The sequence below is a fragment of the Gluconobacter sp. Dm-62 genome (genome assembly GCF_018256155.1).
In the GTDB taxonomy this organism is placed as follows: domain Bacteria; phylum Pseudomonadota; class Alphaproteobacteria; order Acetobacterales; family Acetobacteraceae; genus Gluconobacter.
Window position 1 is genome coordinate 1 of sequence record NZ_JAERLY010000005.1, and the last position, 57671, is coordinate 57671.

Annotated in this window: 50 protein-coding genes, 1 tRNA gene, 2 pseudogenes and 1 riboswitch; of the genes and pseudogenes, 24 read left to right on the forward strand and 29 right to left on the reverse strand. The window is 54.2% G+C overall.

Annotation, left to right across the window (positions count from 1 at the left end; all coding sequences use genetic code 11):
• Positions 1-92: 92 nt before the first annotated feature.
• From JK202_RS07260 to JK202_RS07275, 4 genes are all read right to left on the reverse strand, one after another.
• Entirely contained in the window at positions 93-1250 is a 1158-nt protein-coding gene (locus JK202_RS07260; protein WP_211559703.1) for an aldo/keto reductase, read from the reverse strand.
• A gap of 354 nt (positions 1251-1604) precedes the next feature.
• Positions 1605-2933 (reverse strand): cytochrome c, encoded by a 1329-nt coding sequence (locus tag JK202_RS07265; RefSeq protein ID WP_211559705.1) that lies wholly within the window; start codon positions 2931-2933, stop codon positions 1605-1607.
• Positions 2930-4708 (reverse strand): GMC family oxidoreductase, encoded by a 1779-nt coding sequence (locus JK202_RS07270; RefSeq protein WP_211559707.1) that lies wholly within the window; start codon positions 4706-4708, stop codon positions 2930-2932. The genes JK202_RS07265 and JK202_RS07270 overlap by 4 nt, the downstream gene beginning before the upstream one ends.
• 13 nt (positions 4709-4721) lie before the next feature.
• The gene (locus tag JK202_RS07275) at positions 4722-5420 is read right to left on the reverse strand and encodes a gluconate 2-dehydrogenase subunit 3 family protein (protein ID WP_249199778.1); all 699 of its coding nucleotides are present in this window, start codon (positions 5418-5420) and stop codon (positions 4722-4724) included.
• A gap of 180 nt (positions 5421-5600) precedes the next feature.
• Between JK202_RS07275 and JK202_RS07280 the strand changes: the two genes are divergently transcribed.
• Complete coding sequence (locus JK202_RS07280; protein WP_211559709.1) at positions 5601-6611, forward strand: LacI family DNA-binding transcriptional regulator; 1011 nt, start codon at positions 5601-5603, stop codon at positions 6609-6611.
• 94 nt (positions 6612-6705) lie between these two features.
• Here JK202_RS07280 and JK202_RS07285 read toward each other — a convergent pair whose 3' ends face one another.
• Positions 6706-8295, reverse strand: coding sequence for a carbohydrate porin (locus tag JK202_RS07285; RefSeq protein ID WP_249199779.1), 1590 nt, complete (start codon positions 8293-8295; stop codon positions 6706-6708).
• 440 nt (positions 8296-8735) lie between these two features.
• On the opposite strand from JK202_RS07285, the gene JK202_RS07290 reads away from it, so the two are divergent.
• Genes JK202_RS07290 through JK202_RS07310 form a run of 5 tightly spaced genes read left to right on the forward strand, consistent with a single transcriptional unit; the run spans position 8736 to position 14213 of the window.
• On the forward strand, positions 8736-9224 hold the full coding sequence (locus JK202_RS07290; protein ID WP_211559711.1) for a heme-binding protein: 489 nt from the start codon (positions 8736-8738) through the stop codon (positions 9222-9224).
• 43 nt (positions 9225-9267) lie between these two features.
• The gene (locus tag JK202_RS07295) at positions 9268-9936 is read left to right on the forward strand and encodes a sorbitol dehydrogenase family protein (RefSeq protein WP_249199780.1); all 669 of its coding nucleotides are present in this window, start codon (positions 9268-9270) and stop codon (positions 9934-9936) included.
• Positions 9937-9938: 2 nt separating this feature from the next.
• On the forward strand, positions 9939-11597 hold the full coding sequence (locus JK202_RS07300) for a GMC family oxidoreductase (RefSeq protein WP_211559713.1): 1659 nt from the start codon (positions 9939-9941) through the stop codon (positions 11595-11597).
• Positions 11594-13024 (forward strand): cytochrome c, encoded by a 1431-nt coding sequence (locus JK202_RS07305; RefSeq protein ID WP_211559715.1) that lies wholly within the window; start codon positions 11594-11596, stop codon positions 13022-13024. Before JK202_RS07300 ends, JK202_RS07305 begins: the two co-directional genes overlap by 4 nt.
• A gap of 43 nt (positions 13025-13067) precedes the next feature.
• Entirely contained in the window at positions 13068-14213 is a 1146-nt protein-coding gene (locus JK202_RS07310; protein ID WP_211559717.1) for a YncE family protein, read from the forward strand.
• 200 nt (positions 14214-14413) lie between these two features.
• Here JK202_RS07310 and thiD read toward each other — a convergent pair whose 3' ends face one another.
• The 8 genes from thiD to JK202_RS07350 all read right to left on the reverse strand — a co-directional run bounded on the left by thiD (position 14414) and on the right by JK202_RS07350 (position 22216).
• Entirely contained in the window at positions 14414-15166 is a 753-nt protein-coding gene (gene thiD, locus JK202_RS07315; protein ID WP_211559719.1) for a bifunctional hydroxymethylpyrimidine kinase/phosphomethylpyrimidine kinase, read from the reverse strand.
• The gene (locus JK202_RS07320) at positions 15163-16125 is read right to left on the reverse strand and encodes a HesA/MoeB/ThiF family protein (RefSeq protein WP_249199781.1); all 963 of its coding nucleotides are present in this window, start codon (positions 16123-16125) and stop codon (positions 15163-15165) included. The genes thiD and JK202_RS07320 overlap by 4 nt, the downstream gene beginning before the upstream one ends.
• Positions 16122-16733 carry a thiamine phosphate synthase gene (locus JK202_RS07325; protein ID WP_211559723.1) on the reverse strand — a complete coding sequence of 204 codons (612 nt, stop codon included), beginning with the start codon at positions 16731-16733 and terminating at the stop codon, positions 16122-16124. Before JK202_RS07325 ends, JK202_RS07320 begins: the two co-directional genes overlap by 4 nt.
• Positions 16730-17488 (reverse strand): thiazole synthase, encoded by a 759-nt coding sequence (locus JK202_RS07330; protein WP_211559725.1) that lies wholly within the window; start codon positions 17486-17488, stop codon positions 16730-16732. Before JK202_RS07330 ends, JK202_RS07325 begins: the two co-directional genes overlap by 4 nt.
• A gap of 2 nt (positions 17489-17490) precedes the next feature.
• The gene (gene thiS, locus JK202_RS07335; protein ID WP_211559727.1) at positions 17491-17688 is read right to left on the reverse strand and encodes a sulfur carrier protein ThiS; all 198 of its coding nucleotides are present in this window, start codon (positions 17686-17688) and stop codon (positions 17491-17493) included.
• Positions 17678-18616 carry an FAD-dependent oxidoreductase gene (locus JK202_RS07340; RefSeq protein ID WP_211559729.1) on the reverse strand — a complete coding sequence of 313 codons (939 nt, stop codon included), beginning with the start codon at positions 18614-18616 and terminating at the stop codon, positions 17678-17680. The genes thiS and JK202_RS07340 overlap by 11 nt, the downstream gene beginning before the upstream one ends.
• A complete protein-coding gene (gene thiC / locus JK202_RS07345; protein WP_211559731.1) occupies positions 18613-20406 on the reverse strand; it encodes a phosphomethylpyrimidine synthase ThiC in 1794 nt (597 codons plus the stop codon). The genes JK202_RS07340 and thiC overlap by 4 nt, the downstream gene beginning before the upstream one ends.
• Before the next feature lie 134 nt (positions 20407-20540).
• A riboswitch (TPP riboswitch) is annotated at positions 20541-20674 on the reverse strand.
• Positions 20675-20812: 138 nt separating this feature from the next.
• Positions 20813-22216, reverse strand: coding sequence for a PLP-dependent aminotransferase family protein (locus JK202_RS07350; protein WP_249199783.1), 1404 nt, complete (start codon positions 22214-22216; stop codon positions 20813-20815).
• A 123-nt stretch (positions 22217-22339) separates the two neighbouring features.
• On the opposite strand from JK202_RS07350, the gene JK202_RS07355 reads away from it, so the two are divergent.
• From JK202_RS07355 to JK202_RS07365, 3 genes are all read left to right on the forward strand, one after another.
• Positions 22340-22765, forward strand: coding sequence for a UrcA family protein (locus JK202_RS07355; protein WP_211559733.1), 426 nt, complete (start codon positions 22340-22342; stop codon positions 22763-22765).
• 2 nt (positions 22766-22767) lie between these two features.
• Positions 22768-23607 (forward strand): PhzF family phenazine biosynthesis protein, encoded by an 840-nt coding sequence (locus JK202_RS07360; protein WP_211559735.1) that lies wholly within the window; start codon positions 22768-22770, stop codon positions 23605-23607.
• Positions 23608-23797: 190 nt separating this feature from the next.
• Entirely contained in the window at positions 23798-24241 is a 444-nt protein-coding gene (locus JK202_RS07365) for a hypothetical protein (protein WP_211559736.1), read from the forward strand.
• Between the two features lie 211 nt (positions 24242-24452).
• On the opposite strand, the gene JK202_RS07370 is transcribed toward JK202_RS07365, so the two are convergent.
• The 3 genes from JK202_RS07370 to JK202_RS07380 are packed head-to-tail and all read right to left on the reverse strand — an operon-like array spanning position 24453 to position 28234.
• Positions 24453-24824 (reverse strand): cupin domain-containing protein, encoded by a 372-nt coding sequence (locus JK202_RS07370; RefSeq protein WP_211559738.1) that lies wholly within the window; start codon positions 24822-24824, stop codon positions 24453-24455.
• Positions 24825-24831: 7 nt separating this feature from the next.
• Positions 24832-26103 (reverse strand): permease, encoded by a 1272-nt coding sequence (locus tag JK202_RS07375; protein WP_211559740.1) that lies wholly within the window; start codon positions 26101-26103, stop codon positions 24832-24834.
• 1 nt (position 26104) lies between these two features.
• A complete protein-coding gene (locus JK202_RS07380) occupies positions 26105-28234 on the reverse strand; it encodes a TonB-dependent receptor (RefSeq protein ID WP_211559742.1) in 2130 nt (709 codons plus the stop codon).
• Positions 28235-28315: 81 nt separating this feature from the next.
• Here JK202_RS07380 and JK202_RS16490 point away from each other — a divergent pair, with 81 nt between their 5' ends.
• Positions 28316-29203: an AraC family transcriptional regulator gene (locus JK202_RS16490; protein WP_211559744.1), complete on the forward strand. Its 888-nt coding sequence runs from the start codon at positions 28316-28318 to the stop codon at positions 29201-29203.
• 75 nt (positions 29204-29278) lie between these two features.
• Here the strand turns inward: JK202_RS16490 and JK202_RS07390 are convergent, their stop codons facing one another.
• Complete coding sequence (locus tag JK202_RS07390) at positions 29279-30943, reverse strand: tannase/feruloyl esterase family alpha/beta hydrolase (protein ID WP_408872145.1); 1665 nt, start codon at positions 30941-30943, stop codon at positions 29279-29281.
• A gap of 168 nt (positions 30944-31111) precedes the next feature.
• Between JK202_RS07390 and JK202_RS07395 the strand changes: the two are divergent.
• Positions 31112-32270, forward strand: a pseudogene (locus JK202_RS07395) (DUF3500 domain-containing protein).
• Positions 32271-32320: 50 nt separating this feature from the next.
• Positions 32321-32815, forward strand: a complete 495-nt coding sequence (locus JK202_RS07400; protein WP_211559748.1) for a hypothetical protein — start codon at positions 32321-32323, stop codon at positions 32813-32815.
• Positions 32816-32843: 28 nt separating this feature from the next.
• Here the strand turns inward: JK202_RS07400 and JK202_RS07405 are convergent, their stop codons facing one another.
• Together JK202_RS07405 and JK202_RS07410 are read right to left on the reverse strand one after the other, a co-directional pair.
• A complete protein-coding gene (locus JK202_RS07405; RefSeq protein WP_211559943.1) occupies positions 32844-35057 on the reverse strand; it encodes a TonB-dependent siderophore receptor in 2214 nt (737 codons plus the stop codon).
• Between the two features lie 232 nt (positions 35058-35289).
• A complete protein-coding gene (locus JK202_RS07410) occupies positions 35290-36069 on the reverse strand; it encodes an AraC family transcriptional regulator (protein ID WP_211559750.1) in 780 nt (259 codons plus the stop codon).
• 409 nt (positions 36070-36478) lie between these two features.
• Between JK202_RS07410 and JK202_RS07415 the strand changes: the two genes are divergently transcribed.
• Genes JK202_RS07415 through JK202_RS07425 form a run of 3 tightly spaced genes read left to right on the forward strand, consistent with a single transcriptional unit; the run spans position 36479 to position 37634 of the window.
• Positions 36479-36946, forward strand: a complete 468-nt coding sequence (locus JK202_RS07415; protein WP_211559752.1) for a hypothetical protein — start codon at positions 36479-36481, stop codon at positions 36944-36946.
• Positions 36943-37428, forward strand: a complete 486-nt coding sequence (locus JK202_RS07420) for a hypothetical protein (RefSeq protein ID WP_211559754.1) — start codon at positions 36943-36945, stop codon at positions 37426-37428. Before JK202_RS07415 ends, JK202_RS07420 begins: the two co-directional genes overlap by 4 nt.
• Positions 37428-37634: a DUF2945 domain-containing protein gene (locus tag JK202_RS07425; protein ID WP_211559756.1), complete on the forward strand. Its 207-nt coding sequence runs from the start codon at positions 37428-37430 to the stop codon at positions 37632-37634. Before JK202_RS07420 ends, JK202_RS07425 begins: the two co-directional genes overlap by 1 nt.
• Here JK202_RS07425 and JK202_RS07430 read toward each other — a convergent pair.
• Together JK202_RS07430 and JK202_RS07435 are read right to left on the reverse strand one after the other, a co-directional pair.
• Positions 37631-38797 (reverse strand): low temperature requirement protein A, encoded by a 1167-nt coding sequence (locus JK202_RS07430; protein ID WP_211559757.1) that lies wholly within the window; start codon positions 38795-38797, stop codon positions 37631-37633. The genes JK202_RS07425 and JK202_RS07430 overlap by 4 nt on opposite strands.
• A 57-nt stretch (positions 38798-38854) precedes the next feature.
• Positions 38855-39751: an N-formylglutamate amidohydrolase gene (locus JK202_RS07435; RefSeq protein ID WP_211559759.1), complete on the reverse strand. Its 897-nt coding sequence runs from the start codon at positions 39749-39751 to the stop codon at positions 38855-38857.
• Between the two features lie 75 nt (positions 39752-39826).
• Between JK202_RS07435 and JK202_RS07440 the strand changes: the two genes are divergently transcribed.
• A tRNA-Val gene (locus tag JK202_RS07440) sits at positions 39827-39901 on the forward strand.
• Positions 39902-39981: 80 nt separating this feature from the next.
• Here JK202_RS07440 and JK202_RS07445 read toward each other — a convergent pair.
• The 3 genes and pseudogenes from JK202_RS07445 to JK202_RS07450 all read right to left on the reverse strand — a co-directional run bounded on the left by JK202_RS07445 (position 39982) and on the right by JK202_RS07450 (position 41518).
• Positions 39982-41076 (reverse strand): site-specific integrase, encoded by a 1095-nt coding sequence (locus JK202_RS07445; protein WP_211559761.1) that lies wholly within the window; start codon positions 41074-41076, stop codon positions 39982-39984.
• Positions 41077-41093: 17 nt separating this feature from the next.
• Positions 41094-41249: pseudogene (locus JK202_RS16560) on the reverse strand (helix-turn-helix domain-containing protein); the annotation flags it as partial.
• On the reverse strand, positions 41246-41518 hold the full coding sequence (locus JK202_RS07450; RefSeq protein ID WP_143412422.1) for a hypothetical protein: 273 nt from the start codon (positions 41516-41518) through the stop codon (positions 41246-41248). The gene JK202_RS07450 and the pseudogene JK202_RS16560, both read right to left, overlap by 4 nt.
• A gap of 547 nt (positions 41519-42065) precedes the next feature.
• On the opposite strand from JK202_RS07450, the gene JK202_RS07455 reads away from it, so the two are divergent.
• Positions 42066-43439 (forward strand): hypothetical protein, encoded by a 1374-nt coding sequence (locus tag JK202_RS07455; RefSeq protein WP_211559763.1) that lies wholly within the window; start codon positions 42066-42068, stop codon positions 43437-43439.
• 232 nt (positions 43440-43671) lie between these two features.
• Here the strand turns inward: JK202_RS07455 and JK202_RS07460 are convergent, their stop codons facing one another.
• Both JK202_RS07460 and JK202_RS07465 read right to left on the reverse strand, forming a co-directional pair.
• On the reverse strand, positions 43672-44121 hold the full coding sequence (locus tag JK202_RS07460; RefSeq protein WP_211559765.1) for a hypothetical protein: 450 nt from the start codon (positions 44119-44121) through the stop codon (positions 43672-43674).
• 1 nt (position 44122) lies between these two features.
• Positions 44123-44974: a hypothetical protein gene (locus tag JK202_RS07465; RefSeq protein WP_249199787.1), complete on the reverse strand. Its 852-nt coding sequence runs from the start codon at positions 44972-44974 to the stop codon at positions 44123-44125.
• 2233 nt (positions 44975-47207) lie between these two features.
• Between JK202_RS07465 and JK202_RS07470 the strand changes: the two genes are divergently transcribed.
• The 6 genes from JK202_RS07470 to JK202_RS07495 all read left to right on the forward strand — a co-directional run bounded on the left by JK202_RS07470 (position 47208) and on the right by JK202_RS07495 (position 54625).
• The gene (locus JK202_RS07470; protein WP_211559767.1) at positions 47208-47885 is read left to right on the forward strand and encodes a recombinase family protein; all 678 of its coding nucleotides are present in this window, start codon (positions 47208-47210) and stop codon (positions 47883-47885) included.
• A 145-nt stretch (positions 47886-48030) separates the two neighbouring features.
• The gene (locus tag JK202_RS07475) at positions 48031-48600 is read left to right on the forward strand and encodes a recombinase family protein (protein WP_211559769.1); all 570 of its coding nucleotides are present in this window, start codon (positions 48031-48033) and stop codon (positions 48598-48600) included.
• 90 nt (positions 48601-48690) lie between these two features.
• Positions 48691-50358 carry an Eco57I restriction-modification methylase domain-containing protein gene (locus JK202_RS07480; RefSeq protein WP_249199788.1) on the forward strand — a complete coding sequence of 556 codons (1668 nt, stop codon included), beginning with the start codon at positions 48691-48693 and terminating at the stop codon, positions 50356-50358.
• The gene (locus JK202_RS07485) at positions 50359-51099 is read left to right on the forward strand and encodes a PaeR7I family type II restriction endonuclease (RefSeq protein ID WP_211559771.1); all 741 of its coding nucleotides are present in this window, start codon (positions 50359-50361) and stop codon (positions 51097-51099) included. It begins immediately after the preceding gene.
• 25 nt (positions 51100-51124) lie between these two features.
• On the forward strand, positions 51125-53779 hold the full coding sequence (locus tag JK202_RS07490) for a TrlF family AAA-like ATPase (RefSeq protein ID WP_211559772.1): 2655 nt from the start codon (positions 51125-51127) through the stop codon (positions 53777-53779).
• Positions 53780-54001: 222 nt separating this feature from the next.
• Entirely contained in the window at positions 54002-54625 is a 624-nt protein-coding gene (locus JK202_RS07495) for a competence protein CoiA family protein (RefSeq protein ID WP_211559774.1), read from the forward strand.
• A gap of 353 nt (positions 54626-54978) precedes the next feature.
• On the opposite strand, the gene JK202_RS16495 is transcribed toward JK202_RS07495, so the two are convergent.
• The 3 genes from JK202_RS16495 to JK202_RS07510 form a co-directional block, all read right to left on the reverse strand.
• The gene (locus JK202_RS16495; RefSeq protein WP_349291840.1) at positions 54979-55176 is read right to left on the reverse strand and encodes a hypothetical protein; all 198 of its coding nucleotides are present in this window, start codon (positions 55174-55176) and stop codon (positions 54979-54981) included.
• Positions 55176-55403, reverse strand: a complete 228-nt coding sequence (locus tag JK202_RS07505; RefSeq protein WP_034880294.1) for an AbrB/MazE/SpoVT family DNA-binding domain-containing protein — start codon at positions 55401-55403, stop codon at positions 55176-55178. The genes JK202_RS16495 and JK202_RS07505 overlap by 1 nt, the downstream gene beginning before the upstream one ends.
• A gap of 101 nt (positions 55404-55504) precedes the next feature.
• Positions 55505-56023 carry a helix-turn-helix domain-containing protein gene (locus JK202_RS07510; RefSeq protein ID WP_211559777.1) on the reverse strand — a complete coding sequence of 173 codons (519 nt, stop codon included), beginning with the start codon at positions 56021-56023 and terminating at the stop codon, positions 55505-55507.
• Positions 56024-57299: 1276 nt separating this feature from the next.
• Here JK202_RS07510 and JK202_RS07515 point away from each other — a divergent pair.
• Positions 57300-57602, forward strand: coding sequence for a hypothetical protein (locus tag JK202_RS07515; RefSeq protein ID WP_211559779.1), 303 nt, complete (start codon positions 57300-57302; stop codon positions 57600-57602).
• Positions 57603-57671 lie beyond the last annotated feature (69 nt).

Genomic DNA, 57671 nt, shown 5'->3' on the forward strand with positions numbered 1-57671 from the left:
TCCACATCCCAAGGGTGAAACACCTTTCAGACCCAATGCAAAGCCCCATACCCCCAATTTCCAAAAAGGCTCTAAGGTGTTTGCGCTTTTTCTTACAAAGGGACAGGAACAGGCGCGGTCTCGGCAATCAGCTTTTTTTGCTTGAGTTCGTCCCAAAATGCAGCCGGAATCATGACTTCCATGGACTTCGCATTAGCCTGCATCTGGGCAGCGTTACGTGCCCCCGGAACAATAGCAGCGATAGTTGGATGTGCCGCTGCGAACTGCAGCGCTGCCGTACGCAGATCAATGCCGTTCTGCTTGGCGATGACATCCATAGCAGCCCGCTTCCGGTTCATACCTGATGGAATGGTGCCTCCATAATCGTATCGATTGCGCCCGGCAGCATAACCGGCATTAAGCGGAGCGCCGACAACAGCAGAGATGCCACGTGATGCGAGCGCAGGGAGCGTGTGCGTCAGCGCCTCATTATGCCGCAGGATAGAATATTGCGTTGCAAGAAGCACAATATCCGGGTCTCCCATCTCGATGGTTCGCAGGACTGCCTGAGGGGTATTCACCCCAAGCCCCCACCCCTTGATGAGACCTTCTTCCCGCATTCTGGTCAGCGCTGGAATTGCTCCTTTGGCGGCCTGATCGAAATAGGTTGTCCACCGTGGTCCCATATCCTTGTTTTCCGGTGACAGGTCATGAATGTAGACAATATCCAGCCGGGAAATTCCCAGTCTTTGAAGGCTGTCTTCGATCGAACGCCGAACGCCATCTGCTGTGTAGTCATAGCGATAATTGAAAGGAGATGGATCATGCCACATTGTCCCAGCCGGAGGCTGGGGGGCGGCAGTCAATAGCCGTCCGACCTTAGTGGACAAGACGAACTCATCCCGCGGCCGCGTATGAAGAAAATGACCGACCCGCCGTTCACTCAGGCCCAGACCATACCAAGGTGAGGTATCAAAGTAGCGTACGCCCGAATTCCATGCCGCTTCCAGTGCTGCTTCGGCGTCTTCATCGGTACCGGCCGCGAAACCGTTGCCAATTGGAACACCGCCAAGCCCGAGACGGGTTGGAGGGCGGAACCGCTGTCCTGCCTGCGGCACGTTCAAGGGTAAAGTATTACGAACCACGTTCCCCATGGTCGGGGTAACGTCGCCGGCATGCTGTGCATCCTGACCTTGGCCGCTTCGAGGCAGCAAAACCGCGGCACCCCCCAAAGCAGAAAGGGCAAGAAGATTGCGTCGGGTGGCTGTCATCGCATCCTCATATGATAGTGGTTTAGGCTATAATGCCTACGCCCTTTCAAGGTTCGAACCTTATTGGCTATCATTAGGAAAATTACGCCATCGTGTTTTTTATTTAAGGAAATAAAAATATTCACTTCTTATTAAGAAAAAACCAACCATACCGATACTATTCTATATAGAATTTGAATTTATTCGGGATAATATTTTTAAATATAATATAGAAATCTATTGTTATTATAAATAAGATTTGATCCATATTGATGATGTTTTTGATTCGGAAAGTTTTTAGATGTTTTTACATAAATAAATCCCGGAACATTATAAGTAATGAACCGGGATCAAAATAAAAAAATAAACGTAAAGTCAATTCAACGGAATAATGCCTTTTTGAATAACGGAATCAGGTGCCGTTTTCTGGAGGTTCTCCACAGTTTCGCGTGTTACAGGAGACGCATTGTTCCCCCAAGCCTTGCGGATAAAGGTGACGACATCGGCGATTTGCTGTGTGCTGATCGTACTTCCATATGCTGGCATAGCGAGTGCAGAAGGCGCTCTGGCCATTCCCGGCAGAACCGCACCACTTTGGACAATATGCACCAAAGACGCTGGATCATCGCTCATAAGGACGGGGTTTCCGGCCAATGGCGGGAAGGCAGGTGCATATCCGCGACCGTCCGATCGGTGGCAGGCTGCGCAATGGTCTACATAGACTTTTGCACCCTGTGCAGAGGCATCTCCCGCCTGAAGAGCGGTTGCAGTTGAAGGGTCGTAATGCCATGCCGATAGCGTCGACTGATTGGGTCGTAATGAGAGCAGATATTGTGCCATCGCATGAAGATCCGCGTCCGTCAGATGCTGGGTTCCATGGAAAATGGCGTCTGTCATCCCGCCAAACGCTTCGCCGCGCTGGTTACGCCCTGTAGCGAGGAATTGTACGATATCGTCTTCCGACCATCCGGCCAAACCGGTACGCTGATCCTGCCGCAAACTTGTTGGTACAAAGCCATCAATTGCGGCTCCCCCCGAAAGGAAAAGCGATCCGCTACTGTTTGAAAGGGACTTCTCCTGCAACGCTAGTCCGCGAGGCGAATGACATGCGCCGCAATGTCCTGGCCCCTCGACCAGATAAGCCCCCCGCCCTATTCCATCATTGGGTAGCGACCGATTGACGTCCTTCTGAGCCGCCACAACAGAAGGAGAGAATACCGCCCGCCAGATGGTCATTGGCAGACGAATAGACAGTGGCCATGGAATACCGTTGTGTGGCGTTGCCTGTGCAACAGGCTGCACCCCCTTCATGAGATAGACATACAGAGCGTGAATATCTCCGTCGCTCATACGGGCGTAAGACGGAAACGGCATTGCCGGATAAAGACTTGCACCGTCACGACGCACGCCTTCACGTACTGCGCGGGAGAACTCCGCTTCGGAATAGGCGCCAATGCCATGCGTAGGATCTGGCGTAATGTTGGAAGAATAGATCGATCCAATGGGGAGCTTGAATTCCATCCCCCCTGCGAAGTCGCCTCTGCCTGTGACGGTATGACATGCGCTGCAATCGGAAGCTTCCGCAACATATTTCCCCTGTGTAATCAGGGAACTTGTATCTTCGGCACGAAGTTCGGAAATCGAACCTGCCAGCACAGCGGCAACGCCAAAGAACGCTGCACGGGAGAATAAACTGTACTTCATGCCTGCACCATCGGGCCTGGGTTTTTCAGATAGGTTGTCCGGATATGATAGGCAGCCCAGTATGCCAGGGCGGCGACCATTCCGGTCGGGTTATATCCCATTCCCTGTGGGAACGCGCTGGCGCCGATCACGAAAACATTCGAGACGTCCCAACTCTGTAAGTATCGGTTGATGCAACTTGTCTTGGGATCAGTCCCCATAACGGCACCGCCGCCAAGATGCGTGGTCTGATACCGACGGGTGTCAAAAACCTCCCCATCCTTCAGCATTCCCAGAGAATACTTGGTCGCTCCCATTGCCTTGATGATAGGTTCGATCTTACCCACCACATACTGGTTCATCCGGATATCGTTGTCTTTCCAGTTGAACGTCATCCGGAGCAGAGGCTGACCGTAGGCGTTATTATAAGTGGGATCGAGATCCAGATAAACGTCCCTGTACGCCATGTTACTGCCATGGGCGTCGATCGTCAGGGAATGACGGTATGTATCGACCATTGCGTCTTTGTAGCCTTCGCCCCACGTTGGCGCTTTACCGCCCGGGCCTCCGATTGCAGCCGCAATTGGCTTTACACCGGCCTGATTGACCCAGACAGGCGACCCACCTACGAAGCCAAGCGGCCCATGATCGAAGTTCATGCTGTTGAAGTCATCAATGGCAACGCCTGCTCCGCCGGCTCCCACAAAGAGGTTGGTATATTGCTTGGGTGACAGCCAGGCCCGGGATGTCGTGATTGTCTGATAAACGAAATTCCGCCCTACTGTTCCAGTATTTTGCTTCGGATCGTAAGGCTGACCAATACCGGACAGCAGCATGAGATGAACATTATGGAACTGGAAGGCGCTGATGATAACCAGATCGGCATCCAGTTCGACCTGCTGCCTGGTTCGAAGGTCCAGGTAGCTCACACCCGTCGCTTTTTTCTTGTCAGCATCGAGATTTACCTTGAGTACATGCGCCTTGGTAATCAGCGTGAACTTCGGGTCCTGACGAAGGGCCGGAAGAATGTTTACGTTGGGAGAGGCTTTGGAGTACATGTAACAGTCATACCCACTGCAATATCCACAGAAATTGCATGGCCCCATCTGTACACCATAAGGATTGGTATACTGCGCGGATGCATTCGCCGCAGGCAGGGCATAGGGATGATAGCCGACGTTCGAGGCAGCTGACCGGAACAGGCTGGCAGAATAAACTTCTCCCATCGCTGGCAGTGGAAACGCGTCAGAGCGGTCAGGAGCAAAACGGTTCCCGTTTCCTGCGATCTTTCCATTGATGGTGTAAGGCTCGCCAGAGGTCCCGAACACCTTTTCCGCCTTATCGAAAAACGGTTCAAGCTCCTCATAGGTCACACCGTAATCCTGAAGATTCATACCTTCAGGAATGAAATTCTTTCCGTAGCGGGCGACAACATTGGTGCGTAATGCCAAATCATCCGGAGCAACACGGAAATGAACTCCTGACCAGTGCAGTCCTGCACCCCCGACTCCTTCCCCAGGAAGGAAAGCTGCCAGACGGCGATAAGGCAGGGCTTCCTGATCCAACGTGTTCCGTATGGTGACCGTGGACTGGGACAGGTTCTGAAAAAGACGATGACGAATTGCGCCTCTCAACTCGTCAATGGAACTGGGGTAATCCCCCTCGACTGCCGTAGCACGCTCGTCACCGCGCTCAAGCATGACGACAGAAAGTCCTGCCTCCGTAAGTTCCTTGGCCAGAATGGAGCCGGCCCAGCCTGCCCCGATGACGATGGCATCAACTTTTTTCGCACACATAATTCAAAAATCCTCAGGCGGTTTCGCCAGACATGGAAACAGGCCCGAACGGATACGGCGCCCCCTTCTGATTGACCCAGTCCATGAAGTCGGCCCGCGCGCCGGGAAAGCCGAGAAGGGTCCATCCCGCGAGGCCTTTGTTGCCTCCATAAAGCGGGTCGGAAAAAACACCTTCGAGCGTGTTCTGTCGCAGCTGCTCGAAGAATGCATGGGCCGGCACATCCCCCAGCATCATCTTCCCCTGTTCAAATGCTTTGAGAACCGCGATCTGCTCAGGAGCCGCCAGTTGAGCGAAAACTTGTCCCTGATGATGATCACGGACGTACATATTCGCTGCCGCAATGGCCTGCCGATAGAGATCACGAGGCGGCAGCGGCAGCTGGTACCCTAGATTTGGCGCACCTGCGCGGAATGGGCCGGACATATACCACAACTGGCCGTGCCCATATGGCGTATCCATCTGTCGGTCGATGAATTCAGGGGCCCCAAGCAATGCTCCGTCAGGTCCATGAGCATCCGCAGGAAATATTCGAGCGCAGGCAGCATTTATGAACTGCCATTCTTCATGGTTGAAATACTGCGGCTTGTAAGCCAGCGCACCTTCTGACTGCAACGCGTCGGCCCAGACTTTATGGCCGCCATACATCCAAAAGGAGGTGGACCCAAGAAGACCGGCCGTAAAATTACGCCGCGTCGATGAGGGGATTTTCATTTCTCGCTCCAGTAACAAACATAACCTGACGGCAGGGAGACGCCCCGTCGCCCTTCAGCCTTTTTGCTTTCCGCGTACCCGGAAGTGTGGGATGCTCAGAAATAAGAAGATCCTCTGTAGGAAAGGTCTGTTTTTGAATAATCCTGATATATTGCAGCCCTTGGACGCCGGTTGAGGGTCATGAAGAAAACAGTAACCCTCAATTCCGTTGCAGTCGAAGCAGGGGTCTCTCGCGCTACGGCGTCTCTTGTGCTTCGGAACAGCCCCCTTGTTTCGGTGGAAACGAGAGCGCGTGTCATTTCTGCGATGGATAAGCTGGGCTATATCTACAACCGCGGCGCCGCAAACCTGAGGGGGCAGAAGACTGGCACGATCGGGCTGGTTCTGTGTGACATTGGCAGCCCATTCTATAGCCAACTGATGCTGGGGATCGACGAAGTTATCGTTGACGCCAATATCGTAGCAATCCTGGTCAATAGCGCTGAAAACCCGGCCAGACAGCTGCGGCAAATTCGGCGATTGCGCGAACATGGCGTGGATGGTCTGATCCTGTGTCCAGCCGCAGGAAGCTCCGACGCCCTGCTGTCTGAAATCGAACCGCTTCACCTGCCCTGTATTCAGGTTCTCCGACATGTCTCGCAGAGAAATGGCGACTATGTCGGACCTGATTACGCAGACGGAATTTCTCTGGCGGTCAAACATCTTATCAGACATGGCCGACGGAAAATTGTATTTCTCGGCGGCAGACCTATTCATTCCGCTGCACGTGAACGTCTCGATGGCTTTAGAAAGACACTCAGAAAACACAAGCTGGAACATGATCTGATCGTTCCCACAAATCTGGAAAACCTCTCCGACCTGGGTTCTTTTCCAGACCTTATGGCGTGCTCTTCCCCGCCCGACGCCGTGATCTGTTACAATGACATGCTCGCCCAGTCTGTAATGGGATATCTGTTGGCTCGAGAGAAAATACCCGGACAGGATATCGCGGTTATCGGAGCTGACGATCTGCCTCAAAGTGCGGTGTCTTTTCCGACTCTGACCACCATCGTGACTGACCCGGTTGGAGTTGGACGCAACGCAGCACGTCTGTTGCTTGACAGGATCGACAATCCTACGACGTCCAGCATGCGCATTCTGGTTTCCGGACACTTGACGGTTCGTCAGAGCTGCGGCGGCCACCTGCCCTGAGCGAAATTTTAATATCGAAAGACTTTCTGCCTCTAACCGTCCTGGATCGGTTTTTGCATATAGGGTGTTCATGCGGCGGCCTCCATAGATCGATCTAAAAGACAGACACATAAGACTTGAACCCCAGCATCGCTGAATTGCGTAATCCGACCTGTCCGTTGGGATGTATATAATACTGAAAATCGGGTCTGAACGTCACACCGGTCATCACATTTATGGAATAATCGATTTCCAAAACCTCGGCGTTGGTTTGGACGCCGGTTGCATGGTTCGGCATTCCCGCATACTTCCCTGCGGCAACCATTGCCAAAGTCGTATCACGTGTCCCGGGAGCGATGCTGACATAAGAAAAAGCTACCCCGAACATGTCTTCGGGACGACCGGGAATAAGGCCCTGGCTCATAAGAGCACCATATACTTCGAAGTCACGAACAGCAGTGTTCGGGGAGTTGTAAATATATCCTCCCATAAATGTTAAGCCTGAAGATTTTGGTCTTCCTGAATAATTCATCAGTTTCTGGTCGAACATAAAATATGTCTGCCAAGAAGAGTTTCTCATTAACTGCGTGCCACCATAAACATAATAGGATTGACCGGCAGTATTGTAATAATTGTCAGCGCGCCGCACATCGTCGTAAACAAACCCGAGCTTATAATGGCCAGGAAGATCATGGTGGGGACCAAAATGAGGTTCCCACTGCGCTTCAATCGGGACCTCATATCCAACGATATTGGCACCGTTGAATTTGAAACCTGTCCTGTGTTGGTAGTTCTGATAAATGCCGTTTTCCGCGAAATAGACACCAGCCTGGATGTAAAGATCCTTACGAGGGCGTCCTTTCATACGAAAACCCCATGTCGCTGCAGGGTAACTACCGTAATAAGTGCTATCTGCAGCCGCCTTTGGACGTCCGCAGAAAGAATTATTCTGAAAGCTACAGAAAATAGGGCTGGATGCGAAATCTGACATCTGGGACAAACGCCCGCCCGCAATCAGGAACCTGCCGCCAAACAGGCTTTCTTCTCCATATAAAGAAACGAGATGGACGACCACGTTTCCTCCACCACCATAGATTTCAGAACTATGTGCCAGCCAGTCACCAAACATCCGGTTAGCCGTCGTTCCATACCGACCCACGGTCGTCATACGGGTAACAAACCCTTTGATACCAGCAAGATGCTCCCAATCGACAATCAGATTTGCTGAGTATTGACCTGCGTTACTCGAGCCATCCCGATAATTTCCGTAATGAGGCCCTCTCGTTGGATGTTGCAATGCACCGGTATACTCATTTGTATTATCAAAATGGAAACCAATACCATTTTTTCTTAACCATGAGGTTATGCCAAAGGGATCCGGAAGAATGGAAGGCGGTCCTTCCGTGATTGCTGAAGGTGCTGCATGCGGAGGAGACAAAGGTGGTGCGGGATAAGTCGTGAAAATGCCCGGAGCAATATCTGACTGAGGAGGAGCATTCTGCTCGACCGAGTTCAGAGGGCTCGATGCATTTTGCTGCGGCCCCAGATTCTGGGACTGGGACGGTGTCACATCCGCAGCAAAAAGAAAGGAGAATCCACCAGAAACGTTATAAACGAAAAAGACATATAAGATTTTTTTACAGCTTTTTTTTGCGAAAAACGAGCAACCAATCGAATCGCTTACTTTAAGCTTATTCTTAAACATCTTCGTTCCAGTGAGTCATACTCTATGCGTTTACTTATCTACTCTGCCGAATCATCCAATGAACAATTAGTACTTCGCATATTCTCTGAAAGCGGCATGCCATATAATTTTCGCATTTCCCATACCAACAACCATCACGAATTCCGTGAAGACATCCTCACGACATTGCGAAAATGAAAAAAGAATTTAGAGCGATCTAAATTTTTAATGAAACTCTTAATTAGGAAAAATGACGTTTTTTCATTGAGATAGCATTCAAGATCACTTTTTTTGTGCTGTGAGGTCAGTTCCCCATTTGAGGAAAACCCCCGAACATCCACAGTTTGTCACAATATAGTGAATTAGACCGATCTAGTTGGACTCTCGGTTCTCGTGGCACATGCCATTTAGCCGTTACGAAATATGACCGAAAGGCGCGTCAAGTGCTGCTATTCAGGAATATGTCCGCAAAGAAAGCTTTCAGAATTTCACGATATATCTGTTGTGCTGTGATTTTGGGAGCAGGTGTCATTCCGCAGCTGGTTCAAGCGGAAGAGCTCACAACTCTATCTCTTTCTCAGGCGCGTTTTCTCGCGCAGGCCGCTGAAAAAAGAGCTGCTTCGAACCAGACAAGCGTTGTGGTGACTGTTGTCGACGCTTCAGGGCAGCCTCTGCTTGTCGAGCGCATGGCAGGAGCACAACTCGCCAGTATCGAACTTTCCCAACGCAAGGCCGTAAGCGCCGTTTTCTACAGGCGACCCTCGGCAGCGTTTGAAGCAGCCTTGAGCGGCGGAAAAATGGCCGTTTTGGCTCTGCCTCACGCTATGCCTGCCGGAGGCGGTGTCCCCATTTTCCACAACATTCAGCTGGTAGGGGGCATTGGTGTCAGCGGTGGAAATAATGCCCAGGACTCTGAGGCCGCCAACGCCGCCGTGGGAGCGCTGAAATGAGAATGATCCCTGTTGCGGACCGCAGCGGACAAGGAGTTGAGGCATGATCAAATCCAGCACTCCTCCATCCGGTATGTCCCAATCTGTTCTAGGGCGTCGCTCTCTGCTGATCGGCACCATTATGGGCAGTGTTACAGCGGCTATAGGCAGTTCCGTCCTTGGTAAAGCCGGCGCTCTTGCCGCCACCCCGCTTGACGAAACATTCCTCAATATCTCGCGGGCAGTCACCGGCCGACCGGATCTCGATCCGGTCCTCAGCAGCCGGCTCTGTGCTGCGATGCAGGCAACCTTTCCCGGTTATGCGACCACAATTCAGGCTCTGGCCTCGGTGACGACGCGTGGGGGGCAGCCACATGAGATTCTTGATCGTGCAGGCGATCTGAAGAAGGCGTTCCTGGCGCTCAATGCTGCCTGGTACACCGGTTCAGTCGAAGACAAAATGGGCGCGCCAATGGTCGCCTATTATGATGCCCTCATGTACCAGCCCACGAAAGATGGATTGCCTGTACCCACCTATTGCTATGGCCGCCCAGGCTGGTGGACAGAGGCGCCTCCGGCTCTCGGCATTCCTATCCATGCACCATTGCCTGCGACGCCGGCCCCCCCTGCTCCACCGGGCGTAGAAAGCAAAATTCCTCCGCAGTCGCCGCCTTTGAAAACCATTACGCCCTCTTCCCCCCCATACGTCCCAAAACCTCGTCAGGAGCACTAACAATGGCCAAACCGGTTTTTTCATCGTCCGGAGATGCATCGGCAGACGTCATTGTCGTCGGATCCGGAGTGGTGGGCGGGATGGTGGCAAACGAGCTCGCAGCTGCTGGCCATTCCGTTCTGATCCTGGAAGCGGGGCTACGCCTCAAGCGCGCGGAATATGTGGAAAACTGGCGTAATATGCCGTTCCACAACCGGCTTCATTCAGATTTTCAGGGGCTTTATCCGCAGTCCCCGATGGCTCAAGCCCCCTTATATTTCCCCCCAAATGATTACGTGGGCCTGTCGGGACCCAACGGTTCAGCTTTCAAGCAGGGCTATCTTCGTACCGTAGGTGGCACAACATGGCACTGGGCGGCTTCATGCTGGCGGCATCTTCCTTCTGATTTCGAGATGAAGTCACGCTATGGTGTCGGTCGTGACTGGGCCATTTCGTATGATGAGCTGGAACCATTTTATTGCCGTGCGGAGGAGGAGATGGGGGTTTCGGGCCCCCATGACAAATCTCTCCAGTCCCCTTCGGAACGGAGCCGCCCCTACCCCCGGGACATGATCCCGTTCGGCTATGGTGACCGTCGGGTCGCGGAAATCGTGAATCCCCACGGTTTTCATCTCGTTCCCATTCCACAGGGGCGGAGTATCGAACCTTATGGCGAGCGCCCGGCCTGTTGCGGCAACAACAACTGTCAGCCCATCTGCCCCATCGGCGCCATGTATAACGGCATCCAGCATATTGAAAAAGCTGAGTCCAAAGGCGCTGTCACCATTGCGGAAGCGGTCGTCTATCGGATTGATACCGATGAAAACAACCGTGTGACCGCCGTCCACTGGTATGACGCCCATCGGCAGTCCCACAAGGCGACCGGCAAGACATTCGTCCTTGCGTGTAATGGCATCGAAAACCCCCGCCTGCTCCTGCTGGCAGCAAACGAGCGCAATCCGAGTGGTATTGCCAATTCGTCTGACCAGGTGGGCCGCAACATGATGGACCACTCTGGGGTGCACGCATCCTTTCTGGCCAACGAGCCGCTCTGGTTCGGACGCGGCCCGGCGCAGAGCAGTTGCATCGTTGGCCCCCGGGATGGGGATTTCCGACGGGATTACTCGGCCAACAAGATGATCCTCAACAATATCAGCCGCGTCGCTCCTGCCACGGAACAGGCTCTCAAGCTTGGTCTTGTCGGAAAGGAGCTTGATGACGAAATTCGCCGTCGTGCAGCTTGCGGTGTGGATCTTTCCATCAGCCTGGAGCCCCTTCCCGACCCGGAAAACCGCCTGACGCTCAGCAAAACCCGCAAGGATCCCCAGGGACTGGCCTGTCCTGATATCCATTACGATGTGGGCGATTATGTCCGCAAAGGGCTCAATGCCGTCACCACCCAGGTCAAGGAAATTGCTGGTCTGCTTGGGGGTACCGAGCTTCGCATCACGACAGATTACAACGCCAATAACCACATCATGGGCGGAACGATCATGGGCCGTGATCCGAAGGATTCGGTCGTAGACGGCGATTGCCGCGCCCATGACCATCCCAATCTGTGGATCCCCGGCGGTGGCGCGATGCCGTCTGCAAGCGTCGTCAACACCACGCTGAGCATGGCAGCGCTCGGTCTGAAAGCTGCTGACTCCATCAAGGCCGCTTTCGCACGGGGGCTGGCATGAAACAGAAGTCCCACAAAAGCCTGAGGGTTTTCGGCTGTCTTGCTCTTGCCGCGGCACTTGATCTCGGCGCCAGCACAGTCGTTCATGCTCAGGACGCTGGTTCAAATGAGGCCGTCGCCCAGCGCGGACACTATCTCGCCATCGCTGCCGACTGCGCAGCCTGCCACACGGCTCCGGACGGCGGAAAAGCATTTGCCGGCGGATACGGCATCGCGTCTCCACTTGGATCGATCTATTCGACCAATATCACGCCATCAAAGAATTACGGGATCGGCAATTACACCGAAAAAGAATTTGCACACGCGCTCCGCGAAGGCGTCCGACGCGACGGGGCACATCTTTATCCGGCGATGCCTTACACGTCCTATACCAAGCTGACAGACGACGACATCCACGCCCTGTATGTCTACTTCATGTCCTCGGTGAAGCCTGTCGAGAGCAGCCCGCAGAAAACCGCTCTGCCGTTTCCCTATAATATCCGGGCTTCCATGGCGATCTGGAATGCCCTGTTCCTTGACGATACGCGTTTCAAGCCAGACCCTTCCAAATCCGTTGAGGTCAATCGCGGGCATTACCTGTCCTATGCGCTGGCCCATTGCGACACGTGCCACACTCCCCGAAATGCCATGATGGCGGAAAAGGGAAGCAGCCCTCTGGCCGGTGCGTCACTGTCGTCGTGGTATGCGCCGAATGTGACTTCTGATCCCGTCAGCGGCATCGGCGGCTGGAGCAACGAGGACCTGTTCCGCTACCTCAAGACCGGAGATGTTCCTGGCAAGGCGCAGGCAGGTGGCCCCATGGCAGAAGCCATTGAGCACAGCTTCCAGTATCTGGATGACGCCGATATCCGAGCCATGGTTGCTTATATCAAGCAGGTCCCGGCCATTTCGGACAGCAAGGACAAAGCTGCCCGCGAAAGCTATGGGAAAACTTCCGATCGTGAAGCCGTTTACCGCGCTTTGCCCACCAATCGGATCAGTCGTGGCGAGTATCTCTTTTCGGGAGAATGCGCGGCCTGCCATCGGCCAACCGGTCAGGGCAGCCCGGACGGCTACTACCCACAGCTTTTCCATAATACCGCCGTGGGGGCACCCATCGCCGATAACCTGATCACCACGATCCTCATGGGGGTCCGGCGCGAGGTCAACGGCCATACGACCTACATGCCGGGGTTTGGGGAAGGCTCTTACGTTGACACGCTCTCCGATCAGGACATTGCGGATATCAGCAATTACGTCGAGCAGCATTTCGGTAACCCGAATGTCAAAGTCACTCCTGACGACGTGAAGCTGATCCGTTCCGGTGGACCCAAGCCCCTTATTGCGCAGCTTGGCGCCTACACAGTGCCCGCAATGATCGGGGCAGCCCTGATTTTCGCCCTGGCCATCCTTTTCTTCATCCGACTTTCCCGAAAAGTGAAGGCCTGAGGCTTTCGCTCCTTTCGTCTAACGTCTCCAGGAGACCCCAGAGATGCAAAGACTGTGCCTGTTATCCTGTGCCGCACTTCTTGCGTTCGCTTCGTCCGCCCATGCCCAGACAGTGGTATCGGCCAATGATGCACATTCCATTCTCCGGAACGGGGTGCAGGTCCTGCCTCATCCGCTCAGATCGGATTCCCTTTCGTTTCTTGAAAAAACACCCGACGGGGCATGGAAAGTCCGCACCAGTATTGATGTTCCAACCAGCGTCATCGGGCCGCCAACCGCTGTGACCTTCAGCCCGGACGGTAAGACACTTGTCGTGTCGGCCGCATCCAGGCCTGACCCGCAGACCGGGAAAATCGTTCCTGATGACCAGATCACCGTTATCGATATTTCCGGACCAGAACCAAAAATCGCGCAGCGCATAGCATCCGCACCGGGTGCGACCACCCTGCGTTTTACGCCGGATGGACATCATCTTCTCGTCGCCAATGGCAAGTCGGGAGTCCTGACATGGTTCACGTTTGACGGGATGACCCTCGGCAACCGGCGTGTTATCTCCCTGCCCGTCTCCGGTTTTCCGGGTGGTCTCGCCATTCTTCCGGACGGAAAGCGCGCCCTCGTAAGCCTGTGGCAGGCTGACAGGGTCTACACCCTCCATATCAATGGCGATCAGATCTCCGTCGATCCTCATCCTCTCGCCATCAAACCAGGGCCCTGGAATATCCAGCTGAGCAAAGACGGGCACTATGCCGTCATGGGGCTGCTGGGCCATGGTGAAGGACTGCCGGGGGCTCTTGCGGTTCTGGACGTCAGTGCCGATCCAATCCGGGAAATACAGCGAACTCCCGTTCCCAACGCGCCGGAGGGGCTCGATATCTCTCCAGACGGTCAGTATGTCGCGGTCGTCTCACAGAACGGTTCAGCGCTCTCCCCGTCTTCTCCGCGCTACCATGATCGGGGCATCGTCACTGTGCTCTCATTCCATGACGGTCATCTGGCATCGCTGGCACACGCGCCGGGGACGTTATGGCCGCAGGGCCTGACCTTCTCCCCGGATGGTCATGACATTCTCGTTCAGGGCGTCATGGATCGCAGCCTGTTGACCCTGTCGTGGAATGGCACCCAGCTTCGCAAATTAGGTGAAACCGTGCTGCCGAGCGGTGGGGCCGACCTCGAAAAGAGTTCACCGTAGCGGAGGAAATTTCTGGTTGGGTGTTCCTTTTTGCTGCTCTTCGCGCGGAGTGGAGAAGCCTGTCCTCCCTAACTTTCAGGGCCAGCCTCTGAGTCCCCTGATTGTCTGGGTAAACCACACACCCGTAAAAGACTGGTGGAAAGGCAGGCAGCGCACATGGTGATGCACGATATATCGGGAGCTACAGGACTACATTTCGCTCACAGGCAAAGAAAACCCTCCTGTGCTCTGCGAAAGCGTTTCTCAAGGCTGCACCGGGCCGCGATGACTGCGTCTGGCAGACGTTTACCATCTGCCAATGCCGAAGCCATGCTGCTCGCCAGCTGACATCCTGTTCCTCTGAGATCAACGGGATAACGGGGCGAACAAAAAGACATCGCAGGGTAGTCCGTCCGATAGAGAACATCCGTCGATACATCGGAATGCTGATCATGGCCGCCTTTCAGAAGGACGCTGTGGCAGCCACGATCCAGAAGGGCCTCCACAACATCAATACGTTCGGAGGCCTGATCCATCTGTAATGCCGACTTCAATACCGCCAGCTCTGGCAGGTTTGGGGTCAGAACAGTTGCACGGGGTAGAAGCAGCTCGATGAGGGCCTGAACACCTTCCGGCTCCAGCAGGCGATGCCCGGAGCTGGAACACAGGACGGGGTCCAGCACGATTGGCACATCCGGAAGATGAGCAGCCACAACCCGTATGAGAGCGGCGTTGCACAAAACGCCAACCTTGATGGCGCCGATCCCGTCTTCCAGCGCAGTCTCGATCTGGGCTGCGAGCATATTCGGAGAAACAGGTTCCACACCCTGAACCCTGCGATCTGTCTGGGCTGTAACCGCGGTGACGGCGATGCGGGCCGTTTGTCCGGCCTCATGAACGGCAAGAAGGTCGCGTGCAATGCCGGCCCCTCCGCTGGAATCCATCCCGCCGATCAGAAGGACGGGACGCTTCATTGCCCTGTTGTCGCAATATAGGAAACGGCCCCATTCCGTTCAGAAAAGCGTCTCGCGGCCCGCCATGCTCGCAGGCCGCTCGCACAAACGAACACGGTTCTTCCTGCTCCAACGTCCGGTATTTCCGGATTTTCCAGTGGCCCGCGTACGGCCCAGTCCACGGAAGGCGGCCCCTTTTCGCCTCGCTCCCGGAGATCAAACACGCGATCCGCCTCAGTGAGCTCTGCAAGCCCGAGAACAAAGGGAGCGTCTTCTTCCGGCGGAGGGGCGTCATCAAAGCGGAAAGACGAACTGCGCCAGTGCTCCAGATCCAGACTGATCATCTGCCCCAGCGGGGACGGCTGTAAATCGAGCAGGATCGACAACGTCATCTGAGCCTGAATCGCTCCCAGAGCCGCTACGACAGGCCCGGACACACCCGCATCTGAACAGGTCGGAAAACGGGCAGGAATGTCTGGAAATACTGCGCGATAACCTGGCGCTCCGCTGCAAAATCCACCTGCATAGCCAGCCTGACCCAGCACCGAAGCGCTGACGAGCGGGATGCCCGTCTCAAGACAGAGGTCAGACAGCATGTATGTAACAGCCACACTATCGGCCGCATCCACCACAACAGAGATCCCCGGCAACAGGCAACGGGCTGATGCGGGTTCCAGACGCTGAGCGACGGGGACGATCCGGCAATCCGGATTTAAGCCGGACAAACGGTCCGCCACGCAGGAGACCTTCAGCTTCCCGATATCCTCCATGCGAAACAGGGTCTGCCGATGAAGATTGCTTTCATCCACACGGTCATGATCCACCACTGTAATTCTTCCGCATCCCGCTCCGACGACAGCTGGCAGCACAGTCGCCCCTAGCCCGCCCGCTCCCACAACCAGAACATGGGCGTCGAGAAGGCGCTTCTGATCAGCTTCGCCCTGCGGAAAGAGGCTGATCTGCCGCACATATCGGCTCATCGCCTGTAAGCCCGTGTGGAAGACACCCATTCCTGACAGCGGGTAACGGGGTTTTGCGCCATCTGGATATCCGTCACTACCGCAGCGCTGTCCGCCCCGGCAGAAAAGACACCGGCAAGCCGCTCAGGCTTCAGCCCGCCGATAGCGACGAGCGGCGTCTGACCAGCCCGCTTCTTCCAGTCCGTCACCCGCTCCAACCCCTGCGGTCCCCATTTCATTTTTTTCAGAAGGGTCGGGTAAACAGGCCCAAGGGCAACATAGGCGGGTTCATACGACAGGGCGCGTTCAAGTTCCGCCGGATCATGGGTGGACAGGCCAAACCTGATCCCGGCTTTCCGCAGCGCATCAAAATCCGCCGTTTCCATGTCTTCCTGCCCGAGATGGACGAAATCGCATCCCAGTTCCATCGCAAGGCGCCAGTAATCGTTGATGACAAGCTGCGTGCCATGCTGCGCGCACAGGTCACGGGCGTGACGGATCTGACGGCGGATTTCGGCCTCGGGCTTGTCCTTGAGGCGAAGCTGCACCAGCCGCACGCCACAGGGCAGAAGTGTTTCAAGAAGCCCCACGTCACCCACAAGCAGATAAAACGGATCAAGCGTCATCATGCCAGCTCCGCCATCCCGAAAACGGGTGTCGACGCACTGGCCATATCCCGTTCCGGCATGAGACCGGCCTCGAAACCCTCCCGCCCCGCCTGTATGGCGCGCCCGAAGGCCCGTGCCATACCCACAGGATCAACCGCCTTCGCCACGGCGGTGTTCAGCAGCACGCCATCAAATCCCAGTTCCATGGCCTGTGCGGCCTGACTGGGCGCGCCGATCCCCGCATCCACAACCAGCGGCACACCGGAGAAATGCGCCCTCATGGTCCGCAATCCCGCCAGATTTCGCAGCCCCTGCCCCGAACCAATGGGCGCGCCCCAGGGCATCAGGACTTTGCAACCGGCCTCAAGCAGCTTTTCTCCTACGATCAGATCCTCGGTCGTGTAGGGAAACACATCGAACCCTTCCGAACACAGCACATGCGCGGCTTCAACAAGGCCAAACGGATCAGGCTGGAGCGTGTCTGCATGGCCGATGACTTCCAGCTTGATCCATGACGTTCCGAACACCTCCCGCGCCATACGGGCGGTGGTTACCGCTTCCCTGACGGTATGACAGCCCGCTGTGTTAGGCAGCAGGCGGCAGCGACTGTTCGCGAGAAGGTCCCGGAATGCTCCCCCGGCCACCCCTTCGCGCCTCAGAGAGGCAGTAATGACCTCGGCGCCGGACGCTTCGATGGCCTCAAGCAGGATCTTGGGCGACGGATATTGCGCCGTGCCGAGCATCAGCCGGGACGTCAGATCAACATCATAGAACATACTTAGCCCCCCTGCATCGGAGACAGGACCTCGACCTTCACGCCATCATTCAGACGGGTTTCGGAGCGAAGGGGGCGGGCAATGAAATCACCATTCAAGGCCGTGGCCACACAGGGGGATTCAAAACCTTGCTCGATCAGCAGATCGGCCAGTGTCCGGACCTGCGTTTCGATATTCTGACCGTTCAGTTCAATCCGCATCGGCGTAAAGCTCCGCAAGTTCCGTGGCCAGTCGCTCCGCGCAGACAGGCGCCATCAGAAAACCGTGGCGATACATCCCGTTCACGTGGATACGGTCCGCAGCGTGGCGGATGGCCGGAATATTGTCAGGAAAGGACGGACGTAGCCCCGCGCCCAGTTCAAGAACTTCCGCTTCGGCAAAGCCGGGATGGAGCGTATAGGCCGCCGAAAGCAGCTCCATCGCAGCCCGCGCCGTAACGCCCCCGCGACGCGCGCTTTCCACCATGGTCGCACCAATCATGTAACGCCCCTCATCACGCGGGACGATGTAACAGGGAAAGCGCGGATGCAGCAGGCGGACCGGGCGCGTCAACGTCACGTCCGGTGCATGCACGATCAGCATCTCACCCCGGACACCGCGCAGATCCGCCAGCTCCTCATGGGAGGCGAGCCCCCGGCAGTCGATGATCCGTCCTCGTGGCGTCCCGGACCGGAACGACACGCCCCTGCTTTCCAGACGGCCTTTCAGGCTGGAAAGCGCGCGGCGCGGGTCGAGATGGGCTTCGCTCGCAAAGAACAGCCCCCGGGCAAAACGTCCTGCCAGATCCGGTTCCAGATCCCCCGGAGTGACCCACTCATGCTGCCGTGTCGCCCGCGCAAAGCGGTCCAGTTCGGAGGCATCCCGCGGCGGTGCGACAACCAGCGTGCCGCGCCGCACCACACCCGAAACATGCGACGCCCACCAGTTCACCGCAGCCTGTCCTTCCGCCACGATCAGTTCCGGCGCGCTTTCGCCCTCGCAGAAGGGCGCGAGCATACCGCCCGCAAACCGTGATGCCGGTTCGGGGGCGCCATCCGGGACGATGACTTCCACGTCAAGGCCCCGGTCGGAAAGGGCCGTGGCACAACACAGTGCCGTCACCCCTCCCCCCAGGACGGAATGGATCATTCCGCCGGTTCCGTCACCGGAACATAAAGCTGGCCGCCTTCCCGAAACTTGCCCGCCATCTGCTGCATGCCGTCCTGCTTTTCCGCTTCGGCACGAATATCATGCGAAATTTTCATCGAGCAGAATTTCGGCCCACACATAGAGCAGAAATGGGACACCTTGTGCGCCTGCTTTGGCAGGGTCTCGTCATGCATCGCCCGGGCCGTATCGGGGTCGAGGCCCAGATTGAACTGATCCTCCCAGCGGAACTCGAACCGCGCCCGTGACAGGGCATCGTCCCGCATCTGCGCACCCGGATGACCTTTCGCCAGATCCGCCGCATGGGCCGCAAGCTTGTAGGTAATGACACCCGTTTTGACGTCGTTGCGGTCCGGCAGGCCCAGATGTTCTTTGGGCGTGACATAGCAGAGCATCGCCGTGCCGAACCAGCCGATCATGGCCGCCCCGATGGCCGAGGTAATGTGATCGTAGCCGGGCGCGATATCGGTCGTCAGCGGGCCAAGCGTATAGAACGGTGCCTCGTGGCAGTGCTCAAGCTGCTTGTCCATGTTGGCCTTGATCTTGTGCATTGGCACATGACCCGGCCCCTCGATCATGACCTGACAGTCCTTCGCCCAGGCAATTTTTGTCAGTTCGCCAAGCGTTTCCAGTTCCGCAAACTGCGCCGCGTCATTGGCGTCGGCAATCGAGCCGGGACGCAGACCGTCCCCAAGCGAGAACGACACATCGTAACGGCGGCAGATGTCGCAGATCTCTTCGAAATGCTCGTACAGGAAGCTCTCGCAGTGATGATGCAGGCACCATTTCGCCATGATGGAGCCACCGCGCGACACGATCCCCGTCACCCGTCGGGCCGTCAGCGGGATCATGTGAAGCCGGACACCCGCATGGATGGTGAAGTAGTCCACGCCCTGTTCGGCCTGCTCGATCAAAGTGTCGCGGAAGATTTCCCATGTCAGGTCTTCCGCAACGCCGCTGACCTTTTCCAGCGCCTGATAAAGCGGCACCGTCCCGATCGGCACCGGGGCATTTCGGATAATCCAGTCGCGGATATTGTGAATATTGCGGCCTGTCGAGAGATCCATGACGGTATCCGCGCCCCAGCGGATGGACCAGACCATCTTTTCGACTTCCTCTTCCATGGAAGACGTGACGGCCGAATTGCCAATATTGGCATTGATCTTCATCAGAAAGTTGCGACCAATAATCATCGGTTCAAGTTCGCGGTGATTGATGTTGGCCGGGATGATCGCCCGCCCGGATGCAATTTCCTGCCGCACGAATTCCGGCGTCACAAAATCCGGAATGCTGGCTCCGAAATCCTCGCCGTCCCGCTCTTCCTTCAGCGCCTGCGTCCGGCCGATATTCTCCCGGATGGCCACAAACTCCATCTCAGGCGTGATGATGCCGGCGCGGGCATACGCCATCTGGGTCACCGCACGATCCCCGACCGCACGCATGGGGCGGCGCTGGTTCGGGAATGCAGGCGTCAGCCGTTCCCCTTCGGCAAAACCGTTATCGGCTGCCGTAATCGTGCGGCCGACATACTCTTCCACGTCACCGCGACGGCGCAGCCAGTCACAACGACTGTCTGCAAGACCTCTCGCAATATCGATGCTGATGGCAGTGTCGGTATAGGGCCCGGAACTGTCATAGACGTTCAGCGGGCATTCGTCCGATACTTCAATCTGCCGCATGGGCACTTTGATGTCATGAAGCGTACCCTGAACATGGACCTTGCTGGAAGCCGGCAGAGGGCCTGTCGTAATGGCCGGAACGGAAGCGTTCATATGGTGTCTCCTCAAGCGCACTCGAAAAGACCCAGGGAGAACGTGAAGCAGAAAGGGAGCCGTGGTCCCCTGTGCACATAGGCACAGACAGGGCCAAACGGCCCGACAGGATCAATCCCCATACAACGACGGAAATGAGAGCCCTTCGGTCTTCCTACGCCAGTATCAACTGGGTCAGGTTCAAAGGGTCGCCTCACCGTACAGTCAGTTTCCCGACAGCACCAATCAGCCTCTCAGTCCCTTAGGCGGGACCCCCCTGACGAAATTCGATCGTGATGGAGAAACAGAAGAAAATCAACAGCGGAAATGTGTTCCGTTCAGATATGAAATTTTTATCTGAGTAAAATACATGGATGAAGCCCAAGAAAGACAACCACAACTCCTCAGCAATGCTATCCGCTTTAGACTAAATAATTCCGTCCCTATCGGCGTTTCCCTGCCCTGTAATGACCCCTGCGATAATCGTGAGTGCTCGCCCTAGTTCCTCCCTGCTATCCGGGGCACCTAAACAGAGCCGCAAACCTGTATCAGCCTGCATGGAGACAGCCGATGCATCTGGTGGCGTTACTTCCACTCCTGCACGCAGTAATCGAGCCGTTACCCGTTCAGCGTCCAGTGCCGACATGGGCAGCCAGACATGAGGCGAATGCGATGCCCCCGGTAGCGCGACGAAACTGCCCAAAACTGAGTTCGCCATTTCCCATCTTGCTGCTGCTTCCGTCTGAACTGCCTGCCCGATGGCATCAATCCGTCCATCCTGGACCCACTGGCTGAATACCAGTGCTCCCAGTGCGGGTGGACAATAGCCTAACGCCCGGACTCCTCTCATGAGCCGCTCACGCGAAAGATCAGGCGGAAGCGCCAGAAACGCAAGCCGCAACCCCGGACAGACACCTTTGGAAAGGCTGGCAAGATATAGCGTCCGCTCAGGTGCATACGACACGATCTGGCGCGGACGTTCGGAATAAGCGTAATACGCATCATCTTCCAGAATCAGAAGATCACGAGCCCTTGCGACTGCCACGATGTCCTGCCGACGCTGTTCTGACATCGTCCGGGTTGTCGGATTATGCAGGGTCGGCAGCGTAAACAGCAGGCGGCTGCCGGTTTCTCTGGCTGCCTGATCAACCGCTTCAGGTAACAGTCCTTCATCATTCATCGGTAGACCACGCAGCTTCAGGCCCAAATGATCCGCTGCCATTCGGGCGCCGTAGAACGTGGAAGATTCACACAGGACGGTGTCCCCAGGCGAACACAACGATGAGAAAACCAAGGCGATACCGTGCTGACCACCATTGCATTGAATCAGGTTTCCTGCCTCAAAATCGAGTCCATACTGCTGCCTGATCCATTGTGCGCCGGCGTCACGAACATGAGGCAGCCCAGCTCCCTGAATATAATGTACCGCGGGATCGAGGGCTCCACGCGCCATCAGGTCGACCAGCGCGGCATTCAGATCGGTCATCAGAGGAACTGGCGGTGGCGTATTGCAGCGAAGATCAATCGGCCCATTGCGGCTCTGCCACTCACGTGAGCCCCGCTCAATGGTGGGAACATCTGGAACCACTGGTAATCCACCAGATACGAACGATCCCCGGCCTACATGCGCGGCCAATAATCCCCGTCGCTCCGCTTCGGCGTAAGCGCGCGTCACGCTTCCCACGCTGATACCAAGCCGAAAAGCGAGCTCACGTTGAGGTGGCAGTTTGGCGCCGGGCGAAAGTTCTCCGGTCCGGATAGCCTGCGCCATTGCCACCACCAGTCGCTCATAAAGCGGCATAGGGCCGGATTGAAGTTCAGGTTGCCACATATCCGGCTCCATCAACGCAATTGGCATAGAACAATACAAAGATTGAAGTCTTTGACGGAGTTGTCAATCTAGAACAATCGAATCGATTCGTCTCTATTGTACTAGAACAATAAGGCTTCACATATGTTGCAACCACTCTTGGACATTCCAGGCCAACAACATGAAATTCGAAAAATGCCTGAAACAATCACGGCTCTCGGAATTCTTAGTGCCATCATGGGAGGATTAATGCTCCTCATAGCCATTCATCAGCCCGCATCAGCACAGGACTTGGAGGAAAGCGTGGATCCGGTCTTCGTTTCCTACATTCCTCAGGATCTCAGTGATCCTGCCCGGGAACGGCGCCTGCTGATCAGGATCGATAAAGCTGCGCTGAAAGCTTGCGGCAGCATGAATGGCCTCTCCATCCCTACGCAGGAGCTGATTATCCGATCAGATTGCCACCACGAGACTTTCAACAGAACGGTAGCAGCCTTCCACAGCTCAACCCTGACCCATATGGCCAAGGCCGTCGATCCGTGGGTCGGCCCCACAATGCAGGAACCCTGACAATGGACCTTATTTTCCAACAGGTGGATGTGTTCTCTGCCGAACCTTTTCGAGGCAATCCGCTCGCCGTGATCGTTGGTGCAGATGCATTATCCGACACGCAAATGGCAGAAATCGCGAACTGGACCAATCTCAGCGAAACAACCTTTCTTCTTAAGCCGACACATCCGGATGCTGATTATCACGTAAGGATATTCACTCCGCATGCAGAACTGCCCTTTGCAGGGCATCCAACGCTGGGCAGCGCACATGTCTGGAGCTCTCTGGGGCACCCAACGAAATCTGACGTGATCATGCAGCAATGTGGTGCCGGGCTCGTCCCGGTACGCAAGAGCAAAGGACGATTGGCTTTTGCCGCACCACCAAGACGTCGGACCGGACCGGTCGCGCAGGATGATCTGATCCTCGCTCTCAAGGCTCTCCGGCTGACACATGACGATATTCTTGATGCGCAATGGGCTGACAATGGCCCAGGATGGATGGTCATCAGATTGCCTGGTCGCGAACAGGTGTTGAGTATTCAGCCAGATTGGCACGCGCTAAAGGGACAGAGCATAGGCGTTGTCGGTGCATGTCATTTTGAGCTGGATAGAACAAAAGTACAATTTGAAGTACGGGCTTTCGTGGGAGAGGGACAAGGTTGGGAAGACCCGGTCACAGGCAGTCTTAATGCCGGGATCGCCCAATGGTTGATCGAAGGCGGTATCGCTCCGGCCCATTATATAGCCAGCCAGGGAACCGCACTGCGCAGGTCTGGCCGCATTTTTGTGGATAAGATTGATAGCGATATCTGGATTGGGGGTGACGTAATCACCCGTATTGCCGGGACAATCGCCGTATGAGCGTTTGAGATCTACAAACTATTTTGCTTGTGTAAGACGAATCAAACGTGCCGACCCGCTGCAAACCAGAACTTTGTTCAGCAAGTTTTTTGGAGTCTATTATAGGAATTCAGTGAACGGTAAGTGGTTGGCATGTATAATCTGACGAAAACGATTGGAAACGCGCTCATATCTGGACTCATTTTTTTTAATGGCTGCCGCACCGACAGATGAAAACTGGTACCGTGCAGCCGCTTTGGGTCTCGAAATAAAAGCATTGGACACTGCTCAGCCACTAACTGCCCAAAAGGTCTCTGAAATCCTTGGTATGAGCCTGAAATGTGATGACCATAGCCGTGTCTCCACAGACCCAGGTGACACAAATGCCTTGCTAACTGACATTGATTTCAGGTTTTATAATAATAAGTCTTCTGTACTAATTTTGAATATAAATAAAAAATTTTGCATAACGCCAAACATGCTGGAAAAACAATTTGGACTGGGGCATGCAACATTGAGTTGTTCTCACAGTATTTCTTGTGCGGCCCTCTTATTTAGAGGAAGATGGCGGCACGTAATTGTTTCTATGCCTGAGCAGATTCAAGATCAATCGTGTGTGCCGAGCATTACAATAAATAGCGATTGGGGAAAATGAACACCTCAATGTGTTACGTGCGATCCGGTCTCACAAATTGAGCTGATCCCGACGCAGGGCAACGTCTATACATGTTCTGTATCAATCAGCCGCCACCACATCGTCTAGCAACATCCATTATTTTCTGTACTGAATATCAAAGAAATCAACGACATTGTACGGCTTGAGTTACATATCCAGTTTCGGGGAATATCAAGATTCTAATCCTACCCTAAAAATTAGCCGATTCATGACGGTTTCCATCGTGATTTGTAATAAACATTAGAGTCACTGACACGGGCGCATCCTGTCGGTGCCAGGTCTTTCCTGGGACGACCAGAACATCTCCCTTCTTCGCTGTGGATTTTATTTCACCATTTCCTGTCCGGAGCGTCAGTATTGTTTCCCCCTCCACCACAAGAAGAAATTCATCATTCGGATGCTCTTCCCATGGCGTAGCGCCTTTGAAGCAAAAAAGCCCAACATCGTGACTTCCGAACGGGAAAAGCATTTTCAGACCATTGGTAGAAACTGCTTCCGTCTTTCTTTCAATATCGCTAACCGATAATCCGTTGGCGACTTCTGAGAGATTGTAGATTTTCATGATTATATTAATCCTTGGAAACTTTGCGGTGAAAGTGCCAAATATTACCAGGCTCGGAAATATTTCTGGTAGCCAACAGCACAAATATCAACATGAAAGCGCCGAATATCGCTGTAATCAGAGAGGTATTCCTGTAACCAATCACGGCAGCTAGCGGCAAAATTGATATACTGGAAAGTACATTTGCCAGGCTCTCGCCACATTGCAAAAAACTATAATCCGTTCCTGGTCTCTCTTCTGAAGACCAGTTCATAAGCACAGACCAGACGGAGACGTAGAATCCTCCATCAATGAAGTTTTCGAGCCCTAGGGTGATATACAAAAGCGGCTGGGTAGCTCTTCCTGTAATTGTCAGAAGCAGGAGCGTTCCGAGTAACAAGGTGGCTGGCCAGACAAACAGGCCGACAGCACGCTGGCTTCCGAAAGATCTGACTGCTGGAAAGCCAAGAATGGCGTCACCAAGAGCAGCGCAGATGATATTAGACATCTGGAGCATTCCAGAAAAATCCAAACTGAAAGCCTGATCCATCAGCCAGGGCTGAAGTAGTATGGCAAGCGCTGAGCTGGCGAATTTAAAAATTAGAGCCAGCAAAAATGCCCAGCGAAATCCCGGCTGCCGAAAAAGATCCATGAGACGCGAGGGCTTCTGGAATATATTGGCAGGCTCGATGCAGGCTCTCAGAGGCAGAAGTGCCAGCCATAAAACAAACAGTTCGCACGCCATTCCCCACATGGCGCCGCGCCAGCCATATCGCTCGTAAATGATAAGTGACCCTGCGCCACCGATAACCATTCCAAGAAGAAATGTTACAACCTGCAGGGCATTAGCCAGCCCCGCATTATGGCCCTTCATGGGAGATACGGCGCAGGCATTTGTCAAAATATCCTGGGTAGCAAAAACCGTATTCAGAAGAAGTACACCTGACAAGGCCATCAGGAAATGTTGGGCAGGAGAAATAGCCCCCAGAAGCAGACACAGCACGACTGCTAAAATATGCGTCCGTAGTGCGAGATGCCCGTACCCCACTCGCTTGCCAGCGTTATCCGCAATGCCGGACCAGAAACATTTCAATGCCCAGGGTAGAAATACCAGTCCTGTCAGACCGATATCTTTTAACGGGGTTCCGCTATGACGAAGAATGGTAGCAAAGGCGTTGAACGCCAGACCCGCAGGAATGCCCTGAGAGCCATACATCAACCCTATTGCCAGAAGTCGCTTGAGTAACGTTTTGCTGGTTTCAGCGTGTGTTATCTGGACGGAATTTACTGAAGGCTTCATGTCAGAAATTCACACCGACGCGGAAGCCAAGCTGCCGCGGATTGGAGGCTACGACATATCCGCCCGATAGGCCGCGTGTGAAGTAGCTAGAATTGGTCAGGTTGTGTCCGTAAAGCGCCACATTCCAGTGTTTCCAGCGCCTTTCAATCTGCGCGTCCACCAAGACATACGGCGCATTCTGTATACTGCTGCTGGGATAAAGAGTTGTTCGTCCCCGTCGGACAATACTCGCATTCAGGGCCCATCCGGGAACGGGTTGCCATTCTCCCGAGAAACCAAAATTGCTTCGTGGAGTACCAGACATCTGCTTGCCGCTGTAATCCGCACCGCCAAACACAAAACGATCATATGCAGCATAAGTGAGTCCCATGAACGCGTTTAGCTGGAGTGTACCGAGCGGCTTCCAGTGCGCAGTGGCTTCCACACCTCGTGAATGTGCTGTGCCGGCCGTTCCAATCAGAGACTCCCCTGCACCATTGGTTGCAGAGACCTGGAGATTTGAAAGAAAATTTGCAAAGCCCGTCGCTTCCACGGACCATCGTCCTCCGGCGTCCCCGAGACGGTAACCCAGCTCCAGATTATTGCCATAACTTGACGTATAGGGCTCTGAAACTGTGCTCGTATAAGAACCATAAGGACTGTAATTCGGCGGCAGAAATGAGCGTGAATAGCTCAGCCAGCCAAACTGGCTTAGTTTTCCCGAAGACTGAGGACTGTATTCAATTTTAAGGCCGGGAAGCGGTACAGTTTTGGAAAGAGACTGGCGTGGAAGGCTCTCCCGCGTGCTGTAAGCATAGGGCACGTCTCCGCCCATGACGCTTGTCCAATTACTAAGAGAGCTGTCAACATGTTCAATTCGTAAAGATGAAACGAGACGCCAGTCCTGAAACAAATGCCATCCCAACTCCCCCATGAAGGCTATATTCGCTGTTCCCAGGGTCGCTGTTGTTCGGCTGAGATAGTAAGGGGACATATCAAAGGTATAGGGTGCCCAGCGCTTTGACTGTTGCCCATAAATGCCACCCTTCCAATCCAGATGGCCCGCGTTTCCTGACAGCATGATGGAACCGCCGATTTGACGTGTGGGAAGTGTGAATCCGGAATTTGCAGAAAAGACGGAGTAAGGATTGCTGTAACGCCAGTCGGTCGAAGCACCTCCAAACACTACATCCAAAATCATATGCTGGCTGAAACGTCGATGGTATTGCGCGGAACCCAGAAGATATTCTGTATCATTCACACCTTCAGACGTGTTGTAAGACACGTGGTTACGGGCATTTTGCGGCGTTTCAAAATAGTCATTGCCGCCGTGGTTCAGCATGTGATGCAAGCTGAAGCGCCATTCACCGCCAGCATTATCTTTGTGCAGCAGCTTGATGCGACCGAACCAGCCATGCCAACCGCCGGTATCATGTCGGTTCAGGGTACGGTTATGGATATAGCCATCAGCAGTTTCCCCACCGACGGAAAGCCGGAGGCTCGTAGAGGCATTAAGAGTAAGGTCCCCCGAAAACGTCGCGCGTTTGCGATTTCCGGTCCCGTATTCAAAATCCAGAGCCCCGTCTGAACGGCTTGTAGGATCAACGGACTGCGCTGAGATCAGCCCCCCAAACGCGTTGATACCTTCAGTAAGCTGCGGACCCCGCAGAATGTCCACATTCTTCAAGTCAAACATCTGTCCCAGTGCAAAGCTTGGAACAGGTACCCCATCGATCAAGATTGGCGTGTAAAGGGCGGGTCCTTCGTCTTCCGCGCCCCCAAGCCCACGCAGCATCAAAACCGGGTTGTTAGGCGTCGTGTTGGTGAAAGAGAGATTGGGAACGCGTTCAGCAAGGTCTCCCAAAGTCTGCATTCTATACGACGCCATGTCCTGAGCGGAGATATGAGTCGTGCTTACGGGTAACGTAAAGGCCGCTCGCTTGCCCCAGATTGTGAGATTTTCTCCACTGATATTGCACTGCTCGCTGGAGGTCGCCGGTTTCTCCGCCGACTCATGAAAACACTTTGTCGCAGGCTCGGAAGCTGCCCATCCTGGAACAGGCCGCACACTTAGAGCTGTACAAACAGAAGCCAGGAAACTGGCTTTCCACAAGCCGGTAGCAGGCCTCGAAAGGGAGAGGTTTTCTTTCATGGTTTGCGATGATAATAATTCTCATTATCGCCGCTACCCGGATCAGGCTATATACCCCGATCGGACAGGAAAGACCTCGCCGTGATAGCAGATGTCAGTTCAACGCAGATTCATAAAGCGCACCCAGACCACATTGCTGGCACGTCCCTGCGTCATCCGCACACATGCGTTTTTCCTGGAGGCTTACATACAAGTGGATTTGTGGCGTCGCGAGCAGGTGCGCTGAACGGGTGTTTTGATGAGCGTAGCTTAACGACCCGCTGCTCCGTTATTCTTTCCGGCGAATGCTGCATGAAAGCATCTGGCCAGACACACCATTTCCAGACCTGCGACATTATTCTTGCTCACACATTTCATGACAATTTTTCATTTGAAAACAGTAAAGAATTTTCCGCCCTCGAAATCCATATTCCGCTTCCACTTCTGGAGCAAATGAAAATCACCTCTTCACCAGGCATAGAAAAGCGCTCTCTGGGGCTTCAGGGTATGGCGATGAAATCCGCCAGACAACTTTTCGGTTATTTATGCAATAACCGGCACTCTGGTTCGCCATCTCTCACCTCTGATCTCCTGGTAGGATACGGTCTGGCAATGACCACGCTGGGATATGCTTTTACTGCGTGGAACGTCGAACAGGCGCAATCTAATGAGAGACATGCAACGTGCCTTGAAACTGCAAGACAGACCCTCCTCAGGAATTTTGATCAAGCCCCCACGATCACACAACTGGCAGTAATGTGTGGTCTCAGTCCTACCCGCTTTAAGGAATTATTCCGTCAGCAGTTTGGGTGTGGGCCTTACGCCTATTATCAGGCTCACCGCATGAAATATGCGTGCCATTTACTGCAACAGAAAAACGTAACCCAGACGGCAATGGAGCTTGGGTACAGTAATGTAAGCCATTTCAGTGCTGCATTTCAGAGACAGTTTGGATGCAGTCCAAGCAAATGGCAGAGAATTCCACATTGAAACTTGATCTATTTTTGTGGCTGAGTAATTTTTCAACACTGTAATTTTGAGAGACCAAACTCAGCGTTTGCGCTCTCATGGAGTAGAACCGTGTTTTGGATTGGGCAGTACGCATACAAAATTTGATGCTACGGCCGGATCGCCATGGCCATCGTATAAAGCAGCTTCTGGCCATGCGCAGAGCGGTCGCGTCCGGACAACCTTCCCGTCCACAACCCGGGACGCCACGATTTTTTCTGGAGCGTTCTGACGCACGACCCATTCGTCAATAGCGCCCAGCTTGCTGAACGTGTCACAGCCCGCTCCGCCGTAGCAGTGTCTCATGCCTGGGATTTCAAAAAGCCGCGCGGAGTTTCGTTCGGCCGGAGCGGCGTTCTGCATCAGCGCCTGATAATAACCGGCCAATTGCTGCGGATTATGGCCGTCATTCCAGCCAATATACATCAGGAGCTTGCCACCATGCCTGAAAAAGGGTTCCAGATTGTCGTCCACATGCAGTAGCGGCCCAAGTTTTCTGGTCGCAGCGGTAATGTCAGTATTCCAGTTCAGAGTTGTCCAGTCCCATTCCGGGTTCTGGAAAGCAGCAAACATGAAGAGATCAAGGGCGACAGGAAATGCCTTACCATCGGCAGAAAAGCCGTCTTCGCTACCTTTCGCAGGACCGGGGAAGATGACTTTACCTGTCCGGGGATCGACCGGGCCGCGATAAATCTGTTCCGCTGCCTTAACTTCGTTGGCGGTGAGACATTCTGATGTATCCGATCCCTTGCAAAGAAGTTGCGAGGGCTCAAATCCACATTGATCCGGAGTTTCAAGAACCCCCTGATTTTGACCGACAGGTGAACCGCATGCCTTCATGACTGCCCGGTTCAGAAGCTGGAATTTCCCGCGCCCTACGCGCAGGGCCGGATCATGATAACTCATCCAGCCAGCCCAGAGCTGTTCTGCGTTGAAATTCACAATCGGATTGGGAGGCGCACCGGCGACGACCCCATCATAATCCTGAGGATAGCGTCTGGCCTCGATCAGTCCTTTCAGCCCCCCGAGCGAGCATCCGATCCAGTATGCATGAGACGCATCTTTCCCATAAAACTGCCGGATAAGCTGCTTCGCCGTCAGCGTCATCAGGTGATCGGCTCTGTAGGCATAATCGACCAGTTTTTCGGGATGACCTAGTGTAAAGCGGCCTCCCTCACCCTCAGGAGTGGAACTGTCATGCCCGGTATCTGTGCTTGCGACGGCATAGCCTACCCCCACCCCGGTCGCCATCCCGTCGTACATGATCGACCCTGCCCAGCCGAAATTGCCAACGCCCAGAAGTTTGCCATTCCAGCCGTGCAAAGGAAGCCAGATTTCCGTGCGGATCACTGAATCCGCAGACGGACGCAGTGTTATGGCAACCCGGCAGAACGCAGGGTTGCTTTTCTGAATTGGATGGCCCGCAAGGTTCATCCCCGGCGCTGTCATGATCTGGCTCAGATGCGTCTGCGGACTGTGCCAGTCTCCGGCCTGAACGATTTCCACCTTGGTAAAGGTCGCCCCCGGGAGCATCAGATGCGTGAGATCTACGCAGCTTTCAGCGTGAGCATGCGAAGACAGCAGAAATGAAGCCGAGACCGTAAGAAACGTTCCAGCCGCAAAAGTCCTGAGCAACGGCTGGAGTGACTGTATGGAGCGACGACAAAAGGGCTGTGAAAACGGCATGCTAAGTTCTCGGCTTGTTCTGTATGTCCCTGTCATGGTCGCAAACGTCACACCTCTGCCGCCCATAACTGCGCCCGGCAGTCTGAACTCATATAGACCCGAAAGGCAAAGCCTTGATCGCGCCGCCGAGGCCATGCAGTGTGGCCAAACCGCTTTCTGGAACAGACTGCAGTCGGCAGAAAAACACAGTAAGGTCAGGCCAGCGTGAAGCACAGATTCTGGATATTGGGCAGCGCATATCTGGCTATTTTGTCTGTCACGAGTGCGGATATCCGCCAGTCCCGAGCTGCCTCGCCATCAGGAGAAAGCATGTCTTCAAACCAGACGCATGAAGCTGTCATCGCAGCGCGCTCCTTTCTGGCCACGTTCGATTCACACGCCCTCGCGAATGTGCAGTTTCCTTTTATTGCACAAAAATCGGGTACGCTCGCACGCTTCCGCAGAAGCGCTCCGGGGCAGCCAGTCGCCCCTGTCATGAAGGACCAGGGGAACGCCCCCACAGCGCGCGGCCCGGGCATGGGACCTCCAGGAGGGTTCGTCGGAGAACGCTATGGCACGGCTGTATGGTCCAATTTTCCGGTCAGTGACGTCCTCCGTCCCGGCATGCAGATGGGGCAACTCACGGCGAACCAGCGCTCTGCCGCACTGCACCTTCTGCAAACCCTTCTGAGCAAAAAAGGGTATCAGAAAGTGCAGGACATCATGGACGGAGATCAGGCCCTGGCAGATGCTGGAACCGACTTCGCGTCCGGAAAGGCCGTCTACACCATCGCCATTTTCGGCCAGCCGTCGGAAAAGTCTCCGTGGATGGCGCAGTTTGGCGGTCACCATCTGGGCCTCAACCTTGTGATTGATGGTGCGCATGGTGTGATGACACCGACACTGACTGGCGCGCAGCCAGCAATTTATCAACGTGATGGTAAAACGGTCCGGGTGCTGGCTGGGGAAAATGACAGGGCCTTTGCACTTCTGAACGCGCTTGATCCAAAACAACGTCGGGAGGCCATTCTTCCTTACACCGTGGACGATCTCGTTCAGGGGCCCGGACATGACGGCGAAACGCTTGTCCCTGAAGGCATCAAGGGATCAGCCCTGACCCCCGCTCAGAAGACCATGCTTATGGACGTACGCTGCTCCTCGCCTCGCGGAAATTCGCGATGGGCTGGATGACACCTGGTTTGCCTGGAGCGGTCCGACCACTCATGAACCCCACCGCAACGGATCGTCCTATTACCGTATCCAGGGCCCTCACCTGCCAATCGAATTCTCCCCTCAAGGCGTGGGCGGTGATCCCACATTGCATGCCCGTACGGTTTATCGTGACCCGACCAACAGTTATGGCAACCGGTTTACAGTCCAGTGAGCGTGTTAAGGAACGCATCCTTTCTCTGGGTAGCTCTGATTTTTCTGCCCATGGCGGCTTCGGCTCACCGGCTGGATGAATACCTTCAGGTCACGATGATCGATCTTGCCCGCGATCATATCGCTCTGCACCTGCACCTGCGCCTCGTTCCGGGTGTGGAAGTCGCCGCGGGTGTTATTCGTCAGATGGATACAAACCACGACGGAGTTCTATCGCGAGCCGAGCAGGAGACCTACGTCTATCGGGTCACTCAAAATCTATCCCTCTCCCTGAACGGGCAGCCGCTTGTTCTGACGCTGAGCGCCGCTACCTTTTCCTCACTGACCGCAATAAGGGAAGGCACAGGCGTTCTGGATCTTGAATTCACGAGCAGCGCCTCCCTCAGGAACAGCTCCAACCATCTGGCCTATAGCAATCGAGGCACAGCGACAGCGTGGCTCGTGAACTGTCTGCTTCCACGAGATCCGAGCCTGCGCGTGGTCCATCAGAGACGCTCCCGAAATCAGTCAGACTATCAGCTGGACGTCATGGTGACGTCCAGCTGATAGTCCGTGATTGATCAGGAGCTGAAAATTACCAGCTATACCCGATGCTGGCCTGTGCGTTCCGACGTTCGCCGTAGTAGCAGTATTGACCGTCTGCTCCGTATGCGAAGCAGTTTGCGATATAGTTCTTGTCAAACAGGTTCCTGACGCTGGCGGAAACTTTCCAGCCCCGCAGGGAGTGGGACATGTTCCTCAGATCATAAGCCACAGATGCGTCGAAAAGGGCATATTGCGGAAGCCAGACACTGCCGTAAGTGGCTTCACCACCATAGGTCTTGTTGGAATACCGCATACCACCGCCGAAACCGAACCCTTTAAGTGGACCGGAAGGCATCGTGTAGAAGGCGAACAGCGACGCGTTCCCCTTGCCGGACTGGATCAGCGGCTTACCGGTCGAGTCATCCTTCACCTTCTGGAAACTGACCGCTGCCGTGACCATCAGGTTGTGGAATGGCTGGGCATGGGCTTCGAATTCGAAACCGTCGGAATGAACCAGACCGCTTTGCAGGCTGTATCCGGTATTGGCGACGGAAACGAGGACGTTGCTCTGCTCGATATGAAAGCCCGCTGCCGTAAAGAGAACGGATGTGCCAGGGATCTGGTATTTTAGGCCACCTTCAAGCTGCTTGCCAATAGACGGATGAGCCTGCCGCAGCGTGGCACCGCCATCGTTCGAGACCGTACCGGACTGCGGCTGGAATGACGTCGAGTAGCTGATGTAAGGCGAGAGGCCGAAGTCGAAATGATATAGCCCCGACGCGCGCCAGGTGATCTGGCTCGCACTCTGCCGGTCATTGGACTGCTCGAAATATTCGGTCTGATTGGACCGGTACCAGTCATTACGGATGCTGCCCGTCAGGATCAGACGCTTCCAGCGGATCTCATCCTGCCCATAGGCACCAGCCTGATGCGATTTCGTGACATAACGCAGATAAGGCGTCAGGTCCGGAATAGCCATGTGATAGTCGGGATGCAGGACATCCAGGTCCGGCGCATCGCCATAGGCTTCGGTGTCGTTTGCCTTCTGCTGCATATAATCGAAGCCGAACATCAGCGTATGACGTAGCGGCCCCGTGCGGACCTTTCCCTTGAACTGGCTGTCAAAGGCCAGATTATAGGTATGCTCCTGCGTGCCATAGGCGGAACGCGATAGCATCTGACCGCTGGTGCCATCATCGCTGTCGTAATATCCATTGTCATAGACACTGCGATAGACCGTTCTGATATCATCATAACGGCCACGTGTGCTGAAGCTCCAGTCATCGTTGAAGCGATGGTTCAGGATATAGGTAATGGCGCCCTGACGCCGGTTGAATTTCTCAGCCGACACATCTCCATCATAGAAATTGCGTGGCAGATAACCGTAAGACGCACGCTTGAGGCTGCCGATCAACGGCACACCACCATATGAGCCGTTTTCTGGATCATACTGGTAGTTTCCGAGCAGCGTCAGCGTCGTCGGACCATCGCCACCAAAGGTAAAGGACGGGCTGATGCTGAAACGTCGGCTTCCGGTCCGGCTCAGTTGCGTGTGCTGTCCGTTGACAGTGCCATAAACCCGATAACGGACCATCCCGTCATCTGTCGCAAATCCACCCACATCGGCATCAACGCGGTAAAGATCGAACATACCGCCAGTCGCGTTCACGCCACCATAGAACCGCTGATCCGTCGGTAGTTTGCTGGACATCGCCGTCAGACCGCCTGGGCTGGACTGGCCATAAAGCGCGGATGCTGGCCCCTTCAGAAGCTCGACGCGATCAAGCCGGAACGTGTCCGTCTGGGCTACCGCAAAACCTGTCGGACTGTCCTGAAATTTGAGGCCATCCAGAAACGTGGGCACCGTAAAGCCACGCAGATCGAAAAGATCGTAACGCGTTCCTTCGCCTCCACGCGTATCGGCCGTTACACCCGCTGCGTACCGGACGGCCTGATTGAGGTTCAGCACACCGCGTGCATCCATTTCGTCACGCGTAATGACCGTCACCGACTGTGCCGTCTCGACAAGGGGGGTGTTGGACTTGGTCGCAGATGAGGCAATTGTCGAAGCCAGATGCCCGCGAACCTTGATTTTCTCGACGTCTTTAGCGCGTGTTTCTGATGTTTTCTGAGGTGCCTGCCCTGTTACGGATGTTCCGGAATGCCGGTCCGCATCGGGCTTCTTTTCCTGATCGGCCGCGAAAGCCGTATCGCTCAGAACAATCGAGAAAAGCGCTGTGTAGATGATCCTGTTACGCTGCATACCCCACCCATGTGTCATTACCGGCTTCTGCACCCAGAGGGTCGGCGGTCTGTCATTTTAATGCGAATAACTCTTAATTGCGCTCCTAACCATATTCATGAGCGGCATCAACTGGCGCGAAGGCCATTGGCCCGAACGCAAACAAAGTCTGCCTGATCGCCGACAATGAAACGCCACGCATTGCCGCCGGGTGGGACGGGGACGGCGGTTTTCCGGGAAATAAATCCGCCTGCTAAAGAGGCTTCGTCAACATGCCCGAACGCACCATACGAGGTGATACCCCGAAGGTTCGATGAAACATCGTGCTGAAACTGCCTGCGTTCTCGTAACCAAGCTCGAACGCGACCTCAGAAATCGACTGCCCCGCAGCAATACGCGATGCCGCCTCGATCACCCGGACACGACGGCGCCAGGCCGCAAAACCCATCCCCATTTCCTGCTGGAAAAGACGGGTGAAAGTCCGTCTGGCCATCCCTGCCTCGCGTGCCCAGTGATCGATATCACGACAGTCCCCGGGCTGGGCGGCAATCGCCTCACAAACCCGCAGTAGACGATGATCGGAGGGAAAAAGCAGACGGTCCGCAATGGGAGGTGCACGGCGAATTTCGCCGACGAGAAGCCGCGCAATAGAAGTCATGCGATCGTCCATGGCAAACTCGTATCGCATGGCAATAATCTCTTCCACGAGCCCGCGCATGAGAGACGATGCATCGAACATCTTGCATGGAAGATCGGCAGCATTCGTTAACACGGGGTCGACATAAATCACCTGAAATGCAAGATCGGTACGGCAGTTTGCCTGATGCAATGTATTGGCCGGAAGCCACATTCCCTGCCCTGCCCCCAGCACAAAGCTTCTGCCCAGAGCGCTGATCGTCACCGTCCCTCCAAGGAAGAGCGAAAGCTGGGCACGGTCGTGCCTGTGATACCCGTCTACAAAGCCGCCGACATACCGATCAGCAAACCCCACAACTGGGGGGGGCTGAAGCGGCAGATCTGTCGTGCGCTTCATGGCTCCACAACCGGGCGCATTTTTCTTCAAGAGAGGCCTAGCGAGATAGTGGTGTCCGGCATCCGTTCACCTACGTTATATGTTGAGAATGGACTGGTATTCCACATGAGCGAACACCGCACGCGTCCATTTTTTTTTATGCTATAGAATAGCAGCTCAGACCTAAGAAATTTCGAAATGAAACATATCGTTATGAAAAATAACTCCGCGCCACCATGTAGAAAATAAAATTCGATCTCACTTTTCTCCCTTCAGATTAGTTTTTAAGGCACCAAAGTATGCATCATGGCGCAGGACAAAACCTCTTCAACTGAAGGTTTCCTCTCTGAATATAAATGCTTCGAGGAAACATCGGCATTGCGACAGCGTTTTGGGTCATTATCCCAATGGCCCGAAGGCGTGTCTGCACATGAAATCCCGTCTCCTGAAAACCACGCTTTACGGTGCTGCTGCCTCGACCTGCGCCGTGCTGACGCTCAGCCGTCTTCGCACTGGATGGTATGGTCCTGGGGTCAACTGCACGGCTCACTGGCTTCATGGCAATGATGCAGCGGAGGTGACAGAGCTTGATGCACGCCATTCCGGCATCGGAGTTGCGACGAATGCCGCGGCTATCCTGTTCTGGGCATGGCTCTACTGCAAAGCTCTTGGAAAATGCCCGGGAAACCCCAGAGCTGTTTTCGTTACTCTCGCTTTAGGGCCTGTCGCCTGCCTGATCGATTACAAGGCAACTCCAAAGCGCTTCACTCCTGGATGGGAACTCGTCTTTTCAAGGAAAGACATGGTGCTGATCTATATCGCAATGGTGGTGAGCATGGCTTTGGGAGCCTTGCCCACCCAAACGCCCAGAGGTGGCGTTCAGGGAGCATCGTCATGATTGTGCGGCTTCATGATGGAATGGAAGCAGACGCCAAACGAACGCCGCTCGAAGGCGGTCTGCTGGGCTGGGCGGCTATCCTTATGCTCGGCGTTTGTCTCATCGCCCTGCGGGTTCTCCCCAAAGCCTGCACACCTTTCCTCAAGCGTTTCGTTCAGGTTTGGACAGCCGCACTATTCTGTTTCTTCGCAGGCGTTCATCGCGGTGCAAGCTTTTACAATCCCAGAGGCCCCCAACTCTCTGACCCCATAATTTTTCTTGCAATGCACTTTATGGGGTTAGGAATACTACTCTCACCGCCGCGGATTTCCGGACGTCTTTCTATGGCGGCAACGCTCGCAACACTGGCAGGAGACACCTATCTTGCCCAGCAGAACCGGCTTCCGCATTTTTTCGTACGACTACGTCCGTTACAGCTCTTAACAGCGTTCGTTCTCATCAGTTTTTTATCTCAAGACTCTGAAAATAAAGGAATAAATTAATGTCTGAAGATTTTTATAACGGCGCGTCCGTCACATGGAAAAGCCATGGTGGAGAAGCTCACGGACATGTCGTCAAAAAAATTACCGCCCCGATGAAGATCAAGGGAAATAACGTCGCGGCCTCAAAAGACAATCCCGAATTCGTCGTGCAAACAGACAGTGGAAAACGCGCTGTTCACAAACCCTCGGCGCTAAAAAAAGATTAGTTCTGACTGTTCCACTCTGCTCCACCCGCAACGAGTAAAAGTATAACAGTGCCGATGGCACATATCGCCAGAGGCGACAAAGACAATCCCAAAGAAGACAGCGCAGCAAATGCACAAATACCCGCGATATGCCATATCGACCAACAGGAGGTGACGATCCTGCCGTAAAGGCAGCTGCCAAACAGATAGAGCAATGGACCTAACGTCATCACCGCAAGCGCTGGTCGAGACAGCGACTCAAAAGGATTTTCCAGAAGAATATCCATCCCAACTGCGGTCACGATGATCCCGGCAATAAGAATGGCGTGGATATAATGGACATATGCCCCCATCCGCCCGGGATCTGAAGAACGGGTAATGGCGTGCTCAGCTTTTTTGATGGATGTCCCAAAGTACAGCCACCACATCGCAATCGTACACAGGAAGCTCACACAAAAGCTTAACAGAACCGGCGTATTCCAGTTTTCAGCGCGTGCCATGGACAGACCGGAAGCCATGATGGCCTCACCCAGCGCCACCATGACAAAAAGCTGACACCGCTCAACGAGATGGCTACCCGAAATCGTCCAGTCAGAGGTATGCGACCGCCCGAGAAACGGTAGCCAGAAACCAAACATAGGCGAAACATATTCGCACAGGACAGCCATGCACCAGAACATGAGGCGCATATCAGACGGATAGAGCGCTCCAATAATCCAGCAGGCTCCACTGATCAGGTTCCAGCCCAGAATACGCCTATAATTGGGAAGAAGATCATGTCCGGGTGGCAATCTCCACACTACAAAAGCTGATCTCCCGGCCTGCATGACAGCATAGCAGATTGCGAAATCAAGCCCTCTCACCCCAAATGCTTCCGGCGCTGCGGCACCGCACAACAATGCAAGCGCCATGGACCCAAACAGAACACAGCGTAACGAGGGTGAGCGTGGATCAAACCAGTTGGTGACCCATCCGGTATATTGCCAGCCCAGCCACGCAGCGAACCACAGAACAAGCGTCTGAAGAAAACCCGTTCCATTGAGGTGATGAAGCAATCCGTGGCTGATCTGGGTGACGAGAAAAACGTAAATCAGATCGAAGAACAGTTCTTCGGTCGTAACCTCGACATGACCGCCTTCTGATTTCCTGAGGAATGGGTAACCCGCACCATCTTGAAAAATCACTGCATTTTCTCGTTAAATTGGCTTCGCCCCAACTCATGGAACAGAGATGGTATTGTCTCACTTAGCGGGCACGTCGTCCTGATGAAATGATTCACTTACCGGAGTTGAACGTTTTTCACACCGGAACCACTCAGCTAGACCTGCAAGGAGGTTCTGCATGTTTTTCCGAGTTTTCTCGAAGTCGCTTCCAGGCTGAAGTGTCGCTGTATTCAGGTAAAGGGAACGGCAGATTTCCATCTGAATGGCATGGATATTCTGGTCCGGTCGTCCATAATACTGTGTAATGTATCCCCCCGAGTAAGGAATATTCCGCCGGACCGAATATCCTCCGCTCTCCAGTAGGCTCTCTACCCTCTCTGTGACTTCTGGCGCACAACTTTTGCCATGCACATCCCCTAGAACGATATCGGAGGGCCGTGTGTAGGGCAATTTCGGCATGGAATGGGCTTCCAGAAGAACCGCATATCCAAAACGCGCCCCCATCTCAGATAATAACGCAGCAAGAGCCTCATGGTAGGGAAGCCATGCAGTTGCAATCCGCTCTCTTATTTCCGAAAGGTTTAAAGAATGCCCGTAAATCTGACGACCCTGTGAGACGTAGCGCGGAATAACTCCAAAACCAGCCTTCACCTTGGCGGTCAGAAGTACTTCATCTTCCGGTGGTGCTGGATCAAACATTCCTGGATCCACCTCGCGCCAGTCTCGATTCACGTCACACCAGACACGGGGAAACTCCGCGCTCAGCAAGGTGGCGCCAAAGTCAGGCGCGTCTCCAAGCAACCGATCCATGAAGCGATCCTCACTCTGCTGCAGTTCATGAGAGGAAAGCACTGCGCTGCTAAGGAAATCCGAGGGATAATGACGCCCTGAGTGCGGGGACGAAACGAGGAGAGGAATGGCAGAATTCCGGGGCCGGTCCACTCTGAAAGACGTCAGTGGCAAAGAAGATCGCATATTTTTTTCATATTTCGCCCCACAGGGGGTTGCAAGGTTTTCCGGGTAAAGCTAGAAACCGCCTCACCGGACCGGGGGCGCATAGCTCAGCGGTAGAGCACTACCTTGACATGGTAGGGGTCACAGGTTCAATCCCTGTTGCGCCCACCACTCGGTCCGGCAGAAAACCAACGGTTTTCTGAGGCTTATGCATTGGACTGCCATCCTTTGCTGTTAAGTCTAATACGCTACTAGCACGCAAATTGAGATTTTACCATTGATCGGGCTGCCACCCGGTCAATGGTGCTTGCGACCTCGTCAATAGCCTGTTTGGCATTCGCGAGAAAGTCTGGACGTACGTGTACGTAACGACCCGTCGTCCTGAGATTCGGCATGGCGTGCCCCATTAGGGAAGCGACCTCAATTTCAGGGACACCACGGGTGATAAGCTCGGTCGCCATCGTATGGCGAACCGTGTAAGGTACAATCTCTTGCGAAAGGCATGCGGCTTCGCGCGCAGCTCGCCATGCGCCATTAATCTTAAGTATCGGTTTGCTCTTATATGTTATGAGATGACCAATCGGCACATCTTCAATCCATGACTTCAAAAAATTAGGGATTGGAATGCGCGGGCGTCTCTTCTTGGTTTGCATACGTCCTGTAGGATTGAGGTCTATGACACCATGACGCAAATCACACTGCTCACGCGTGAGCTGTAAGAGAGCCTCCGGACGAGACGCAGTTCCAATAAGAAGCGCGAGAAACATGCGGAGATGCGGTGGCATATCTACCTCCCAAAGACGAGCCATCTCTTCAATCGTCATTATTCGTTCGCGTCCACTACCTTCGGGAGGCAACACAATCGGAATTTGACGGTCAATTTCGCCATTCTTCCAAGCCCAATTCACCCCCGCAGCAGCGATACCCATGACACGTCGCGTGTAGCCAGCAGAATACCCTTTTCTGCGCAAACATGTCGCAATCCTACGCTGCTCAGCCACGGTATAGCTAGCAACAGACGCGCCTGGGTCCACATGGTCGAGCATAAGCTCCAATGCCCGTCTATTGGGGCCTGCACTTCGCGTTTTCTCACTATGATTTTTGAAATAACGCATAAAAACCGAAGCTAAACTCACCTCAGATGTTGGTTCATTCTTCCTCTTCGCGTTTCCTGTCACATATTCTGCAAGCTTTAGCTGCGCTTCTTGAAAAACATCTGTGCCAAGAGATGCTCGTTTTGTTTGTCTGGTTTTCGAATCATACCAGCAGGCACACCATGCCTTTGAGTTAGGGCGTTTTCCGAGAAAGAATTGCCCAATTCGGAAGACGGTATCAGCCTCGGGCATCTTTCATTCCTTGCAAGATAATCCGTTAGATGAACTTCAGAATAACGTACACGGGCGCGAATTTTTAGATAGCCGATCCGGCCTTCATGCCTCTCACGTCGCAGAGTAATGGTAGAGACGCCTAGACGAGATGCTGCCTCACTTTCTGTAAACAAAAGATAACTCGGCATCATTCGAGGTTTACTCGTAACACCGTCTCTAAAAGCTTTGCTTCTTTGCCCAGCTCTTTTTGAAGAACGCGCCTTGCTCGTTCGCGAAAAACTTGCAGCGACATAGAGAAGACTTCACCATAGCATTCCAAGAATGCCTCATGGATGGACTCATAAGACCATTCTTCTTCACGCAAGCGTCGTAATTCATTGGCGTGACGCACAAGAAGCGATCGGGAAGCACGCGCACCTTTCGGAATAGGTAGATCTGGATTTTTCTTAAGAACACACATCTCGTTTCTATTTCCTATAAGATGTAATCCGCATAACGAGATAATACGTTATAGTTAGTTTTTAATCGTGTAAAGTATATATTATTTATTTACTTAAAGAATACTTCCCTTCTTCCCTTCTTCCCTTCTTCCCTTCTTCCCTCATCGTCAGGAGATAATACGCTGCGATCCTGCCCGGGAGATGACTTAATCGTGCCTCCATTATGGATCTCGGGGGTCATGATTCTCCGGAAAGAGGTTTAGCAAAGGCTACTCGTCTTGTTTGCCAAAAGCAGGCTAACGCAAGCGGCTTTCTGTAGCAGCCATGGTTTCAGCTCCAGCGGCTGATCAGGGGGGTGAACGGAAGGTCCGTCTTTCAGCGCCCAGACGATGTTTCCTGCCGTTCATTCAATGCGTGTGGCGGCCGCTGTGCGCCCATTCCGGTCATTGAATGGTTCTCCCCGTCTGCTTGGAGGCGGACATTCGCTATGGTTCGCGAGGAGAGATAAGATTTATAATAAGGGACGCATGCCAGACTTTGTTAAGTTATCACAATCCGAGAAGAACAATGAATCCATCTACTGAGGCGCGAAAGCGGGATCTGGTTAAAAGTGCATTACAAAATTTTATTATAACGCCTGTACCTGACGCCATGCTTGTCAATGACCAAGCGCAGCAGTGGCTAAAAAAGTACGAAATTGCCTTTGCAATGGATTGGCTTCCTACCGGAGAAGCACGCGGCTTTAAGCAAAGCGGCGTCAACGCACTCATTGAATTAACATCGATTCTGAGGAAGGAAGAACCGACTTACCGACGCGGTACGAGACCCGAAAGACTCGCAGTTCACGTCGCACATTCGATTGTCGCTGTCTTTAAGAATTGCCTCGCCTCGATACCGACGCCAGATAACATCGTGGCTATTGAAAAGGAGGTAAGGCAGTCCTTTGCTGCCAAAGCCGTCACCTGTACGCATTGTATTCCATGCCGAATTATCCCTGAGCACGCATCCTCATTCTCTGTCGGACCGGTAGAATTTTACAGCCAGGAAGACCTGATCAAGCGCGAGAACATTTCCAAAGGTAATCCTCTCAAAGAAATGTCCTACGGACCGCTATTAGAATTCATGCAAAGTCAATCTGCCTATTGGGTTGCCGATGTAACTGTCGATGGCTTCGACGATGTATCTGGGTTGGAACGGGCCAATATTGCCATCGACCTTGCTCTCATTGCTGTCCAGATAGCGATCCCTCCCTATTATTCTCGCTGTATGGCTCGCCTTACGGATCGGACATTGCCAAGCACAATAGGCAGCGTCACGAAGGTTGGCGGCAACGCCCGTTTTGGTTCGCAACGGTGCGATCCGGGACTTGGCTTTTCTGCAGGCGCATTTGATCAATTTCTATCGAGATCGGCGCCTATACTGGTATCGATTGGGAACCGCGTCAGAGGCTTCATCACTGACAACGCTGTGTTGCCCAAGCTGGATCAGAGCTGGAGCGATGCCGCCTACTGGCTCCATGAAGGGCTTACGGAGCCTCTCGACACCGTGGCAGTTACAAAGCTGGAGACCGCAATAGAAGTGCTTCTTTCGGCCGCGAGTTCTAAAAATAGCGGCTCTCGTCTCGAAGATGCATTTTCATCTTTCTATGGCCTTTCGCCTGAATGCTCCTATCCGTCTGGAAGCAACCGGAAGGTGAAACACGTTGTGAAGGCGATCGTAGAAAGCCGGTCACGGATACTTCACGGCACCCTATCGACGCTCACAGCGGACTCCCTGGCTACTGACAATCACGGCGGGAGACGTATGCTTGAGTTTTTGTGTATGGACCTGCTTGCGGCTTTTTCATTGAAACTGGACGCTTACGCGTTAATCACAGCCCCAAAAGACGACATAAAGGATTTCCTGCAATTCGTCTCGGCGGAGCGAAAGCCCGCTACATGACCAGCGTCTGCTTTGCAGGCTTCGTGTTACAAACCCGTCATTCCGTTTACGGCCCCTTGCTCGCGAGAGGTTGTGGTGGTCATGTCCGCTATCGGGGCGGCTCATAGAGGCCACGAATGACCGGGGTGAGGCGGAAGCAGCCGTCAATTATGCAATCCTCGAACACTTACCTTCTTGAAAAATTCGCTTCCTTGCGAAAGGTAGCGATAGACAATTATCTTCTTTTCTACCGCTATCTGTTCCCGAATGGCAGAAGCGGCGGCATCCCGCCCTTTTCCTCTATCAGCCTGCTCAGATAGCTGACATTACCTTGCTGCATGTCTGCGGTAAGTTCACCAGGCAAAGGATGCTCATAACCGTTCAAACGGCGTGCCTGGCTGTACGTCCGGTTGATAGATCGTATCTCTTGGTCAAGCCCCTGAACGCTCTCTCCACCAAATCGCCGACGCACATAGGGCATCGTGCCTGGCACAAGTCCCTTTGCCGTGTAGGTTGCCTGGAGCTGCTCTTGGCACTGAAACTTGCGTGTTAGCGTCATGTGCCGGCATTGCTTCTGCTCATCGGCTTTTATGGCGGCCTGCGTCGCCCGCCATTCGGTGTCTATGATTTGTGCATGAGCCGTGTGGGGCTCGCCCACACCCACCCCGGCCATCACTGTAGCCAACAATAGAGCCTGTCTCATGTCAGTCACTCGATGCTTCAAAAGCCTGCACCTTTTGCAGATGCTTGAGGTTCTTTTCAGCAATGTCGTTCTCGATTTCCAGTTGTCGAATATGCTGTTGAAAAGCCATGTCCGCCATGGTCTGCTGTAACTGCAAGCTGGCGTCGTTCTGATGCAACGCAGTGGACTGCTCGGCCGCGATGAGCTGCGTGGACGCCCCCACATCATCATCTCCCAAGTCGGCCAGAGCCTCGTCCTGTCGCTGCATCACCTGGGTCGATGCCTGACGATACTCGTTCACTGACGCCAGAGATGCAGCCTCCCGCATGGACTGGTTGGTATCACGGGCCGCCCGATCATATCCGGCATCTGTCGGGCTGTCCGAGGCCAGGCCCATCAGGCTGGCCGCACCTGCCTGGGAGCTGGTGCTTCCCGGTAGATTGTAGGTTCTGGAAAGAACTTCTCTCGCTGCCTGAGAGAAATTCCCACCAAACCCGTTCAGTGAATAAAGATCACTCAGGTCATCCGTGACGCTCTCAAGGCGGGAAATATCAGAATCCAGTGATCCACCCCCCAATGAAGCGATATTAGCCAGACCTTTAGCATTCTGTATTTCTTGCGCCGCCTGCTCTATCTGCTCGTAATACTGCTCTCCCTGCATGTAGTACTGCTGACCTTGTTGCAGGTAGGACTTGGCAGCTTCGAGATAGCTCAGGTCGGTACTAACTTCGGTCTTTGGATCGGTCACTATGACCTGCGCTTTTGCATCAACGGATATGCTGCACAGCGCAAAAATCGTGACTGCCAAAGCACTTTTGAACATGTTTACGGTCATATTTTTTGCACTCCCGCGCATATCCTCAGTCATGTTCATGGCGCGTTTTCTGTGTTCAACCGGCATATTTAAGCGGCAATAAAATACTCACTTAAATACACTTTAACTTTGAGAAAACCGCGCACGAACCGTAACACAGAAATTAAAAAATAAGGTAGTGTCAAAATACAGATACATGCTTTCAACACCGAACATTAATGTATCGCGATACATTAATAATCCTATACTTGATTCGTGCAACACCCCGACGTGAGTGCGCGGCCAGGACGTGACAGGCGTTCAGAAACGTTCGTTTTCGTTCAAATACGTTCGATAACCGTCGATTTCGTTCGGATTCCGTCGATAACCGTCGGAAACGTTCGAATTTTATATATATTGTTGATTTATAATGGTATTTTTCAAGGAAACTCACCTATCGCGAGGTGAGTTGTATACTTCATATAAAATAAGCGGAATGCGAACGGCAAGCCGTTCGAATACTTCATAACTTGAACATCCTATAAAAAATTACTTGATGGGCGGAATCAGGGTGAGGCATCCTGCCCTGGCAGGACCTCCACGTCCTGCATGCGCGTTGATTGACATACGCGGGGCGGCTGGATGCCGACACCCGATCCTCACATAGAAAGCCGCAATGCGTGCCGGTCGCTGGCACACCGAAAGAACCGGCGTTCCGGTTCCTGATTCTGGTCGTCGAAATCGTATCCCTCGTGGTCGATCTTCGATGCCCGCCAAGCATCAGGACCGACCCTCGCCATCCTTCCGGTGCTGCGCCAACAGCACCCCACCAATCCGGCCCCATGAAAGGAGAGGGCCAGGCTGCAAACCACCACCTCAGCACGTCACTTCGTATTGCCGCCCCAGTCGGGGCACGCCTGCCGTCTAACCATCGGCAAGCAGGGTGCGGCCTAACCAGTCCCACCCGATCTGTTGCTGTAGCCGGATGCCTTTAATCGGGCTCGTCCGGTTGCAACGGGCGCTCGGGGGTGAAACTCCCCCGTTCGATCCAATCCGATCTTTGACATTTCAAGATGAAGATGGGCGACGCGGACACGGCCACCCCTGCCGGTTTCGGCAAGGGGTGAGCCTGTCAGATGGGAGAAACGGTATCCAGTCCGTTCTACGGGCGGCAAGGGATTGTCGAACGTGTGCCGCGCAGGTGGGCGACGGCATGGCGGGAAACCGTCATGGGCCTCAGAGGGGAAACCTGGATGAGGCGGTACCAGGGGGCGCAAGCCACCTGGATCGTTGGATAGCTCAAGCCTGTAACGGCGTTCAGTAGGACGCTGCGCGGAGAGAAAGTGCGAGTGCCGGGGCCTATAGTGTCCCGGTGGGTAAAATTGGAAACCATGATGTGAGTAAGGGAGGCGCTTTGGATGTTCGGCCCCCCCAAATTGGCCGTGCCCCGGCACGGTCGAAAGGCTCCGAGAGCCTAGCAATCATGGTGAGATGCTCGCGTACTGCTCGTTAAAATCCGTCTGAATAACGCGGGAAGGTCTAAGGGCTGCTCGGGGTGGTTCCTGAGCGACAGCCTATGACCGGGAGCGGGCTTAGTAGAGTGAAAATCCCCTTCGCGGTTTATCCGAAGCGTTGGGGAGAGGCAGGGATTTCGAGGGTGGTTCCTCGTCCTGTCAAAGTCTCGAAAGGTCCATGCGACAGAGAAGCAATACAGAGGGTGCCTGGCGGCGCCCGGTGACGATGTTCCTGGTCCTCGTGGGTGGTACCATGATCGACCGGGGGAAAAGGGAATGTTGGTCGCATTCCCCTTAAAACTGGCAGTTTTCCAACAATCAGCAATAAATGCACATGCAGCAATAAGGAGATAATCTTATGAGGATGTCGAGTTCTGTACGCCGGGTAACCGGCAAAACCTGCGGTAAAAGAGGACGCCCCTTTCCTGGGGCCTGGGCGTTGCACAGGTAGTCCTTCGGCTGTCCCGTTGGGAACGGCTGACCGGTCAACAGGTCCGAGGGAGAAGCATTAATTTGCTTCTCCCTCTCCAAGCTTGGCTTGCATAACTTCCAATTTTTCCTCCAAGCTATTTATGCCTCCTACACGGTTGCACGACGAGGTTCAGGGAGGCCTCCAACTCTCTGAACCTCACCATTTACACGATGATCGTAAGTGCTTTGTGGACAAGCGAGGAGAGGAGTTACAGCAGCATTCCATAGCCCTATGCTTCTTAAAGCATTGTAGATGAGAATATTTTTTAGAGTGAGATTTTCGTTTGAAATCTAAAAAAGCTCCGAGTAGTGAAATTGAACCTTCCCCGATGACCCCAGAAAAAATAAAACAAAATAAAATTAGTAATATTTATCCAAATATAGCGCGATTTTATCTTCGAATTAGTAACAACAAGCATGACCAAATAAGGCAGGATAAAATAATAGAGAATATTAGAATGTCAGGATATTATATTGCTGCTATATACAGGGAAAAGCCATCTGGCCCATCCCCCGATCGACCTGAATTGGGAAGAATGATCTCTGATCTCCAAGCAGGAGAACTAGTAGTCGCAGAAAAAATGAACCGTCTTAGTCACCTTCCATTGGGAGAAGCAGATAGGCTGGTTCAGGCTATCCGGCAGTATCGAGTTCGGCTTGTCATTCCCGGATTGGTAGATCTATCTGAAGTTCCATCCGAAACTGATGCCGTGATATATGGTGACTTAGAAGTCAAACAAGAGATGCTTCTACGACTTGCCCTACAAACCGCGCGGGAAAACTACGAAGAAATGAGGGCGCGTCAAAAACAGGGTATTGAGCAGGCGAAAGCCTCGGGGCGCTATCGCGGACGAAAACCAAACTATGAAGTGCACGAGCGCATTATCACTTTGCGCGAAGCAGGAAACAGCATCTTGGAAACAGCGCGTTTGATAGACTGCAGTCCGAGCCATGTGAAAAAGATATGGCTTGAGTATGCCAGCGCAGCGTCTTTAGAAACGGCATAAGATCAAGCATTATCGAACCTTATGATTATCACTGTTCATAAAACGGTGGTTTTCTGGACTGTCTGGGCGGCTTGGCTTTTTCATCGCACGTGAGTAAGCGTTGCGTTAAGATGGCCGTCAAGTTTTCTATGTCCCGGTAATATAAATGAAACAACGCATAGGGTACGCCCGTGTCTCAACGGACGACCAGCACCTAGACCTGCAACGCGACGCGCTCGTGCAGGGCGGATGCGACGTGATCTACGAGGAAGCGGCCAGCGGTAAGAACACGACAAGGCCGGAGTTGGAGCAGTGCCGTAAAGCACTGCGGGCTGGGGATACACTCGTCGTGTGGCGGCTCGATCGCCTTGGGCGTAGTTTGCCCGACCTGGTGCAGATCGTGACCGACCTAGAGCAGCACGGCATCGGCTTTGAGAGCCTGACAGAGAAGATCGAGACGGGCAGCGCAGCGGGCAAGCTGATTTTCCATGTGTTCGCGGCACTGGCCGAATTCGAACGTGGCTTGATCCGCGAGCGGACACATGCCGGCTTGGCTGCCGCCCGTGCCCGAGGTCGGGCCGGTGGCCGCAAGCCGAAGCTAGATGACCAGCAGGTAAAAGAGATCAAAGCCTTGCTGCGCGATCCCGATATTCAGGTGGCAGACGTGGCCCGCCGCTATGGCGTGTCGCGCACCACCCTTTACAAACACGTCGGCGTCATCCCGCCACGTCAATGAGGACATAGGATGCTCGTAAAGTTAGATGCCGCAGGTGGCACACGCAGCAAGGACTCGCATAGAGCTGTTGCCGTACCTGCATGCCCAGTCATGGAGGCGACTGAGGCGCTGGCGGCAGATGGGGGGCACGAGGCTCGGGGAGCCATTTTCACTCGCTCTGAGGTGGTGGACTTCATTCTCGATCTGGCCGGCTACACGGAGGATCAACCACTTCACGAAAAGCGGCTTTTGGAACCGTCATTCGGTGGCGGCGATTTCCTGTTGCCGATCATCGAGCGACTGTTGAGTGCGTGGCGAGCGGCTAGGCCGAACGGCTCTGCGGTCGAAGATTTGGCCGATGCAATCCGAGCTGTGGAGCTGCACCACGACACCTTTCGAGGTACACAATCCGCCGTTGTCGCTTTGCTCAAGAGGCAGGGGGTCAGGGCCAATGCGGCGACCACCTTGGCGGGATGTTGGCTGTCGCAAGGCGACTTCCTACTGGCTCCACTGGAGGGGCAATTCGATTTTGTGGTGGGCAACCCGCCCTATGTTCGTCAAGAGCTGATTCCGGCGCCACTGCTCGCCGAGTACCGCCATCGTTACCTGACGATGTATGACCGCGCCGATATCTATATTCCCTTCATTGAGCGGTCGCTGTCGGTCTTGACGAATGGAGGCAGTCTGAGTTTCATCTGCGCCGATCGTTGGATGAAAAATCGCTATGGTGGTCCGCTGCGAAGTCTCGTGGCCGAGCGCTTCCATCTGAAAATTTATGTGGATATGGTGGACACACCGGCGTTTCATTCTGATGTGATCGCCTACCCAGCCATCACCATCATTAGCCGTGAAACGCCGGGGGCAACGCGCATTGCTCATCGTCCAACCATTGACCGGGCAACACTGAACACACTGGCAGGCTTGTTACATGCGCCGACACTGCCGAAGGTTGCTGGGCCGGTGCGGGAACTAGCACGCGTGACCAATGGCTCGGAGCCGTGGTTGCTAGAGTCAGCCGACCAGATGACCCTTATTCGTCGCCTGGAAGGTGCTTTTCCTCTGCTGGAAGAGGCAGGGTGCAAGGTTGGAATCGGTGTCGCAACTGGCGCGGATAAAGCGTTTATCGGGGACTTTGAGACTCTTGATGTCGAGCTAGACCGCAAGCTGCCGCTGGTGACAACGAAAGACATCATGACCGGTGAAGTGCAGTGGCGTGGTCAGGGTGTCATCAACCCTTTTGCCGATTCAGGCGGGTTAGTCAGTCTTGATAAGTACCCGCGCCTGCGTCGTTATCTTGAGGCCCGTCGAGAGGCGATTGCGGGGCGTCACTGTGCGCAGAAAGCTCCTGCTAACTGGTATCGCACGATTGACCGCATTACCCCTGCGCTAGCCGCGCGGCCGAAGCTCCTGATCCCGGATATCAAGGGAGAGGCTCACATCGTTTTTGAAAGTGGCGAGCTGTACCCTCATCACAACCTCTATTACGTCTCGTCAGACGAGTGGGATTTACGAGCCTTGCAGGCAGTGCTGCTGTCCGCCGTCACGCGTCTGTTTGTGGCGACTTATTCAACGAAGATGCGGGGAGGTTTTTTGCGCTTCCAAGCGCAATATCTGCGCCGCATTCGCATTCCGCACTGGCTGGAAGTACCCGAACTACTGCGCCGTGAGTTGGCTGAGGCAGCCATTAAGCGAGACGTGCAAGCCTGCAACCAGGCTGCGTTCAAGCTCTACGGCCTGAATCACGAAGAACGATCTGCCCTTGGAGGCAACGGAGAATAGATGGCACTTGATCTTGTCAATCACGAACAGAAAGCCCGTGATGCTGTAAAGGCATTTTGGGGGAACCGCGAAGCTGCGCGACAGAAGCAGGTTGAGTCCGGAAAGGCCGACCAGGGTGAACGCGCTGGCGTCACTGGTGGCAAGAACATGGATGGATTCTTGGCTTTGGTACTCGATATCATCAAGGCCAACGGGCTGGCGCATGCAGAGATCCACCAAAACAAAGCGATGCTGACCTTGCCAGGCTACTTCCGCCCGACAAAGCTATGGGATTTACTGGTGATCTACAAAGGTGAGTTGATCGCGGCCATTGAGCTGAAGAGTCAGGTCGGCCCATCGTTCGGAAATAATTTCAACAATCGAACCGAGGAAGCCATCGGGACGGCGCATGACCTCTGGACAGCCTTCCGGGAGGAGGCATTCGGTAAGCGGCCGCGCCCATTCGTCGGATGGTTGATGATGGTCGAAGATGCTCCAGAATCACGCAGGCCCGTGCGCGACTCGTCGCCGCATTTTCCAGTATTCGAGGAATTTAAAGGAGCGTCGTACCTTAAGCGGTATGACTTGTTATGTCAGCGTCTGGTGCAAGAGCAGCTTTACACCACTGCTGCCCTCATCGCTGCGGAACGCAGCGCGGTGGACACGGGCGATTTCACTGAGCTGTCGCCGATGACCAGTCTTAGAACATTCGTTGCCGCGTTGGCCGGACACATTGCGGCTGAGGCGGCGCGGTTGGGCTAATAGTCCTTGAAATCAAGGGAAGAGCATGAGCGGACAGCACACCTACGCGAAATTCTGGCGCTGCGCGCTCCAGGTTAATCCTGTTGGCTACAACGGTACCTATCGCGGAGCCGATCACGGATTGGATGAGGCTGGGTACAACCAAGAACTTCTCCAGAAATGCCTTGGCCTAGGCATCACGGTAGTTGGCTTAGCCGACCACGGTAGCGTGGCCAGCGTGGATGCGTTGCGGGCGGTGCTTCAACCTCACGGGATCGTAGTGTTCCCTGGCTTTGAGATCGCCTCGAACGACAAGACTCATTATGTCTGCCTGTTTTCGGAGGAGACGACGGGACAGCAACTCGAACGCTATCTAGGTAGTCTTGATTTACTTGATCCGGCGAATGGTGTCCGCCCGTCTCGATTAAGTTCTGAGCAGCTGGTTGAGAAAGTCGATCAGCTCGGTGGCTTCATCTACGCCGCGCATTGTACCTTAGATAATGGCCTCCTGAAGAACAGGCTCAACCACGTATGGAAGCTCTCCAAGTTGCGCGCCGCCCAGATTCCTGGGCCGATAGATGACTTGGCGAATGTGGAGGGCGGCTTCTATCGGAAGGTGTTGCTGAATAAGGACGGTGCCTACCGACGCGAGCGCCCCGTGGCTGTCATCAATGCCAAGGATGTTGCGAAGCCGGAGGACTTAGAAAAGCCGGGGGCTACTTGTCTCATTAAAATGACTCGGCCCAACTTTGCGGCATTCAAAGTGGCTTTCCTTGATCCAGGATCGCGCATCCGCTTGAATTCACAGCAGGCCGAAAGTCCGATTGGCAAGGTACTCCGCATGACCGTCACGGGTGGCTACCTGGATGGTGTTCGCGTGGACTTCTCCGATCACCTAAACACTGTCATTGGCGGTCGAGGGACAGGTAAGTCAACCTTGCTCGAATGCTTGCGCTATGCCTTGGACTTGCCGCCCAAGGGCAAGCAAGCTTTGAAGCTTCATCAAGAGATCATCAAGGAAAATCTTGGCCGGTCGGCGGGTCGGTTGGAGTTGGCGGTGGTATCGTCAGCTCAGAACGGTAAGCAGTACATAGTCTCAAGGCGTTATGGTGAGCCCCCGATTGTTCGTGACCTGGACGACAACGTCTCCAGCCTTCTCCCGAGAGACTTGCTGCCGGGCATCGACATTTATGGGCAGAACGAGATTTATGAGCTAGCCCAAGACGAAACCAGCCGGGTACAGTTGCTGGATCGCTTCCTTCCACAGGACAGGGACTATGAGGCGAAGAGCGCTGACGTTCACCAACACTTGACCGATAGTCAGCGTACGCTCGCGAAGTCCTTGTCCGACCTCGATGACGTGAAGGCGCAAGTGGATCGTCTGCCGAAGCTGGAAGAGCAGCTACGCGGGTTTGAAAAGTTGGGCATCAAGGAGCGGCTGGCCAAGACTTCGTTGCTCGCCAGAGAACGGGAGATTGCCAAGAGTGCCACGGAGAGCGCGCAGTCTCTGCGGGATACCCTTGCAGTCTTTCGTGACAACTTACCCGATCTCACTTTCATCAGCGATGAAGCCCTCGAAGGTCTGCCAGACACTGCCGAGTTGGTTGCCATGCGCACGACACTGGACAGGATCAGCCAAGGATTCACCGACCACCTGACTGCGATGACGGCTTTGTTGGACGAGGCGTCAGGTCAGTTCACCGCACAGCATCAGTCTTGGCAGCAGGCCATTCAAGGGCACGATGCGGAGCTGGAAAAGGCGCTTCGGACGCTACCTGCGGCGGCTGGCAAGAGTGGCCAAGAGGTCGGTGCAGCCTATCAGCGGCTCATGGGCGATATTGAGCGCATCAAGCCAATGAGGGCAAAGCTATCAATGCATGACCGGCAAGGCAACGCCTTGAAACAGGATCGACGCAATCTCTTGGCCGAGCTGTCCGACCTCAGGGGGCAACGCATTCAGGCATTGCAGAAAGCGGCGAAGCGCCTGAACAGACGGCTTGAAGGCAAACTCAAGGTCGAGATCGTACCGGAGGCCGACCGTTCTCCGCTGCTGAACTTCCTGCTTGGGTGCAAGCTGGAAGGTATTGGGGAAAAGCGGTTGGCATGGATTGCAGAAGCCGAAACGATCAGCCCGTTGTCGTTGGCGCAGTCGATCAAGAATGGTTCGACCGATGTTCAACTAAACTGGAGTGTCACCCAGATGGTGGCGGAGGCGCTGACCAAGCTCCAGCCATCGCAGCTCATGGAGTTGGAGGCGCTGGAGTTGGAACATCGGGTAGACATATTTCTGAACGTCGCTCACGGTCAAGCTGCCCCCGTGTTCCGCTCGCTAAACAAGCTATCGACTGGACAGCAGTGCACGGCCATATTGCACATGCTCCTGTTGGAGAACGCCGATCCTTTGCTAATGGATCAGCCAGAGGACAACCTAGACAACGCCTTCATCGCAGAGAGGATCGTTACCGAGCTGAGGGATGCCAAGACTAGTCGGCAGTTCCTGTTTGCAACGCATAACGCGAACATCCCGGTTTTTGGTGACGCTGAGTGGATTGGCGTCTTTACTGCAGCAGAGAACCAGGGTTGCCTTGGGCTAGATGCGCAAGGGTCGATCGACGTCCCAGTGATTCGTGATCAAGTTGCCCGCATTCTGGAGGGAGGGCGTGATGCCTTCATCCAACGCAAGGAAAAGTATGAGTTCTAAGATGCTGCGTCAGGGGACTACATGAGGGATAGAGATGAACATGTGCGAGCTAGAGGGAACAGCATTCCATGGTTTCTGTGAAATGAGCAGTAGCTCATTTGCGAGAACAGCGTGGTTTTTCGCCGTTAAATTTTGTTTGGCGTGCAAATGACACAATCAGCTTGGACCCGTGACGGTCGGCCGGTGGATGCGGCCGCCATCCCCAGCGCTGAGTGGGAGTCGTTGAAACAGGTCGCGCAGCTCGGCGACTTCATGATGCCTTGCTGCAAGGCACCAGCAGTGCTTAAGACCAGCATCAACGGCTTGCCGTTCTTCGCTCATTTGTCGGACGAGTGCGGCACTGCGCCTGAAACGAAATGGCATAAGGCCGGCAAGGCGGCCGTGCTAGCCGCCTTGACCAGCATGGGCATCCAAGGTTGTGATGAGGTGCCGGGCCGATCGCCGAGAGGCGATAAGTGGGAAGCCGATGTTCTCTTCTCAGTTTCTGGTCGTACCATCGTGATCGAGCTGCAACGCTCCTATCAGCATCTGCGGGACTTCACGCGCCGACAGGAGCGGTACACCGCTTCGGCCGTCGAATGCTATTGGTTGGTCCGCCCGCAAACCTTTATAACCCTGGGGAAAGCCACGTCGCGCCTGATGTTGAAACGCGACTTCGGCAACGTGTTCCCACCCGGCGGTATCGGTACTGGCATGTTGCCTGAGCTACCGGTGGCGATGCTGGACACGGAGGGTGAGCAGTTGGTCCAGTTCGGCGAATTCAAGACGGCAAAGGTGCCGATATGGCTGGCCGGCATCCTCGACGGCGCTTATCAATATCGTCGTGGCTCCTGGAACCTTGGCTGATAAGGCGTGGTATTTTCCATGGTATTTGATTGTGCTACCTTTAAATATCTGTGTATTTAATGGATGCTTATTGGCTTTTGATAATTGAGTAGTAATGATGAATTCTACTTGGAATTTCCAATCAATCTCCTGCAATACTTAGAACTATCTATATACTCGTTCAGGGAACGACGTCGGAGCCATGAATCGAACGCGCCTTGCTCAATGGTACCAGACACAAGCGCTACCATGACTTCGACGGCATCTGGGACGCTGACCTGCACACGAGTTCCATGCAGTCGAAGGAAAAGGATGCAGCAGCTCCAAGTTGTCCGATTGTTGGCGTCACTGAAGGGACGATTACGCGCAGTGCCCTAAGCGTAGGTAGCCGCCATAATCGCGGCATCCGGTCGAGGCGCCTCATCATAGTACCATCGGTTTTCGGCGCGAGCTAACTCGCTCTGCATCAAGTTTTCGCTTTTGAGACCATGTGTCCCACCATATTCCTTCAGAGCCTGATCGTGCATGAACAGCACCGCATCACGCTTCAGAAACTCAAGCAGATCCGGCATCAGCGCTTGGCCAGCTCCTGAAGAACATCAGCCTGCTCACGCAGTGTCTCACGCGCCATCTCCATCTGGCGCCCAAGCTTAAGATTGCGCTTCACGAGCTTGATGCCATCGGCCATTTCGACCAGCATGAGTTCCTGCCCGACTTCCAAACCAAGACGGATACGTGTTTCCGCCGGAAGGGTAACACCCAAAGAATTACCCTGTTTGCGAACGACGACCGTTTCTATGGACTTAGCTCCGAATTACGTATCGTAATACGTCACAGAGCCACATCAGAGGTAACAAGCCCTAAAAGCCCTTAGCAGTCCTGCGCAAACAGAATTGCCGGTCAGGTGGTTTCCCAACTGTTGATGATTTCCACCCACTCGCTGGGTGAAAACTGACTTGGACCGTGCGGTTCCGGATATCGACGCCCTGAAAGCAGTCGCTTCTCTTGAATATGTATATCTATAGACGCCTTCTGCGCCATCCTGTCACTTAGAACCCGCACACCACGGAAAATGGCTCGGGCCATATGTTGTCCAGCCGCGCGAACCTGATCAGCGGCCTTGATAAGCAGCTTGTAGGTATTGCTAGTTCTCACCCATCGCCCCTCAACCCGCTTGCGCCGATAAGTTCGCTCGACCAGTCCGAGTTCATAGCCTCTTTCAAGCGCCCGGATGACCGTTCGCACGGAATACCGGCAAGCCCGAGCGATTGCATCGTGGCTTGGATAGAGCCCATCCGCCCCCAGGAAGGTAGCGAGCGTCATGAGCACTGACTTTTCGGACGGCTTTAGTTTGTGTTCATAAAAGAGGCTCATAACCTGCTTGCGGAAAGCTGCCTTAACGGAAGCATAGCGACTCATCGCTCCGCACTCCCGTTTGAAACCAGAACGCTGTGAAAAAAACTTTCCTGAAAGGTCCGGAGATTCGTGACAACAGAATCAGTTTCTAGTACGCTACTCGCACGCATTGCACGATTTTTCCTTGATCGTGCGTGCCGTTTTTGAACGTGTTTGACTCTGTAAGTCTCTGATTTCGTTGGGGTCAGCCGGTTTTGACATGGTAGGGGTCACAGGTTCAATCCCTGTTGCGCCCACCACTCGGTCCGGCGATAACTCCTTAAAAATATAGAGTTTTTAGAGATCCTTTCAGTCCATTGGGCTGATTAGCATGGATTGCTTATAGCCGTTTTATACCGCATAAAGCCGGATATGACCGAGCAAATCCGTGCACTATTCTCGGCATCTGCGCGCTCATGCGAATCGGGGATGGCGAGTTCAGTCCCTGATGCCCAGGCATGCCAATATCTCGGCCCGGTAAGCCTCTGGCATCACCTTGGCGTAGCGCGTAACCGTCGTGATGTTACCCCACCCGCCGTCAGCCTTGAGTCGCATCAGATCCTTGTGCAGGCAATATTGCATGCTTGCCCAAGTGTGACGGGCATCATGCGGGATGACGTCCTAGCGGAATGCTAGCAGCATCGTGGACGCCGTCCGCCTTGTCCGGCGCCGTCCATACACCTGTGTGAATGATGACGTTTAAGCCTCCCTTTACCAGCTATTGCTGATGCTCAGCGTTCTATACTGAAAGACCCATTACAACACCGTGGGCAGCGCAAGAGCTGTAAACGAAAAACGCATTAGTCTGTCTTGGACCGTCATTGCAGCTTGACGCAACACTCTTCTTGGCGCGCGCGGTTTGTTGTCGCTATGGCCATGCTGCTCTTTGGCGTCTTTTCCAATTTTGGAGAACTGAAAATAGATTGGATGTTTGTAGTCCAGATGGTCCTGCAGTATCTGCCTCTGCAGTAAGGATGCGATATCGTCTTGATCCCGAATTTCTTGCTCACGGCCGCCTCTCCGACGCAGTCCAACGGAGGAGTACTAACACCCAAGCGCGCCACGACGTCATAACCCTGAACATCCCAACCAATGCCAGCTATGTCGTTGAGGGGGCCAAGTTAGGCTTGGTCTTGGCCTCGCCCCATCCCAAGGCGGCTAAGCAGCTAAAACCTAGCCGACTGGCCGCTCATCGGGCGTTGGTTCCGTATCGTGATTCCCGGTCTGGCAGCAAACATGCTGCCAGACCGGTTTTGTCCATGGCGCCCCCTCGGGGCGCCTTTTCTTATGGGAGGCCGTTGTGGCTATTCTGAATTCTCTGACGTCTCTACAGACGCTCTTATCCGCCTTGGCGGGTAAGCATGGGAATGATGCCGTCGCACAGGATCTGGCGCTCATAGGCACGGCCTTATCGGTGCCAGGCCGGACACTGGTTCCGCATATAGCCCCCTACCCGAACCTGGTGGCAATCGAAGCCGGTCTCGTCAAAGCCTTCAACGGCATTACCGACATTGTGACCGCCATAGAGAGCAAGCTGATGGCCGAACTCAACATGGACGCTGATCCTTTTTCGACCCAGACGGAGCTTCTCGCCAATGCGTAACTGCTTCCCTGCTTCTGGCATGGATACCCCGCTGTTCATCTCCATTGCGACTTTTAACACGCTCGTAAC

What these genes read in the sequence shown, in the direction of transcription:
- JK202_RS07375 (WP_211559740.1), bottom strand. Translation starts at nt 26,103, where the DNA reads ATGAAGCCTTCAGTAAATTCCGTCCAGATAACACACGCTGAAACCAGC.
- JK202_RS16495 (WP_349291840.1), bottom strand. Translation starts at nt 55,176, where the DNA reads ATGCCGGATCTGCTTGAGTTTCTGAAGCGTGATGCGGTGCTGTTCATG.
- JK202_RS07325 (WP_211559723.1), bottom strand. Translation starts at nt 16,733, where the DNA reads ATGATGACGCTTGATCCGTTTTATCTGCTTGTGGGTGACGTGGGGCTT.
- JK202_RS07460 (WP_211559765.1), bottom strand. Translation starts at nt 44,121, where the DNA reads ATGAGACAGGCTCTATTGTTGGCTACAGTGATGGCCGGGGTGGGTGTG.
- thiS (WP_211559727.1), bottom strand. Translation starts at nt 17,688, where the DNA reads ATGCGGATTGAACTGAACGGTCAGAATATCGAAACGCAGGTCCGGACA.
- JK202_RS07270 (WP_211559707.1), bottom strand. Translation starts at nt 4,708, where the DNA reads ATGTGTGCGAAAAAAGTTGATGCCATCGTCATCGGGGCAGGCTGGGCC.
- JK202_RS07340 (WP_211559729.1), bottom strand. Translation starts at nt 18,616, where the DNA reads ATGATCCATTCCGTCCTGGGGGGAGGGGTGACGGCACTGTGTTGTGCC.
- JK202_RS07445 (WP_211559761.1), bottom strand. Translation starts at nt 41,076, where the DNA reads ATGCCCGAGGCTGATACCGTCTTCCGAATTGGGCAATTCTTTCTCGGA.
- JK202_RS07275 (WP_249199778.1), bottom strand. Translation starts at nt 5,420, where the DNA reads ATGAAAATCCCCTCATCGACGCGGCGTAATTTTACGGCCGGTCTTCTT.
- JK202_RS07355 (WP_211559733.1), top strand. Translation starts at nt 22,340, where the DNA reads ATGTTGCAACCACTCTTGGACATTCCAGGCCAACAACATGAAATTCGA.
- JK202_RS07365 (WP_211559736.1), top strand. Translation starts at nt 23,798, where the DNA reads ATGGCTGCCGCACCGACAGATGAAAACTGGTACCGTGCAGCCGCTTTG.
- JK202_RS07305 (WP_211559715.1), top strand. Translation starts at nt 11,594, where the DNA reads ATGAAACAGAAGTCCCACAAAAGCCTGAGGGTTTTCGGCTGTCTTGCT.
- JK202_RS07415 (WP_211559752.1), top strand. Translation starts at nt 36,479, where the DNA reads ATGAAATCCCGTCTCCTGAAAACCACGCTTTACGGTGCTGCTGCCTCG.
- JK202_RS07280 (WP_211559709.1), top strand. Translation starts at nt 5,601, where the DNA reads ATGAAGAAAACAGTAACCCTCAATTCCGTTGCAGTCGAAGCAGGGGTC.
- JK202_RS07475 (WP_211559769.1), top strand. Translation starts at nt 48,031, where the DNA reads ATGAAACAACGCATAGGGTACGCCCGTGTCTCAACGGACGACCAGCAC.
- JK202_RS07485 (WP_211559771.1), top strand. Translation starts at nt 50,359, where the DNA reads ATGGCACTTGATCTTGTCAATCACGAACAGAAAGCCCGTGATGCTGTA.
- JK202_RS07260 (WP_211559703.1), bottom strand. Translation starts at nt 1,250, where the DNA reads ATGACAGCCACCCGACGCAATCTTCTTGCCCTTTCTGCTTTGGGGGGT.
- JK202_RS07510 (WP_211559777.1), bottom strand. Translation starts at nt 56,023, where the DNA reads ATGAGTCGCTATGCTTCCGTTAAGGCAGCTTTCCGCAAGCAGGTTATG.
- JK202_RS07465 (WP_249199787.1), bottom strand. Translation starts at nt 44,974, where the DNA reads ATGAACATGACTGAGGATATGCGCGGGAGTGCAAAAAATATGACCGTA.
- thiD (WP_211559719.1), bottom strand. Translation starts at nt 15,166, where the DNA reads ATGAAGCGTCCCGTCCTTCTGATCGGCGGGATGGATTCCAGCGGAGGG.
- JK202_RS07370 (WP_211559738.1), bottom strand. Translation starts at nt 24,824, where the DNA reads ATGAAAATCTACAATCTCTCAGAAGTCGCCAACGGATTATCGGTTAGC.
- JK202_RS07490 (WP_211559772.1), top strand. Translation starts at nt 51,125, where the DNA reads ATGAGCGGACAGCACACCTACGCGAAATTCTGGCGCTGCGCGCTCCAG.
- JK202_RS07265 (WP_211559705.1), bottom strand. Translation starts at nt 2,933, where the DNA reads ATGAAGTACAGTTTATTCTCCCGTGCAGCGTTCTTTGGCGTTGCCGCT.
- JK202_RS07455 (WP_211559763.1), top strand. Translation starts at nt 42,066, where the DNA reads ATGAATCCATCTACTGAGGCGCGAAAGCGGGATCTGGTTAAAAGTGCA.
- JK202_RS07480 (WP_249199788.1), top strand. Translation starts at nt 48,691, where the DNA reads ATGGAGGCGACTGAGGCGCTGGCGGCAGATGGGGGGCACGAGGCTCGG.
- JK202_RS07380 (WP_211559742.1), bottom strand. Translation starts at nt 28,234, where the DNA reads ATGAAAGAAAACCTCTCCCTTTCGAGGCCTGCTACCGGCTTGTGGAAA.
- JK202_RS07290 (WP_211559711.1), top strand. Translation starts at nt 8,736, where the DNA reads ATGTCCGCAAAGAAAGCTTTCAGAATTTCACGATATATCTGTTGTGCT.
- JK202_RS07310 (WP_211559717.1), top strand. Translation starts at nt 13,068, where the DNA reads ATGCAAAGACTGTGCCTGTTATCCTGTGCCGCACTTCTTGCGTTCGCT.
- JK202_RS07320 (WP_249199781.1), bottom strand. Translation starts at nt 16,125, where the DNA reads ATGAGCCGATATGTGCGGCAGATCAGCCTCTTTCCGCAGGGCGAAGCT.
- JK202_RS07360 (WP_211559735.1), top strand. Translation starts at nt 22,768, where the DNA reads ATGGACCTTATTTTCCAACAGGTGGATGTGTTCTCTGCCGAACCTTTT.
- JK202_RS07405 (WP_211559943.1), bottom strand. Translation starts at nt 35,057, where the DNA reads ATGCAGCGTAACAGGATCATCTACACAGCGCTTTTCTCGATTGTTCTG.
- JK202_RS07400 (WP_211559748.1), top strand. Translation starts at nt 32,321, where the DNA reads ATGGCGGCTTCGGCTCACCGGCTGGATGAATACCTTCAGGTCACGATG.
- JK202_RS07390 (WP_408872145.1), bottom strand. Translation starts at nt 30,943, where the DNA reads ATGACAGGGACATACAGAACAAGCCGAGAACTTAGCATGCCGTTTTCA.
- JK202_RS07435 (WP_211559759.1), bottom strand. Translation starts at nt 39,751, where the DNA reads ATGCGATCTTCTTTGCCACTGACGTCTTTCAGAGTGGACCGGCCCCGG.
- JK202_RS07350 (WP_249199783.1), bottom strand. Translation starts at nt 22,216, where the DNA reads ATGTGGCAACCTGAACTTCAATCCGGCCCTATGCCGCTTTATGAGCGA.
- JK202_RS07470 (WP_211559767.1), top strand. Translation starts at nt 47,208, where the DNA reads ATGACCCCAGAAAAAATAAAACAAAATAAAATTAGTAATATTTATCCA.
- JK202_RS07295 (WP_249199780.1), top strand. Translation starts at nt 9,268, where the DNA reads ATGATCAAATCCAGCACTCCTCCATCCGGTATGTCCCAATCTGTTCTA.
- JK202_RS07410 (WP_211559750.1), bottom strand. Translation starts at nt 36,069, where the DNA reads ATGAAGCGCACGACAGATCTGCCGCTTCAGCCCCCCCCAGTTGTGGGG.
- JK202_RS07450 (WP_143412422.1), bottom strand. Translation starts at nt 41,518, where the DNA reads ATGTGTGTTCTTAAGAAAAATCCAGATCTACCTATTCCGAAAGGTGCG.
- thiC (WP_211559731.1), bottom strand. Translation starts at nt 20,406, where the DNA reads ATGAACGCTTCCGTTCCGGCCATTACGACAGGCCCTCTGCCGGCTTCC.
- JK202_RS07425 (WP_211559756.1), top strand. Translation starts at nt 37,428, where the DNA reads ATGTCTGAAGATTTTTATAACGGCGCGTCCGTCACATGGAAAAGCCAT.
- JK202_RS07285 (WP_249199779.1), bottom strand. Translation starts at nt 8,295, where the DNA reads ATGTTTAAGAATAAGCTTAAAGTAAGCGATTCGATTGGTTGCTCGTTT.
- JK202_RS07330 (WP_211559725.1), bottom strand. Translation starts at nt 17,488, where the DNA reads ATGTTCTATGATGTTGATCTGACGTCCCGGCTGATGCTCGGCACGGCG.
- JK202_RS07300 (WP_211559713.1), top strand. Translation starts at nt 9,939, where the DNA reads ATGGCCAAACCGGTTTTTTCATCGTCCGGAGATGCATCGGCAGACGTC.
- JK202_RS07420 (WP_211559754.1), top strand. Translation starts at nt 36,943, where the DNA reads ATGATTGTGCGGCTTCATGATGGAATGGAAGCAGACGCCAAACGAACG.